The 57,671-nt window shown below is 50.4% G+C and carries 47 protein-coding genes and 1 pseudogene (1 of these 48 running past the window's edge); 22 read left to right on the forward strand and 26 right to left on the reverse strand.

Features of this window, described 5'->3' with window-relative positions; all coding sequences use genetic code 11:
* The 10 genes from IQ268_RS32385 to IQ268_RS20160 form a co-directional block, all read right to left on the reverse strand.
* On the reverse strand, window positions 1-646 hold a 646-nt coding region (locus tag IQ268_RS32385), incomplete at its 3' end, for a DUF4157 domain-containing protein (protein WP_228035559.1).
* Between the two features lie 350 nt (window positions 647-996).
* The gene (locus IQ268_RS20120) at window positions 997-1,254 is read right to left on the reverse strand and encodes a hypothetical protein (protein ID WP_193883072.1); all 258 of its coding nucleotides are present in this window, start codon (window positions 1,252-1,254) and stop codon (window positions 997-999) included.
* Entirely contained in the window at window positions 1,251-1,742 is a 492-nt protein-coding gene (locus tag IQ268_RS20125; RefSeq protein WP_193883074.1) for a hypothetical protein, read from the reverse strand. The genes IQ268_RS20120 and IQ268_RS20125 overlap by 4 nt, the downstream gene beginning before the upstream one ends.
* 41 nt (window positions 1,743-1,783) lie before the next feature.
* Window positions 1,784-3,814, reverse strand: a complete 2,031-nt coding sequence (locus IQ268_RS20130) for an ATP-binding protein (protein WP_193883075.1) — start codon at window positions 3,812-3,814, stop codon at window positions 1,784-1,786.
* Window positions 3,811-5,049, reverse strand: coding sequence for a DUF4255 domain-containing protein (locus IQ268_RS20135; RefSeq protein ID WP_193883076.1), 1,239 nt, complete (start codon window positions 5,047-5,049; stop codon window positions 3,811-3,813). The genes IQ268_RS20130 and IQ268_RS20135 overlap by 4 nt, the downstream gene beginning before the upstream one ends.
* Window positions 5,046-6,113: a hypothetical protein gene (locus tag IQ268_RS20140; protein WP_193883077.1), complete on the reverse strand. Its 1,068-nt coding sequence runs from the start codon at window positions 6,111-6,113 to the stop codon at window positions 5,046-5,048. Before IQ268_RS20140 ends, IQ268_RS20135 begins: the two co-directional genes overlap by 4 nt.
* Window positions 6,110-6,850, reverse strand: coding sequence for a phage baseplate protein (locus IQ268_RS20145; protein ID WP_228035560.1), 741 nt, complete (start codon window positions 6,848-6,850; stop codon window positions 6,110-6,112). Before IQ268_RS20145 ends, IQ268_RS20140 begins: the two co-directional genes overlap by 4 nt.
* A 12-nt stretch (window positions 6,851-6,862) precedes the next feature.
* A complete protein-coding gene (locus IQ268_RS20150; RefSeq protein WP_193883078.1) occupies window positions 6,863-7,384 on the reverse strand; it encodes a phage tail protein in 522 nt (173 codons plus the stop codon).
* Window positions 7,385-7,394: 10 nt separating this feature from the next.
* On the reverse strand, window positions 7,395-8,954 hold the full coding sequence (locus IQ268_RS20155; protein ID WP_193883079.1) for a phage tail sheath C-terminal domain-containing protein: 1,560 nt from the start codon (window positions 8,952-8,954) through the stop codon (window positions 7,395-7,397).
* Window positions 8,955-9,457: 503 nt separating this feature from the next.
* The gene (locus IQ268_RS20160; protein WP_193883080.1) at window positions 9,458-10,222 is read right to left on the reverse strand and encodes a helix-turn-helix domain-containing protein; all 765 of its coding nucleotides are present in this window, start codon (window positions 10,220-10,222) and stop codon (window positions 9,458-9,460) included.
* A gap of 103 nt (window positions 10,223-10,325) precedes the next feature.
* On the opposite strand from IQ268_RS20160, the gene IQ268_RS20165 reads away from it, so the two are divergent.
* From IQ268_RS20165 to IQ268_RS20205, 9 genes are all read left to right on the forward strand, one after another.
* Complete coding sequence (locus tag IQ268_RS20165; RefSeq protein WP_193883081.1) at window positions 10,326-11,501, forward strand: acyl-CoA dehydrogenase family protein; 1,176 nt, start codon at window positions 10,326-10,328, stop codon at window positions 11,499-11,501.
* 263 nt (window positions 11,502-11,764) lie between these two features.
* Window positions 11,765-13,351: an apoptosis inducing factor family protein gene (locus IQ268_RS20170; RefSeq protein ID WP_193883083.1), complete on the forward strand. Its 1,587-nt coding sequence runs from the start codon at window positions 11,765-11,767 to the stop codon at window positions 13,349-13,351.
* A gap of 100 nt (window positions 13,352-13,451) precedes the next feature.
* The gene (locus IQ268_RS20175) at window positions 13,452-13,925 is read left to right on the forward strand and encodes a hypothetical protein (protein WP_193883085.1); all 474 of its coding nucleotides are present in this window, start codon (window positions 13,452-13,454) and stop codon (window positions 13,923-13,925) included.
* A gap of 335 nt (window positions 13,926-14,260) precedes the next feature.
* On the forward strand, window positions 14,261-14,788 hold the full coding sequence (locus IQ268_RS20180; protein WP_193883087.1) for a toll/interleukin-1 receptor domain-containing protein: 528 nt from the start codon (window positions 14,261-14,263) through the stop codon (window positions 14,786-14,788).
* Between the two features lie 72 nt (window positions 14,789-14,860).
* Window positions 14,861-17,212, forward strand: coding sequence for a tetratricopeptide repeat protein (locus IQ268_RS20185; protein ID WP_228035561.1), 2,352 nt, complete (start codon window positions 14,861-14,863; stop codon window positions 17,210-17,212).
* Window positions 17,213-17,646: 434 nt separating this feature from the next.
* Window positions 17,647-17,922, forward strand: coding sequence for a hypothetical protein (locus tag IQ268_RS20190; protein WP_193883089.1), 276 nt, complete (start codon window positions 17,647-17,649; stop codon window positions 17,920-17,922).
* A gap of 446 nt (window positions 17,923-18,368) precedes the next feature.
* A complete protein-coding gene (locus tag IQ268_RS20195) occupies window positions 18,369-18,545 on the forward strand; it encodes a hypothetical protein (protein WP_193883091.1) in 177 nt (58 codons plus the stop codon).
* A gap of 177 nt (window positions 18,546-18,722) precedes the next feature.
* On the forward strand, window positions 18,723-20,015 hold the full coding sequence (locus tag IQ268_RS20200) for an AmpG family muropeptide MFS transporter (RefSeq protein WP_193883094.1): 1,293 nt from the start codon (window positions 18,723-18,725) through the stop codon (window positions 20,013-20,015).
* A gap of 141 nt (window positions 20,016-20,156) precedes the next feature.
* Window positions 20,157-21,455, forward strand: coding sequence for a glycosyltransferase family 2 protein (locus tag IQ268_RS20205; protein ID WP_193883095.1), 1,299 nt, complete (start codon window positions 20,157-20,159; stop codon window positions 21,453-21,455).
* Between the two features lie 80 nt (window positions 21,456-21,535).
* Here the strand turns inward: IQ268_RS20205 and IQ268_RS20210 are convergent, their stop codons facing one another.
* Window positions 21,536-22,543: a carboxylesterase gene (locus tag IQ268_RS20210; protein WP_193883097.1), complete on the reverse strand. Its 1,008-nt coding sequence runs from the start codon at window positions 22,541-22,543 to the stop codon at window positions 21,536-21,538.
* 218 nt (window positions 22,544-22,761) lie between these two features.
* On the opposite strand from IQ268_RS20210, the gene IQ268_RS20215 reads away from it, so the two are divergent.
* Together IQ268_RS20215 and IQ268_RS20220 are read left to right on the forward strand one after the other, a co-directional pair.
* Window positions 22,762-23,286 carry a DinB family protein gene (locus tag IQ268_RS20215; RefSeq protein ID WP_228035562.1) on the forward strand — a complete coding sequence of 175 codons (525 nt, stop codon included), beginning with the start codon at window positions 22,762-22,764 and terminating at the stop codon, window positions 23,284-23,286.
* Window positions 23,287-23,319: 33 nt separating this feature from the next.
* Entirely contained in the window at window positions 23,320-23,538 is a 219-nt protein-coding gene (locus IQ268_RS20220; RefSeq protein WP_193883098.1) for a hypothetical protein, read from the forward strand.
* 140 nt (window positions 23,539-23,678) lie between these two features.
* Here the strand turns inward: IQ268_RS20220 and IQ268_RS20225 are convergent, their stop codons facing one another.
* The 3 genes and pseudogenes from IQ268_RS20225 to IQ268_RS33270 form a co-directional block, all read right to left on the reverse strand.
* Window positions 23,679-24,911, reverse strand: a complete 1,233-nt coding sequence (locus IQ268_RS20225) for a sorbosone dehydrogenase family protein (RefSeq protein ID WP_193883099.1) — start codon at window positions 24,909-24,911, stop codon at window positions 23,679-23,681.
* A gap of 520 nt (window positions 24,912-25,431) precedes the next feature.
* Window positions 25,432-25,651, reverse strand: a pseudogene (locus IQ268_RS33520) (arsenical resistance protein ArsH); the annotation flags it as partial.
* Between the two features lie 332 nt (window positions 25,652-25,983).
* Window positions 25,984-26,133: a PsaJ protein gene (locus IQ268_RS33270; protein ID WP_193883100.1), complete on the reverse strand. Its 150-nt coding sequence runs from the start codon at window positions 26,131-26,133 to the stop codon at window positions 25,984-25,986.
* A 1,074-nt stretch (window positions 26,134-27,207) separates the two neighbouring features.
* Between IQ268_RS33270 and IQ268_RS20240 the strand changes: the two genes are divergently transcribed.
* Both IQ268_RS20240 and IQ268_RS20245 read left to right on the forward strand, forming a co-directional pair.
* Complete coding sequence (locus tag IQ268_RS20240; RefSeq protein WP_193883101.1) at window positions 27,208-29,235, forward strand: di-heme oxidoredictase family protein; 2,028 nt, start codon at window positions 27,208-27,210, stop codon at window positions 29,233-29,235.
* Window positions 29,236-29,741: 506 nt separating this feature from the next.
* Complete coding sequence (locus IQ268_RS20245) at window positions 29,742-31,421, forward strand: phosphatidic acid phosphatase (protein ID WP_193883102.1); 1,680 nt, start codon at window positions 29,742-29,744, stop codon at window positions 31,419-31,421.
* A gap of 260 nt (window positions 31,422-31,681) precedes the next feature.
* On the opposite strand, the gene IQ268_RS20250 is transcribed toward IQ268_RS20245, so the two are convergent.
* The gene (locus tag IQ268_RS20250; protein WP_193883103.1) at window positions 31,682-32,446 is read right to left on the reverse strand and encodes a calcium-binding protein; all 765 of its coding nucleotides are present in this window, start codon (window positions 32,444-32,446) and stop codon (window positions 31,682-31,684) included.
* A gap of 581 nt (window positions 32,447-33,027) precedes the next feature.
* Here IQ268_RS20250 and IQ268_RS20255 point away from each other — a divergent pair.
* Together IQ268_RS20255 and IQ268_RS20260 are read left to right on the forward strand one after the other, a co-directional pair.
* Complete coding sequence (locus tag IQ268_RS20255; protein WP_193883104.1) at window positions 33,028-33,777, forward strand: hypothetical protein; 750 nt, start codon at window positions 33,028-33,030, stop codon at window positions 33,775-33,777.
* A 48-nt stretch (window positions 33,778-33,825) separates the two neighbouring features.
* The gene (locus IQ268_RS20260; protein WP_193883106.1) at window positions 33,826-34,524 is read left to right on the forward strand and encodes an FHA domain-containing protein; all 699 of its coding nucleotides are present in this window, start codon (window positions 33,826-33,828) and stop codon (window positions 34,522-34,524) included.
* Window positions 34,525-34,606: 82 nt separating this feature from the next.
* On the opposite strand, the gene IQ268_RS20265 is transcribed toward IQ268_RS20260, so the two are convergent.
* The 7 genes from IQ268_RS20265 to IQ268_RS20295 form a co-directional block, all read right to left on the reverse strand.
* Window positions 34,607-36,496, reverse strand: a complete 1,890-nt coding sequence (locus tag IQ268_RS20265) for a serine/threonine-protein kinase (RefSeq protein ID WP_193883108.1) — start codon at window positions 36,494-36,496, stop codon at window positions 34,607-34,609.
* Between the two features lie 612 nt (window positions 36,497-37,108).
* Window positions 37,109-38,479 carry an HlyD family secretion protein gene (locus IQ268_RS20270; RefSeq protein WP_193883110.1) on the reverse strand — a complete coding sequence of 457 codons (1,371 nt, stop codon included), beginning with the start codon at window positions 38,477-38,479 and terminating at the stop codon, window positions 37,109-37,111.
* A 24-nt stretch (window positions 38,480-38,503) separates the two neighbouring features.
* The gene (locus tag IQ268_RS20275) at window positions 38,504-40,648 is read right to left on the reverse strand and encodes a peptidase domain-containing ABC transporter (RefSeq protein WP_193883112.1); all 2,145 of its coding nucleotides are present in this window, start codon (window positions 40,646-40,648) and stop codon (window positions 38,504-38,506) included.
* A gap of 51 nt (window positions 40,649-40,699) precedes the next feature.
* Complete coding sequence (locus IQ268_RS20280; protein WP_193883114.1) at window positions 40,700-43,072, reverse strand: T3SS effector HopA1 family protein; 2,373 nt, start codon at window positions 43,070-43,072, stop codon at window positions 40,700-40,702.
* A gap of 191 nt (window positions 43,073-43,263) precedes the next feature.
* Window positions 43,264-43,491: a hypothetical protein gene (locus IQ268_RS20285; protein ID WP_193883116.1), complete on the reverse strand. Its 228-nt coding sequence runs from the start codon at window positions 43,489-43,491 to the stop codon at window positions 43,264-43,266.
* Window positions 43,492-43,998: 507 nt separating this feature from the next.
* Window positions 43,999-45,168, reverse strand: coding sequence for a pyridoxal phosphate-dependent aminotransferase (locus IQ268_RS20290; RefSeq protein ID WP_193883118.1), 1,170 nt, complete (start codon window positions 45,166-45,168; stop codon window positions 43,999-44,001).
* Window positions 45,169-45,352: 184 nt separating this feature from the next.
* Window positions 45,353-46,639 carry a Glu/Leu/Phe/Val dehydrogenase gene (locus IQ268_RS20295; RefSeq protein ID WP_193883120.1) on the reverse strand — a complete coding sequence of 429 codons (1,287 nt, stop codon included), beginning with the start codon at window positions 46,637-46,639 and terminating at the stop codon, window positions 45,353-45,355.
* 265 nt (window positions 46,640-46,904) lie between these two features.
* On the opposite strand from IQ268_RS20295, the gene IQ268_RS20300 reads away from it, so the two are divergent.
* From IQ268_RS20300 to IQ268_RS20320, 5 genes are all read left to right on the forward strand, one after another.
* Window positions 46,905-47,432, forward strand: coding sequence for a phage tail protein (locus tag IQ268_RS20300; RefSeq protein WP_193883122.1), 528 nt, complete (start codon window positions 46,905-46,907; stop codon window positions 47,430-47,432).
* A gap of 230 nt (window positions 47,433-47,662) precedes the next feature.
* Complete coding sequence (locus IQ268_RS20305; protein WP_193883124.1) at window positions 47,663-48,166, forward strand: N-acetyltransferase; 504 nt, start codon at window positions 47,663-47,665, stop codon at window positions 48,164-48,166.
* A 106-nt stretch (window positions 48,167-48,272) separates the two neighbouring features.
* On the forward strand, window positions 48,273-48,791 hold the full coding sequence (locus IQ268_RS20310) for a phage tail protein (RefSeq protein ID WP_193883125.1): 519 nt from the start codon (window positions 48,273-48,275) through the stop codon (window positions 48,789-48,791).
* Window positions 48,792-48,893: 102 nt separating this feature from the next.
* Window positions 48,894-49,391, forward strand: coding sequence for a phage tail protein (locus IQ268_RS20315; protein ID WP_193883126.1), 498 nt, complete (start codon window positions 48,894-48,896; stop codon window positions 49,389-49,391).
* 108 nt (window positions 49,392-49,499) lie between these two features.
* The gene (locus tag IQ268_RS20320) at window positions 49,500-50,333 is read left to right on the forward strand and encodes a hypothetical protein (protein ID WP_193883127.1); all 834 of its coding nucleotides are present in this window, start codon (window positions 49,500-49,502) and stop codon (window positions 50,331-50,333) included.
* A 92-nt stretch (window positions 50,334-50,425) separates the two neighbouring features.
* Here the strand turns inward: IQ268_RS20320 and IQ268_RS20325 are convergent, their stop codons facing one another.
* From IQ268_RS20325 to IQ268_RS20335, 3 genes are all read right to left on the reverse strand, one after another.
* The gene (locus tag IQ268_RS20325) at window positions 50,426-52,096 is read right to left on the reverse strand and encodes a GMC oxidoreductase (protein WP_193883128.1); all 1,671 of its coding nucleotides are present in this window, start codon (window positions 52,094-52,096) and stop codon (window positions 50,426-50,428) included.
* A 241-nt stretch (window positions 52,097-52,337) separates the two neighbouring features.
* A complete protein-coding gene (locus IQ268_RS20330) occupies window positions 52,338-53,915 on the reverse strand; it encodes a DUF262 domain-containing protein (protein WP_193883129.1) in 1,578 nt (525 codons plus the stop codon).
* Window positions 53,916-55,154: 1,239 nt separating this feature from the next.
* Entirely contained in the window at window positions 55,155-55,859 is a 705-nt protein-coding gene (locus IQ268_RS20335; RefSeq protein WP_193883130.1) for a pirin family protein, read from the reverse strand.
* A gap of 127 nt (window positions 55,860-55,986) precedes the next feature.
* Here IQ268_RS20335 and IQ268_RS20340 point away from each other — a divergent pair, with 127 nt between their 5' ends.
* Together IQ268_RS20340 and IQ268_RS20345 are read left to right on the forward strand one after the other, a co-directional pair.
* Entirely contained in the window at window positions 55,987-56,892 is a 906-nt protein-coding gene (locus tag IQ268_RS20340) for a LysR family transcriptional regulator (RefSeq protein WP_193883132.1), read from the forward strand.
* Window positions 56,893-57,039: 147 nt separating this feature from the next.
* A complete protein-coding gene (locus IQ268_RS20345; protein WP_193883134.1) occupies window positions 57,040-57,279 on the forward strand; it encodes a DUF3134 family protein in 240 nt (79 codons plus the stop codon).
* Between the two features lie 202 nt (window positions 57,280-57,481).
* On the opposite strand, the gene IQ268_RS20350 is transcribed toward IQ268_RS20345, so the two are convergent.
* On the reverse strand, window positions 57,482-57,671 hold the 3' portion of the coding sequence (locus IQ268_RS20350) for a hypothetical protein (RefSeq protein WP_193883136.1). The gene runs 5 nt beyond the window's last position; 190 of the gene's 195 nt are visible here — the last part of the coding sequence; its start codon lies off the right edge, out of view — the gene reads right to left on this strand; its stop codon occupies window positions 57,482-57,484.

Below are 57,671 nucleotides of genomic sequence, written 5' to 3' on the forward strand. Positions count from 1 at the left end.
GAGTAGTAGGTGACACTAGCAACGGAGCAGCCCCTGCCATCCCCACTGTAATTCTTGTTCGATCTCCTCCACTGTCTCTAGCTAAAGCGTAGAGTGACTCTACTTCAGCGTTCGTAAGGATACGAGCACAAGCGGATTGCCCCTGAAGTCGGCAGGCGCGTACCGCATTCGCTCGCACCGTATCTCCTCGTGCCCGATACTGTTGCTCAATGATTTCTGACCATTTTTCAGATGGAATTCCAGCAAGATGGGAAGCATTTCCTCCGCCAAATCCTGGACTAGGGTGAACTCGAGAGTCATTCGGGTCACGTTGAATGGTTTTTTGTTCTGGGGCGTGGCTTTGCTGTACCACATGAACTAATTCATGGGAAAGCAACCGCTGTCCTGCCGATGTTTGCGGAGCGTACTGCCCAGCAGCGAATACAATATGAGAACCTAGCGTGTACGCACGAGCTTGTAATGCATGTGCCGATTCAGACGCAGAAGAGTTGGTATGAATTCGTACATTGCTGAAGTCGTATCCAAATCGGGATTCAAAGAAGGCACTCTCTTGATCGGATAGAGGATGCCCACCGCTTAGCGCCCTATCTATTTGGTGTTCAAGTCCAGTTGAAACCTGAGACTCAATGACGGAACTAGAATCCAATGCGTTTGCTTCGGTGTACGTTGGATTTAGCTCTCGGCGCAGTTTTCTCTCCTCTTCTTCACATTCAGAACACTTTCTTTGTATGTGTAATGGGCTTGTCAACCTACCTGCAGCAAAAGTGTCTCTAGACGAACTGACAATTTGATCGGCAATTTGATCAGCTTCTTGTTCATATCGATCTCCTGGCGTACCGATGACGAGTTTGGGTTGAATTTTTGTTAAATGTTTAGAATCAAGTGTGGACTGAGTTTGATGTTGTCTGCAAGAAGTACACTGCCGCTGCAAAACGCCTACAGTTGAGAGCGGGGCGGATGTAGAAGCGGGTTGCTGAGTTTGAGCGATCGCTCGAGTCATGATCCAAGTCCCCGATATACGGCTTGAGCAATTTGCTGTCCCATCTCAGTAGGATGGTGATCAGCCGTGAGTTGAATGTTGCCTGCTGGCACCGTTGGCACGGCTCCGCCCGCTAACCAGTTCGGCGCAATGCCATTGGTTGTAATTAATCGCCCTAATTCTGCCTCGATCGCCGCTTGCAATAAGGGACGCTGAGCATGGGGTATGGACACGCCATCCAGGATTAGCCGATCGATGTGGAGGGTGACATTCATATCGTCGTTTCTCGCGGTTCAATGCCAATTCGTTGCAACACTTGAAGCAGATCACCGATCGCATAGGCCCAATTGTGGCATTTGAAACTGCGGAGATCGACAATGGGCGTTTGGCATTGATAGCACTGGAGATCGGCGATCGCCCGTGGGGCTTCTACGTTCACGTATTTCTGATTACCTAAAATCACTTTGACCAACATTTCTTTGCGGTGAACCTGAGAGAGTGCCGAGCCGACAATGTCTAACCAGTTGGTTTCACGGCCACAGTTAGGACAACAGCGGGTATCACCACTTACCCACAACGGTGCCCCAATCGCTCTGGGTTCCATACCCAGGAGCCGCTCAATTTCTCGCACATCTTCATCCCTGGTCACCCACTTTTCCTTACCTGGCAACGAGTGGGGTGAATCGTAGACTTGTTTAAACACCTCTTCGCTCACTACAAACGTTGAGGGGTGTGAATGTTTAGGGTCATCTTTTGCCGTCATTGTTGTTCTCCTTGAGGATTAAAATATCGGATATAAAGTGCTCATATCGTTGTTTTGGCAGGTTCCTGCCAGAAAAATTCGGTTTCATTAATGGGTCGTTCAATTTTGCACAGTTCAGTTCGAGTGGCTTGGAGGACAAGCGGCATAGTGACTGGGGTTCCGGCTTGAGCTGCCAAAAAAGCGGCGTTGAGCGCAATGTTATGAATGCTGCCACCCGTCAGGTTGAAGCGAGCCAGGCGATCGACATCTAAATGGGCGATCGGAGTTTCGGGAGGAAATACGGTTTGCCAAACGGCTTTGCGCTCTACAAACCCCGGAAACGGAAAGTTAACGATGAAGCGTAGGCGACGCAGAAACGCTGTATCGAGAGCGCTTTTCATGTTGGTGGCAAGAATGGCGAGTCCGCGATAGGCTTCAATGCGCTGAAGCAGATAGTTGATTTCAATGTTGGCATAGCGATCGTGGCTGTCTTTTACCTCGCTGCGTTTGCCGAATAGCGCATCCGCTTCATCAAAGAAGAGGATGGTGCCGCCATCTTCAGCCGCATCAAACAAGCGGCGCAGATTCTTCTCTGTTTCACCGATGTACTTGCTCACCACGGCAGACAAATCAATGCGATACAAATCCAGATGCAGATCGTTCGCAATTACCTCGGCGGCCATTGTTTTGCCCGTTCCACTCTCCCCGGCAAAGAGGGCGCTAATCCCCATGCCCCGATTCATCCGCTGGGAAAAGCCCCACTCTTGATACACGCGACTGCGCTGCCTCACCTGGTCGGTAATTTGATGCAGTAAGTTCAGCGCATCAGCAGGTAAAACGATCGCACTCCAGGTTGCTTTCGGATCGAGCCGTTGCGCCAGGCTACTCAGTTGGGGACGGGTTGTGGTTAAACATGCGTCCCACAATTGCTGCTGTAAGCTGTTGTCGTGAAACGCTTCGTTGAGGCTGTTCTGAGCAATCTGTTGAATGTCACTGAGACTGAGATTAAACTGATCGGCCAGCACTGCCGGGCTAGCTTGTGCGGCAGACCCTAGCGCTTGCTGCCATGCCGCTTGCTGTTCGTTAATCGTTGGTTTGGTGATATCCAGCGATAGCGTCATAGACCCTAACCGCGACGATCGCTCGTGCATATCGACGAAGAAAAGGCCATTACTGCGAGACAGAAACCGCTGGAGCAGAGCCGTTTGATTGGCATCCATCTCGTAGGCATCCAGATAGAGCGCGATCGGCAACAAAATGCTCTCTCGTTGCCATAAACGAGCCAGCGTTTCCAGTTCAACGATTGGTGGGGGCAATAATTCCACCGGGAGACGATAGAGCATTAACCCCAGAGACGCTGCAATGTGTGTGGCAATGAGTTGTTTGCTGAGGCGATCGCTGCCCAAAAGCTGAATCACAGGGGGGTATTGCCCGGTAGAGCATTGCTGTAGCCGCTTCAGTGTTGTGTCTACAAAGGCGAGTTGAGAAGGGGGTAAATCCAATAGCGTGACTGGGTCTAGCGGTGTGAGTAAGGGAGTGAGCCGATCGTCAAGGTAATTTAACCCTTTGATGTAATTAACAATGCGTTCATCTGCTTGCAATGGACTGGTGATTAGCGGTTGAGTGGTAGATTGCATGATTTCAACTAACCGCCAATAGCGTAACGGTCGTTCTGGTGAGAGTACCTCCCATGCCGCTTCATCGAACAAGGTCAGTGCCAGTGCAAAGGTGGGATAGGGACGGTTGGCCGCGTCCTGGGCACGCGCACAAAGGGTGGGAATGCGGGTATCCAATTCCATCGCTGCACACAATAGCAGCACATTCTGCTCAAATGGGGATAGCCGCAGGTGCCGACTCAACCGCAGCAAGGCAGGCGGTGAATCGACTGTTTCAGCTACTGCAATCGTATTTATGGCTTGCTGAAGTTCCGCATTCTCGCCACTGGTATTCAATGAGCGGGTTACCTCTTGTGCCGTTTGATCAGATGGGGAAGTCAAGATAGTGATTCGTTCAGCCAGACGCGATCGCAACACCTGTAGCGCAGCGGCCAGATAGTCTTCATTGCGTTGGTGCCAATCGGTTAAATCCATCATGTAATCCGCACCTGTTGAGTATCATCAAAGACGGGCGGTGATGCCATGCGGTTGATGAGAATGCTCTCTGCACCGTCAATACGTAGACGCATCCAGTAATCTCCCGGCTCGATCGCCATCGCCCGAAAGGTGAGCGTATCGGTTGCAACCAGATGAGTATCAGCCAGGATTTGGCGATCGCCCAATATCAGCACGGCGCGTTGTTCGGGTTTCACTTGGGGGATGCACGTGAGCGTAACATTGGCATTGCCACTGCCATCACGCGCTATTTCAATTGGACGAGGATTGGTAATCTTGGGCGAGAGAGCAAAGGGGAGTTCGTTGGTTGTGCGCGTATCCTCGCCCGTGGTCACAACGACTGTCACGGTATATAGTCCGGCTGTCCATTTGGTACCCGCATCCGGGTCATCAGGTGCATCTAGCAGTGTCACTCTCGTTTCGGTTGCGGTGCTGTCTGCATCGGGTGATAGAACAACCGATTCCGTTTGCCGCACGTGAGTAAACTGGACGCTAATGCTATCTCCCTCAAGGTGATAGCCACTCAGTATGAGGCGATCGCCCAATTCACCACTGCGCTGCTTTTCTTTATCAAGAATCGTGATGGCAGTCAACGTTGGAATCGGTGGAATCAGGTTCGCCTGTCCAGTAATGCCAGCATCTTCTTTGCCGCGAGTTAACACGGGCAATGCTGCTTTGACCGACCGTTGACTTTCAATTAGAACAACCGCCAGTTGATAGGCCGCAGAAATGCGATATTGGGTTTGAAACGTCGTCCATAGTTTAGAAATTTCTTCGAGTGAGAGTGCCTGGGGTGTAATTCGCACCCGCTCGATTTGTTGACTAACATCACTTTCAGGCAATGCTGCTTTTAGTTCAGCCGGGTTTAACAAGGGGTGATCATGTAAAATACTCATGGCTCCGCCCAACAAGCGATGCCCTAAGACATCGTCATTGTCTCGCCCGTAGGCCGTAATCATGTAATAGAGATTCAACGGTAGGGGCGGTTGACCGATTTCACCCGGTTTGATGGAATTGGGAATGGGCTGATTGCGCCAGGCCGCATTGATTCCCGTGTGATAGAGAAATAGATTCAGTTGATTGCCATTGTTGCCATTGCGGGCTTTGTCGGGCGGTTGGGTCGTGACCGTGCTACCCGGAACAATGGCATCCAGTCCTTGAGTCAATAAGTTACGCAAGGTGGCAGTAACAGCCGCGATCGCCAATGCATCACTCATCGGCCACCTCCCGATCGTTGACGTAAGTATTCATCCAAACTCATAACAGGCAGCTTGGGACGCGATGGAGCCACAGGCGAGCCCGCAGGGGGTGTCGCTCGTACTTCAATTCGCCCAATGGTGACGTGAATAGTAGGTGGTGATGATGGTAGAGATGATGATGGTGATGGTAGATCTGATGAAACAGAATGCGGTTGGAGCGCAACAGGTGGGTGAGGTAAGGACAAGGTTGGCTCTGGTATAGCCTGAGATACGGGTGCCAGTGTTGCGTTGACGGCAGGGGCAAGAGGAACGGTTGCAGCCGAGGCCGTTGGAAATGCTGATTGCGAAGGGGCGATCGCGCCATTGTTCTCAATAACGGATTGATGTGGAGAAACCAGCTTCAGCGTGGGACGTACGGAAACAGCCGATGGAGATGAGGTGGGTTGCGCCAGCGCAGCAGTCTGGGGTGAGACATGAGGCGATCGCTCATTAATTGTGTCAGGAGGAACGGGGTGTTCCACTGAAGGAGCGGTTAGAGTGGTTGGAGCCGTTGGAGCCGTTAGAACCGTCGCTGGCAATGGAGCGGGGGTAAATGCGGCTTCAGGTAGCACAACATCCTGATTCGGTGATCCCAGGTGGATAGGTGCCGGGGGAGGCTGTATCGGCTCAGGTGCTCCAATGGGCTGCGAGGTCGGTGTTGGTGGTGAGGGGGATGCAGCCGAGGGGAGTGGTAGTGGTGCAGCAGGGATAGTTAACGGTTGCGCTGCTACAGGTGGAGAAGATGAGAATGGGTCGTCCTGTGCCATTGCGGTTCCATCTGACAGTGGCACTGGCTGCGATTCTGCCAGGGGGGCAGGAGACTGGCTCAATGGCGATCGATCAGAGGATGATTGATTCGACAAATGGGTGATCGCATCCGTTGCGAGAGAGGCAGCGTCTCCGTCCTCGGTGCCTGGGAGGGTAGGCGCGATCGCAGGTAGCAGTGCGGGTGCCACTGGCTCAAACAATGCGATCGGACGGGGTTTGATCACATCCACTCCGTTAAAACTGCGAGCAATTAAATGGTTAAGGTAGTTGCTCATTGGCCAATCATGTTTAAGTAGAGTTGTCGTCGCCAGGGTGTCATTGCCAAAATGTCTGCCTCGCGCCACCCGTAAGCCGATGCCAAAACGTGAACCTCTCGCAGTTGCCGATAGGCCCAGGTATTGATTTCGCTCCAGAAAAACGACACAATATCAAACACGCTTTGCCAGTGATGCTGGCAAACCGGGCAGGACAGTGCCAGTTGAATGTCGGCTTGAGAATCGGTCTCTGCCATGTGCGTTACAACAGTGTCAACTATAGCGGCAGGAATCTGTTCAATCGGAACGACCTCGCCCTGATGGTGAGCCGTCAGCAGGCAACGGTGCAGCAATTGATCGGATGCGGTGGTCAAATCAGTGGGGTGCGTCAAGCTGGCTACATCTAAACTGTTGGGCAAGCGATAACACACGTCATAGTCGCCAACCGTGAGCGAAAAGGTTTCAACGTCTAGCGTGATTTCAGACAATAATCGAATATCGGAAACGTTAAGCGAGAGTTCGAGGCGATCGCCACAACACGGACAATGCACCAAACACGCTAACTGTGAACCAAATGTCCATTCGCGCAACGTTAACAAGCAAGCATCACGCTGTCCAATACTGAGTTGAGCCAGTTTATCCAGGGGAAGATGCGGAACAGCCGCCATGAGCAGCAACAAGGCTCGCTGAATGGAGGACTGATTCACCCCTCGTTCCCAGACGTGCAATAGTTCAGAGGTGGACAGCGTGTGCATCATGGCAGTGAGCGATTAGAAGGTCGGCTCGTCCGGCTCAGGGGTTTGATCGTCTCGTTCCCAACCTTCGTTTTCTAGTTTGATATGTTGAATAGCGATCGCGTTGGCATTGGCATCCAGATCGGGCAGCGCTTGAAATTCGGATACCCAGCAGCGATAGACGTGATAGCGCAGGGCAATTTGTCCAGCTTCATTCATCACTTCGATCGTGATATCACGCCGAAAGTCTGCTAAAGATACTTCCTGCCCCTTCGATCCATAATTCCAGACTTTGTTCGCCCACAGTTCAAACTCCCTGTCGTGGGTGACACCTCGCTCCAACGTGATCGGTTCATACTCGGTGCGACCTGGAGACTTGCGGCTGCTGCTCGGATCTCCACCTTCTCGATGTTTGACAACTTCGGTGGTTCGCTTTAAGGCACTGACTTTACTGACACCAGCAACGGCATCCGTTTGTCCAGCCCACTTCACCAAAAACTTGAAATTTTGATAAGGATCATAGCGATGCACATTGTTGGGAAATTGAGGTTGAGCCATGATATTCTCCTTAAGTCGCAATTTGTCCCGCTATTTGCTGGAACTTGATAATCACAAATTCCGCTGGTTTCAGGGGCGCGAAGCCAACAATGATATTGACAATGCCTAAATTGATGTCAGTTTGAGTCGTCGTTTCCTTATCACATTTAACAAAATAAGCGTCTCGTGGCGATTGTCCTTGAAACGCGCCTTGACGGAACAAATTTTGCATGAACGCACCGATATTCAGCCGCACCTGTGCCCACAGCGGCTCATCATTGGGTTCAAAGACAACCCATTGTGTCCCTCTGTACAGGCTTTCTTGCAAGAACAGCGTTAGACGACGCACAGGAATATATTTGTATTCATCTGCTAATTGATCCGCACCGCGCAACGTGCGTGCCCCCCAAACAACCCGTCCGCTGACCGGAAAGCTGCGTAAACAGTTGATGCCAAGGGGGTTCAACATGCCGTTTTCAGGATCGCTGAGATTGACCTCCAACCCCTGAATCCCATTGATAGCGGCGTCCAGCCCTGCGGGTGCTTTCCAAACACCGCGTTGGGCATCGGTGCGTGCCATGATACCGGCAATAATGCCGCACGGCACAAACGTTTCAACCTGTCTATCCCGTAGCGGATCGACCTGGAGCACGCGTGGAAAATAAATAGCAGCATTGCGTGCGTCTGTTCCCGATAAACCCAGCCCACTCAAACCATTTCGTGCGGTCGTTGCCGCCATTGCTTTGTTGGCACTCCATTCACTGGGAGAATCAACAATTAACATGGCTCGTTGCTTCACGCAAAAGGGTAAGGCCGCTTGATAAACCTCGGTTGGCATATCTCCACCCCGTTGCAGCGGTGGCAGACAGAGTAAGTTAAACAAGTCTGCTTTTTTGAGCGCAAAGATACCTGTTTTGGCATCTTCCATGCCCTCCCCAGTGAATTGAGCAGGGGTAATTGGATCGCCATCACTGCCATTGCTGGCTGTAACCGGAGTCTCTCCCGTTTCACCAGGTCGAGCTTCAGGAATCATCCAGGTGTCGTCTTCATTTTTGCGAACACGCACCAGCAAAGAGCTTTGCTCTAATACGCGAGGCAAGTAGCGAGGATCAGTGGGATCAATGGAAACGTTGAGGAATTTCTCGATCGCCCCATCCTGTTCCACAATGGTGAGATTAAATAAATTTGGATCGGGAGGCGGATCGGTGGAATCAGCATCTCTGGTTTGGTGATCAACAACCGCACTGAGTTTATTACCCCAGGTGCCGCCACTGGCAGCTTCTAACCCCAGTCCCCCTTCAAAATCAAACACAGCAGACGCAGCATTGTTATGCACGCGGACAATCAGAGCCTGGCTGCCACCGTTCAAGTAAAAGTCGCGGACAGCATAGCTCATGGTGCTATCTACCCATAGCCCGCCAAATAGGCGTTCAAACTCAGCGTAGCTGTTAATGGTAACGGGTTCATTGGCTAAACCGCGACGAGCACGACCGACAAAGGCTGTAATGGATGTTGCAACTCCCGTGATGGTGCGTACACCGCTGGGAATTTCCTCGATGTATACACCGGGATAGTTAGGTAGGGTCGGCATTGTACGTTCTCACTAGAAAACAGTAAAATCTTGCACAACAGTCCAGCCTCTTTACCTTGTCATATCACTCGTTCACCAGGTGCTAAACTGCACAACATACCCTTCAGGGACTCAGTCAGGTAAAGAGCCTGCAATGGAAAATAGCTTCTAACTTTAATGTAATCAAAACAAGTTTTTCAAAGGTCTGCCTCATTCTGCAATAAAAGATTACCTTTCCATCACCCAATCTCGGTAGACTTCAATTCCTGTATATGAGCCGTAAAGGGTGTGTACTGGATGTTGAATGTGAGGAAACGTGGGTCATGTTGCAGAACGTACTTTAAAGCCCGAAGCCAGCATGGAGATACCCTTCTCTGGGAACAACTACATTCTGGGAACAACTACATAAACATCTGACCAGATCGTTCCTTTGGGTTGTAACGCATGGTTGTTCCTGCCCCAGGTTCATCTAGCCTGCTTTCATTCAGCGGATCTTTCATTCAGCGGATACAGATGAGCTTGAACTAAACACTAGCTTCATTACATTCTGCGGTAACGGGCTTGTTCGCCTGCATGAGCTGCGCTATGGAGCGATCGAGTCCCATACCGTAACGCCATTCGCCATTCAGGTATAGCCAGGTTGAGACTTGACGCACCAACTCGCGATCGCCTTCAAAACGGACTGCACCCTGCTGGAGGGCAACATTCAAATGGGTGTATCCCATCCAGACATGAGTGAACACACTAAGATCAGCCGATATGAAAACATTCACTTCAAAGCCTGGATTTTTTTGACACACATCAACCTCTCCATGCTCGATCACCAGCCACCAACTACGCTGAGATTTATGCCCTTTGGTTAGCCCTTGAAAGTCAAACTGAAGCACTATCTTCTGTGCAGGTACCGCTTCAAGATTGACTCGTCGCCTCATGCCCCACATCAACAACGCATCGTCCAGGTCTTCCGGAGCAACTTGCTCGCTTCCCCATTGTTGTGCCCAAACACCCATCGCCTCAATCAGAGGACGCAGGGCTTCTCCTGCGGGTGTGAGGAGATACTCATACCCCTGTCCTGTTTCTTTGTGGCGACTGACGACAACGCCCAACTTCTCAAGTTCTTTGAGTCGTTGAGCCAGAAGGGCACGAGACATTAAGGGTACGCCCCGGCTGATGTCATTGAAGTGGCGATTGCCATACAGCATTTCTCTGAGCACGAGCAGGCTCCAGCGATCGCCAATCACTTCAGCAGCCTTTGCCACTGGACAAAATTGCCCATATCCCTTTCTCATAGCGTAGCCACGGGAGTACCAGTCAGGTTCAGATATTGAACTTGTAACACCGTATGAGGCCACTCAAACTGGAAGCATCATAAGATTTAACGGAGACGATTCAATGTTAGAACAACAAACTGCACCGACTATTCAACCTGCAAATCAACCTGCAAATCAACCTGCAAAAATCGATTGGCTCTCCCTGGCAGAATCTCTAGGAAACCAGTTTGCTACAAGCGAAATTGAAGCCGATGAGAGTGACCTGTTTGTTGCAGATAACATTGCCAGGTTGAAAGCATCTGGTCTGGTGGCGGCAGGTGTCCCGCTCGAACTGGGCGGTGGTGGAGCCAGCTACAGCGATCTTTGTGCCGTTTTGCAAATTTTAGGAGGCTATTCCAGCTCAACTGCGCTGGCGTTTTCGATGCACACGCATCAGGTGATGATTCCAACCTGGCGGTGGCACAATCAAAATGCTCCTGTTGATGGACTGCTCAGACGAGTGGCAGCGGAGCAACTGATCATGCTCAGCAGCGGCGGTTCAGATTGGTTGCAGAGCGCTGGTACGGCGCTCAAAGTGGAGGGTGGTTTTCGGATCAATGCTCGCAAACGGTTTGCTAGCGGTGCGCCGATCGCCAATCTGTTGATGACCAGTGCTGTTTATGAAGACCCAGAACTTGGGTCTACAGTCCTGCATTTTGCGGTTCCCATGACTGCCGAGGGGGTTGCGATCGAATCCACCTGGCAAGCAATGGGGATGCGGGGAACGGGTTCTCATGATGTGGTACTTTGTGATGTTTTTGTGCCGGATGCAGCTATTGCGTTGCGCCGAGAACAGGGGAAGTGGCATTTCATTTTTCACCTGATCTCGATGGTGGCGATTCCGTTAATTTATTCTGCCTATGTCGGGGTTGCAGAAGCAGCCCGCAATCGAGCCGTTCAATTGGCAATGAAGCATCACAGCGATGAGCATCTTTGCTACATGGTGGGAGGGTTAGACAATGAATTGCTGGCGGCAAAGTTGGCACTTCAACACATGATTTCGACGGCTGAAGTGAGTCAACCTGGATTTGAGACTACAAATCAAATTATGACAGGACGAACCCTGGTTGCTAAAGCGATCCTCAATGTCGCTGATCTGGCGATGGAAGTGGCGGGAGGAAGTGCGATCTATCGCAAATCGGGTCTGGAGAAGTTGTTCCGCGATGTGCAGGGAGCGCGTTACCATCCGCTACGGGAGGAAGCTCAGCGCAAGCTGTCGGGTCAACTGGCGCTTCAGTGGGATATGTCTTTGTTGTAGGGGGCTTTTTGTCCGAACGTGAGAGGGCAACGGTGTGAACGTTGGTCTATGTGATTCATGTCTCTGTTGGAATGTTGGACAAACACTCCGACCCGATCGCCTCGTCTGAGCTGTTTCTCTCAAAATTGGTTTAATGTATTTCTGAAGTCGGAAGTCGCCATGCTCCCAATTCAGTCACAATGCTGTAGATGCTGCTTACATTCCCTTGATTCTGCATCTCAACTCCTTTGCTGGAGAATCTTGTCCTTTTCTCATGGCTTTCGATGAAACAGTTTGAGGCGATCGCAGCAACTATTCATGATTTGCAAGACGGAGACATGAAACAGGTCTCCGTTGGTGACACTGATGTACTGCTGGCTAAGGTAGACGGAACCTTTTATGCCGTTGGGGCGTACTGTAGCCATTACCAGGCTCCATTAGCCGAAGGAGTGCTGAAGGGCGATCGCATTGTTTGTCCCTGGCACAATGCCTGTTTCAATGTGACTACGGGCGACCAGCAAGAGCCACCCGGATTAGATTCGCTGTGCCGCTATGCGGTCAGGGTTGAAGGCGAACAGGTGATTGTTGGCGTGCCAGAGCAGGCAGCGACCCATCGAAACCCGCCAATGGCTCAGTATGATCCAGCCGCAGATGGCCGCACGTTTATCATTTTGGGAGCCGGGGCGGCGGGTGCCCATGCTGCCGAAACGTTGAGGGTGGCGGGTTATCAGGGGCGAATTGTGATGGTGACTCAAGATGATCGCCTACCCTACGATCGCACCTGGTTGAGCAAAGATTTTTTCACTGGCAAGGTTTCCACTGAGCAGATGCCGTTGCGATCGCCCGAATTTTATCAGGCGCATCAAATTGAAACGCTGCTGAACAAACAGGCGGTGAAGGTAGACGCGATCGCCAAGCAGATTACCTTTGCCGATGGCGATACCCTGACCTACGATGCGCTATTGGTGGCGACGGGTGGCAAACCGCGTCAACTGGATGTTCCTGGCAAGGCGTTGCAGAATGTGTTTACGCTCCGCAGCTTTGCCGATACTGAGCGCATTCTGGCCGCTGCACAGCAGGCATCACGCGCGGTTGTCATCGGGTCGAGTTTCATTGGCATGGAAGCGGCAGCGGGTTTAACTCAACACGATGTTGCGGTAACGGTGGTTTCGCCGTCTCCGGTGCCATTTAAGAAGATTTTGGGTGACGAGATTGGGCAGGTCTTTCAACAGGTGCATGAAGAGAATGGTGTTTCTTTTCGACCCGGCAGAAAGGTGACGCGCATTGAAGGTCACGACACAGTAGAAGCGGTGGTGTTGGATAATGGCGATCGCTTAGAAGCGGATCTGGTTGTGGTTGGAATTGGAGTACAGCCAGCCACTGAGTTTTTAGCGGGAGTTGATTTACATGACGATCGCGGTGTGGTGGTGAATGAGTATCTGAATGCGGCTGATGGTCTGTATGCCGCAGGGGATATTGCCCGCTATCCAGATTGGCGCACGGGTGAAACGACGCGAGTGGAACACTGGCGGATTGCAGCGCAACAGGGGCGAGTGGCCGCCTACAACATGGTGGGGCAACCCACTCCGTTTAGGGGTTTACCCATTTTTTGGACGATGCAGTTTCAGTTTCCGTTACGGTATGTCGGTCATGCGGAGCAGTGGGACGACATTATTTTCAATGGGGATTTGCAAACGCGAGAGTTCATTGCCTTTTACATTAAAGACAATCAAGTATTAGCAGCGGCCAGCAGCCAGCGTGATACGGAGACGGCAGCTATTTCTGAACTGATGCGGTTGAACCAGATGCCTTCAGTGGAGGCGTTGCGCGATCGCTCGTTGGATTTAGTAAAACAGTTGGCGCAGGGGTAAATGATGGCGGCTGATTGGGTTGCAGGGGGGGGGCGGTTGAGCCGTGCTGCCTGAGTTTGGGAAAACTGAAGCTCGTAACCTTAACCAGGGATCTCTGCTCATGGCAATCAACAAAATTAGCGCTACGTTGACGCAAACCGATCGAGATGCGGCACTGGCGGCGATCGCCACGTTAAAAGAAAAGCTACCGTTTTTGGTGGATTTAACGACGGAGGAGCGCAAAGCGTTACCCAAGATGGGTGATAAGAGCCGGGCGTTTGTGAGTAAGGCGTTGGAGGTGGCAACGCAGAATCCAGACGTTTTACCGAGGTCGTTTGATTTGGAGGAAATGCGGAAGGATGTCTACCTGTTTGAGGCGATGTATTCACTGGTGGTGGCGGTAACGCAGTTACAGGAATTGCTGGATGATACGTATGTGGCGGTGGGCAGTGAAGCTTATTCTGCGGCGTTGCAGGTGTATACCTATGCTAAAGCCAGTGGACAGGGGGCTGGTTTAGAGGCAGTGGTGGAGGAAATGGGACAACGGTTTGCCCGTAAACCCAGGAAGGCCAAGCCGCAACCGTCAGCGATGTAGGGTGTATCAGGATGGTTTTTGTTTGCAATTAGAACTTTCTTGTTTGAAGCAGGAGCGTTTTTGTTTATAGCCAGATTTTTTCGGTTTGAAGTGAGAACCAGTGCGGTTGAAACGGCACTGGTTCTGTTTTAGATAAGAAGAATTTAGCTTGGAACAGGACTGTTCCTGCTTAAAATGAGACTAATTGCAGTTGAAACAGAACAGATGCTGTTTGAAGTGGGAGCGATCGCGCTTTAAAGTCAAATGTTGGAGTTTTTTAGACAAATACAAAAGATTAGCGGAAAAAGCTGCTTTTTCAGAGTAGAAAAGAAGTGGCACTCGCGCTCACTCTTTCTATGTCAAGCGTCCCACCTGTCTTTATTTGCTACGCTCATCAGGATAACGAAAGCTCTGATCCAGATCGGCGTTGGCTGAATCGATTGCTGGTGTATTTAGAGCCTCTAAACCAGCAGGGGAAGTTACAAATTTGGTCGGATCAGCAGTTAGAAATTGGCGATACCTGGGACACGGAAATTAAAACCAGGCTGCATGAAGTGAAAGCAGCCGTTTTGTTGGTGAGCCAAGCTCTGCTGGGGTCAAAGTACATCAGAAATACTGAGCTACCTGTATTGCTGAAACGGGCAAAAGATGATGGGGTCGTGATTTTGCCAATCATCGTGCGATCGTGCCAACTCAATGACATCACCTTCAAGTATCCTGACCCGCAACATGGGCCGGAGGAACTGTCGCTGAGTACATTTCAGACAGCAAACTCTCCTAATAAACCGCTGAACAGCCTGGAAGAACATGAGCAAGACCGTGTTCTCCTCAAGGTTGCGGAACGATTGCAGAGAATTGTTGATGGTAAAGCGCCCGATATATGAGAAGAGTCGTCGGAATGGGCACCGACAGAGATAAGCACCCCTCAACAGCCGCATTTTCCGGGGAGTGCGGCATTGCAGAGCGATCGCCCCAGACCTGTGTTTCCGCCTGATATTCCGTCGAATTTGCCGATCGCAAGCGCCATTTTTGTGGGTCGAGACGAGGAGCTAGAGCGGCTGCACGCCCAACTGCAATCGAACGCGCCGCTCGCCATTTCAGCCGTTTCTGGGATGGGGGGAATTGGTAAAACCGAACTCGCTACCCAATATGCCCTGCAACGGCGAGACATGGGCACCTATCCGGGCGGCATTTGCTGGCTGAGGGCACGGGAAGACCTGAGTACCCAAATTGTGCTGTTTGCCGAATCACAGTTGGGGCTAACCATTCCGGAGGATAAGACACCAGCGGAAAAGGTGGCGCTGTGTTGGCGCAACTGGCACCCGAAAGAGACGCTGATGGTGTTTGATGATGTGCAACAATATGCGGATATTGCCCCCGTGCTGCCGCCTCAGCGATCGCAGTTCCGTGTGTTGCTGACGACGCGGTTAACGCTGCAATCGCCCGTGCAAACTTTTAAGATTACGGTGTTGTCGGAGGAGAAGGCGATCGAGTTGCTGCGGGCGTTTGCCACCCAGGGCAGAACGGGCAACGATCCCCGGTTTTCTGAGGCAGTTGGTGCGCTGGAGAAGCAGCTTTGTCAGTGGTTGGGCTATTTGCCGTTGGGTTTGGAGCTAGTGGGGCGCTATCTGGCGCGAAAACCGGATACCTCCCTGGAAACTCTGTGGCAACGCTTGCAGGATAAACGGCTGCAAGCGAAAGCACTGAAAGATGCCGCGTCAGAAATGACCGCACCGTTGGGTGTAACTGCTGCCTTTGAGTTGAGCTGGGAGGTTTTGGACGAACCAGCGCGACAGTTAGCCGCGTTGCTGAGTCTGTTTGCCCTGGCGGAAATTCCCTGGACGTTAGTGGAAGCGTGCTTGCCAGAGAAGGATACCGAAGACGTGGAAGATTGGCGGGATGAGTCGCTGCTCAACCTGCATTTGTTGGAACGAACTGGACAAGGCACCTACCAACTGCACCAACTGCTGCGAGAGTTTTTTGCGGCAAAGCGGGAGCAACGGGCAGACACGGTAGAGATGCAGCGATCGTTTCGCTCAGCCGTGCTGTGGGCAGCCAAGAGAAGCAGTGAAACGCCTGAGCGATCGCTCCTTGCCGAAACGACGGTGTTAATTCCCCATCTTCAAGCTGTCGTCCAGCTTAGTGAAATGTCAGAGCAAGCTACTGATGTCGCTGTTGACCTCGCCTGGTTAGCAGAACTCTACCGTTCGCAGGGACGCTATGGGGAGGCAGAACCGCTGTATCTACGCGCACTGGACATCGGGGAGGCGCAGTTGGGAGCCAACCATCCCGCTGTCGCCACCAGGCTCAACAATCTGGCAGGACTCTACAAATTGCAGGGACGCTATGGGGAGGCCGAACCACTCTATCTGCGGGCACTGGACATCTCTGAGGCGCAGTTGGGAGCCAACCATCCCGATGTCGCAACCAGTCTCAACAATCTGGCAAACCTCTACCGTTCGCAGGGACGCTATGGGGAGGCAGAACCGCTGTATCTACGCGCACTGGACATCGGGGAGGCGCAGTTGGGAGCCAACCATCCCGATGTCGCAACCAGGCTCAACAATCTGGCAAACCTCTACCGTTCGCAGGGACGCTATGGGGAGGCAGAACCGCTGTATCTACGCGCACTGGACATCGGGGAGGCGCAGTTGGGAGCCAACCATCCCGATGTCGCAACCAGTCTCAACAATCTGGCAGGACTCTACCATTTGCAGGGACGCTATGGGGAGGCAGAACCGCTGTATCTACGCGCACTGGACATCGGGGAGGCGCAGTTGGGAGCCAACCATCCCGATGTCGCAACCAGTCTCAACGATCTGGCATTACTCTACCGTTCGCAGGGACGCTATGGGGAGGCAGAACCGCTGTATCTACGCGCACTGGACATCGGGGAGGCGCAGTTGGGAGCCAACCATCCCGATGTCGCAACCTGGCTCAACAATCTGGCAGGACTCTACGAGTCGCAGGGACGTTATGGGGAGGCAGAACCGCTGTATCTACGCGCACTGGACATCTCTGAGGCGCAGTTGGGAGCCAACCATCCCGCTGTCGCAACCAGGCTCAACAATCTGGCAGGACTCTACCGTTCGCAGGGACGCTATGGGGAGGCGGAACTGCTCTATCTGCGCGCACTACCCATTCTGGTCAATTTTTTAGGAGCCAACCATCCCAACACGCAACAGGGCTGGCAAAATTTCCTGATTTTCCTATCGCAGGTCATTCAGGCCGGACAAACCGCGCAACTCTCCGACCATGCGCTGACACAAGACCTGCTGCGGCAGATACAAGAGGGGAATGGGGGTTAGGGAGTAGAGAGTAGGGGCGCTAACACAAACCATTGAATTCCTCTCAGATGCCCGCTTCGTACAATAAAACAAGATGATTAATGGAAGCCCTCGGTCAACCTGCCAATGCGGAGCCGAAAACGCCGATCGCCCCTCCTCCACAAATCCGCAGCAAAGGATATTGACTCTGTTTTGAAGATGCGATAGGTTGAGGTCTTACACGCTAGTCTACGGAGTAGCGTGTTGTATCTTCACCCGAAAATTTAGTCAAACGCGACCCGAAGCTGCTACCAACAACTTCGAGCCGCTGACCCAGCCAAACTGATCGAGGCAGTTAGGTGGGCTAAGGGAGCATTGTAGCAACTCTTAAGCCACCCCGATTTGCTGTGAGCATGGCACGGGGTGGCTAAATTTTTGGGTTTTCCTCAACCCCTCAGTTTCAGGAGCGAAAACCCATGACATCCGTTCTCTTATCTCATCCTGGAGAAGCCAATTCTCCAGCCGCTTGCCATCCCCCAACCCAGCCCCAGGCCAATCGCGACACTCTCAAACATGTGTTGATTGGTTCACCGCGAGCCATTCGCCAAACCATCCATCTGCTGCATAACCTGCGCTATGCCGAAGCCGGATTGTGGAGTCCGCTGATTGCCATCCCCACCCAGCAACTCATCCTCACCCCCCACCCAGGAGAAATGATGAGCCTGCTGACGCGATCGATCCGGTTCGAGTAATGTGACGAGGGGCGATCGTCCTTATAGCCCAACCCCCGTAGGGGCGTAGCATTCGGGCAATACTCTTGGGTCTATTGTCACCCGAACCGCCCCCTAAATCCCCCAATTCTGGCTTCGACGTGAGCGCTCAGCCGAACGGGGACTTTGAAACAGAACTGGCTCGGAAGTCCCCCAACCTTGGGGGATTTAGGGGGCAAATGCAGTACATTTACTACTTTTCAAACATCCTCTTACAAAAGCCGATCGCGTGATCATACTTTTGGGTCTATTGCAAAACGGATCTGCCGAATGCCACGCCCTCACAAAAGCCGATCGCGTGATCATACAGTCCACATATTTGTAGCCCACCCCCCGTAAGGGCGTGGCATTCGGGCAACACGTCTGGGTCTATCTCAAAACGGATCTGCCGAATGCCACGCCCTTAGAGGATGTTTGAAAAGTTCTGAATGTCACCCGAACCGCCCCCTAAATCCCCCAATTCTGGCTTCGACGTGAGCGCTCAGCCGAACGGGGACTTTGAAACAGAACTGGCTCGGAAGTCCCCCAATCTTGGGGGATTTAGGGGGCAAATGCAGTACATTTACTACTTTTCAAACATCCTCTTACAAAAGCCGATCGCGTGATCATACTTTCGGGTCTATTGCAAAACGGATCTGCCGAATGCCACGCCCTCACAGGAGCCTGGAAGACTGAAGTTAAAACCATCCTCCCATTCAGACCAGATTCCAACGCAAAGATAGAACGCGATCGCCAGGTCACGGCAAAACCGCTACAGTCATAGAAAGTCGGCATCCGCTTTTATGAATCGAGAAACCATTTCCCTTGAGAGCGGCATTGAAGAGCAAAGTACACCGCTTCAGTCGCCCTGGCTCTTTGTCCCCACTCTTTACTTTGCGGCAGGCGTCCCTTACATCATTGTCAACACCGTTTCGGTAGTTTTGTACAAAAAACTAGGCATCGACAACGCCCAAATTGCCCTGTGGACGAGCCTGTTATACCTGCCCTGGGTAATCAAAATGCTGTGGGGGCCACTAATTGATATCTACTCCACCAAACGACGCTGGATTCTTTACACCCAATGCGCCATGACCCTATGTTTAGGCGCACTGGCATTGTCCTTACAGCTAGCCAACTTCTTTGTCGTCTCATTACTGGTTTTGGCGATCGCCGCATTCATCTCGGCCACCCAAGACATAGCCACCGATGGATTTTACATGCTGGCATTAGATCAAGACGCGCAAGCTTTCTTTGTCGGCATTCGCTCTACTTTCTACCGTATTGCCATGATCTTTGGCATAGGGCTGCTGGTATTCCTGGCCGGACAGCTTGAAGAATCGCTTCACGATCGCTCGTTAGGCTGGACGATCGCCTTTGGTTTAGCCGCTTTAGTCTTCGCCATTCTGGTCATCGTTCATTGGCTATTTCTGCCCCTGCCCCAGAGTGATGCAAACCGATCAACCTCATTCTCAGTGCCAACATTTTATGGTGAAGTGATTACCACCTATTTCAAACAAGAGAAAATTTGGGCAATTTTAGCCTTCATTTTCCTGTACCGCATCGGAGAAGCCATGCTGGTGAAACTCGCTCCTCCGTTTCTGTTGGATGCACCCCAATCAGGCGGATTGGGACTCTCAACATCACAGGTAGGACTCGTTTATGGCACCCTCGGCTCCCTTGCCCTCACCGTTGGTGGCATCTTGGGCGGATGGCTCGTTTACCGTTATGGCGTAAAGCGCAGCCTCATACCAATGGCGATCGCCTTAAACTTACCGCATCTGTTTTATGTCTATCTTGCCTACACTCAACCCTCAATTCACTGGGTTTATCCATTAGTGGCGATCGAGCAATTTGGCTACGGACTGGGAACCGCCGCCTACAGCGTCTATTTTATGTACATCGCCAATGAACGCTACAAAACATCCCACTTTGCCATCTCAACCGGAATCATGGCATTAGGCATGATGTTGCCCGGATTGGTCAGCGGCTATATTCAGCAAGCATTAGGCTATCAATTATTTTTTGTAGTGGTGTTTCTATTAACGATTCCAGGAATGTTAACGCTGTTTTTTATTCCGTTGGGCGACGAAAATTAAACAGTTTGAAATTTCTACCAGGAGAACGATACCGCACCAGACGTAACATTTCATAATGACTAATGTGTTAAAAGATTAGGAAGCTTTAATGAAGCGGCTTACAGCGATCGCTCAACCTTTAAACATGGAGCCGTGGGTACAATGATCAGTGATTGCTCAAGGGCAGCCGATGACCTACCCGCCCCCTCATTACACACCCATTCAACCCAGCCTCTAGTTCACACCCCACCCCTGCCTCAATGCGAGGTTTGCGTCATTGTTCCCGTGCGGAATGAAGCCGACATGGTGGAAAGTACCCTGACCGCATTGACGCACCAAATTGATTTAGAAGGTCGTCCCCTCCATCCGGCTCGGTACGAAGTGATTGTGCTGGCAAACAACTGTAGTGATGATTCAGCCGCGATCGCTCGTCGCTTTGCCCTTCAACACCCCAACTTGGTGCTACATGTAGTTGAACGAACCCTGCCCGACTCCAACGCTTACATTGGCTGGGTGCGGAAGCAATTGATGGATGAGGCATACCGCCGTCTCATGCTCCTCGGCCATCAGCGAGGAGTCATTGCTTCCACCGATGGGGACACACGAGTTGCATCTAATTGGATTGCAGCCACACTACATGAAATTGACGGCGGAGCCGACGCGGTTGGAGGACGAATCATTACAGACCGTCGCGATCGCGCCGCGCTGACTCCCTACGCAAGAGCCTGCCACTTGCGTGAAGTGGGCTACCGTTTTTTAGTCGCTGAACTGGAAGCCTATCTCGATCCCGATCCGTTTGATAGCTTACCCCGGCACTTTCAGCACTACGGTGCCAGTCTGGCAGTGACCGCAGAAATGTATCAACAGGCAGGCGGACTGCCGCCCGTCAAAACCTCGGAAGATGTAGCCCTTTACCAGGCTTTGGTGCGAGTTAACGCCCGCTTTCGCCATAGTTTACTCGTGCGGGTAACCACCTCCGCTCGACAAACTGGACGTGCCCACGGCGGTTTGGCAAATCAGCTAGACACATGGACGACAATGGGGCAGCAACAGCAGCCGTTTTTAGTGGAACCAGCAGCGGCGATTGCCGTTCGGTTGTACGCCCATCATGAGTTAAAGCGACTCTGGCAACGGTCACTAAACGGCTATCCGCTCAATTCTAAAGACATGGGATTAACCGCTCATGGGTTAGGAGTCGATCGCAACTGGCTCATTCGCGCCATGTCTCAGTCGGCTTCGCTGGGTGTACTGTTTGAGCAAATTGAACAACAACGAGAAGAAGTCTGGCAACAGCGATGGCCGTTCGTTAGAGTTGAGCAAGCCATTCACGACCTGCGTTGCCTGCTAGAACCGCTACGGCTCCAATCGGATAATGCTTCTATTCGCACCAAAGCTTTACCGCGACTGGCGATCGCCTCACCAGAAATGACACCACCATTGCCGTCATTAAAATCTGCTTAAAACGCTGATAGAAGGTTTAAGGGCTATTTGCCGAATGCTACGCCCCTACAGGCTCCTGATGGGTGTATACCCGTTCGTCGTCAGCTTGCAGGAGGAGCAATGATCAGAGATGGGTCGAGGACAGACATCATGACGCTCAGTTCTGGAACAACGCGATCGCCCAAGTTCAGATCGGCTACAGCTTTCTCAAACGGTTTGCCGTTCAACATCTGTTGCCCGATCGCCCGTAGTTCAGCCCAGGTCAGATCGCTTTCAATAAATGCTTTAGCCAGGGTAATTAACAAATCCTGGTACTGATTTCCTTCCGATTTGGTCATCATAGTGTGCGGGATATTTAAAGACTCGTCAAACGAGTGATACCAGGATTGCGGCTGATGGTGCAGTGCCGACTCAAATAATTCTCGATGCTCGTTAGCATTGGTGGCATGATCGTCTTCGCTAGACAACACAAACAACGGCGCGATCGGCGCTTGCTTGATGCGATCGACCACCGTACGCCCCAACTCTAAAAAGATCCGCAGTGCCGGAATTCGGAAGCCATCATAGCCAAAGTTTCCCGGCAACTCTTTATTCATCCACTCAAAGTAGTACGGCAATATTTGCACAAACCAGTTCATTACCCGATTGCCGCCGCTGATGTAGGGCGCAAACAGCAAAGTGCGATCGATCTGTTGCGGCTTTTCTAGGGCTAACCAGGCGGCTAGCGTCGCTCCGCTCGATAACCCTCCCACCACCACGCGCTCACCCAACGCCTGTGCCTGGTGCAACCAATCCAACGCAAACTGTTGATAGACTTCAATTTCTTCTGGCAACGGGGGCGGGTTGTTGCGTCCCCAGTCTCCAGCCTGTCCATGACCGGGCTGTAATGGGGTAATAACGTTGTATCCTGCATCAAATAGCGCCTGACCCAGTGGCTCGAACTGGTAGGGTGCTGCCGTAAACCCATGAAAAAACAGGCAAACTTTAGAGGTAGGTTGAGGATGAAGCAGGAAGCGAGAACGGCAGGCTTCGTTCTTAAGCGGCAGCGCTGCTTCTCGGAGGTTGATGTCTTGAACGATCGCTGCAATCATATCGGAATAGTCTGGCATGGGTGAACCCAATCAATCCTCATTGATTGTAACTGCGAAGATCTCTGCTATTCGTTTTACAGCAAAGTTCGACACGATTCAATTACAGCAGTTCTCAATCGAGTCAGCCACCGTCTCGCCAGGATGGGTGTAGGGTTTGAGGCGTGGTGAATGCAAATGAAAATGGCTGTAAGGGAAAGAATGGGATGAGGGGCTGACGTTGATTAGGGAGGCGATCGATGGAATTGAAACAGATGTACACCCATTTGGCGACGTACAACCGCTGGGCAAACAACCGACTTTATCAGGCATGTGCATTGCTGGACACCGCTGCCTACTACCAAAATCGGTCGGCCTTCTTTGGCTCAATTCATGGAACGCTGAATCACATTCTGCTGGCCGATCGCATCTGGATGGCGCGGTTCACCGGAAAGGTGTATCCCTTTAATGCGCTCAGTGACGAGCTGTATGATGCTTTGCCGTCGTTGCAACATGCCCGACAAGCAGAAGACGATCGCATTCTGGCATTTGTGCAAACCCTGGCAGTGGAGGCGATCGTAACGGATATCTCGTATGCTAACTCACAGGACATTCCCTACCAACAACCACTGTGGCAGGGGTTAACCCACTTCTTTAACCACCAAACCCACCACCGGGGGCAGGTGCATCAAATGCTGGGAGAAGCTAATCTTACTCCACCTGGGTTAGATATGGTAATGATGTTTCGTGAGACAACATCACTACCTGCATCGCCATCTACATAACGTTATCTATTCAATGTCAGGGAACAAAAGTTTATGAGCGACCGTTCATTTCATGACCAGCTTTCACTGGAAGAGCAAGCCGTTGAACTGGGAAAAAAAGCAATGGCAGCGGGTCTGATTCCCAGCTTTACAGTGCATTACTACCCGGATACATGGCAATTCAGTATTCCTGTTGGAAGCGCCTCGGAACCGTTAACACCAGAAGAAGCTTACATGCAGTTGCAACGTATTCTGGACATCGCCACTCAATAAGATAGAAAGATAGAGCTGATAACGATCGCCCTCTTGTCTCGTTGCAGGCTCCGAGGCGCATGGATTAAACACCATCATCATGGGGTCAGCACGGTTCACACCAAAGCGATCGTGGTTAACCCTGGCCTTTTGTGGGTTCGTTACTGGGTAATGCGGAGAATTTTGTCTTGATCGGATGGGCAACTTCCCCGACCATCGCAGTTGCTTGTGGTGACATATAATTCACCGTCAGGCCCCATAATGGCTTCTCTGAGCCGCCCATGCTCACCCTGCAAATAGACTTCGTGGCTCTGTACCTGTCCAGGAATCTGCGGATCGAAGACTACCCGTTGCAGGTGTTCCGATCGCAACGTTGTAATTAGCAAACTACCGTTCCATTCTGGAATGGTATTCCCCGTATAAATAGCGGCACCACTTGGCGGCAATGCCTGCTGCCAGACAATTGACGGCGTAACCAATCCTTCCTGCGACTCGCAACGGTAAATAGTAGGCCAGCCCAAATTATCGCCCGCCTGAGCCATGCTAACTTTGTCGTGTCCACTCCGGCCTAGCTCACCACTGGGTCCATGATCGGTGACCCACAGGGTTGAGGAGTTCGCCCAATCAAACCCCTGAGTGTTGCGAATGCCAGTGATGTACACCGGGTTGTCGGCAAATGGATTATCGGGCGGTACCTGTCCATCTGGGGTGAGCCGCAAGATTTTACCCGCCAAACTTTCGGTATCCTGAGAGGCATCTGGATCTCTAGCATCCCCTGTACCGATGTAGAGCATACCATCGGGGCCAAAGCGAATCCGTCCCCCATTGTGATAAAGCGCAACCGGGATATTGTCGATGATAATGCGATCGCGAGAAGCAACACCGTCCTCAGCCAGTTGCCACCGTTCAACTCGATTAACGGGTGAACCATCCTGATCGGTAGTGTAATACACATAAAACAGCCGATTGCTGGCAAAGTCTGGATGGGTAGCAATACCCAACAGTCCACCTTCACCGCTGTCGCTAACAGTGAGGGTCGCAACTGGCTGTTGCCGCAGTTCCCCATCCTGGATTAGCCGGACTCGTCCCGGTCGTTCTGTCACCAGCATTGCACCATCGGGCAGAAAAGCAATGCCCCAGGGCACCTCCAGTCCATCCGCCACTTCTTCAACGCGCACGTTGACCGCCCCCTGGGAACCATACCCTTGCTCAACCAGATTACAGGTTGCATTTTGAGCGATCGCCTGCGGAGATGAAGGACTGGCATCGCTGGTTGTCGCCTGGGGCGGGAGACGTTCCTCGGAGGTTGTCTGTTCTGGAGGGGTTCCGGTGCAGGCCGCCAGCCCTATGACGCTAATGATTAGCCCGGTGGTAAAGGTGCGTGTCGATCTCATAGTTTCCTTTGATGCTGTAATGGACTACCACACTGGGGACGAGTGTGGTGTTGGTCTTTTTTTAGGATAGGATTTGCTGCTGGGATCGGTGCAGCACTCTCTTCCTCCACCATTAGACGCAAATGTGAGGAAAATGTGACGATCGCCCCATATCTACCGCCAGACAGGAAAATAGCGCCAGGACTTTCGTTGTTTTCGACCTCTGGATAGAGTACCGTGTCGTAAATTTTCCCAACTACATGGTATTGCTCGAAGCTGAGGACATAGAAACGGGCTTGAATTAGAATTTAGAAAATTTTGTAGCCGGCGCTAAATCAAGCCTTCCAGCGCAACTCAGACTTAACCGGAGCTTATTGCCGTTTTAACTCGGTTGCTCTCTTCTGGCTGGTAGTGTGTTCATGTCTGCCCCAAAAACAGTCCTTAATTAGCATAGTCGGCTATTAGTGTCTGATTTTAACTGATTTCAACTGATCAAACATAGCGTGTCAATGGGGTGGTGTAGCGATCGCCCCTTTTCTTATTACCTCGACTCAGTAGAACGATTGACACTATCAATGGCTTGTTTGATCGTAGTTTCTCGGCGCTCACTGTAGCGATCGGTTCAAATAATCTACCCGATCGCGCAGCAGCCGTGTGAATTTGTAGAGTTCTTCCATCACATCAATGACGCGATCGAGATAGGGAGAGTCTTTCATCATTCCATCTTCATTGCATTCCTCATAGGCTTTGGGTACAGATGATGAGAGGGCGATTGCCCCAACCCATTATCATGTGTTGTCTCCACATGAGAGCGCAGTTAATTACCTCGGTTTCAAACCCCGTCGCTCATAATATTGCTATTGCAAGGCTGAGGCGGCGCAGAGTTTCGTTTACCTACCTTGGTGAGTATTCTCAGCGATCGAACTCCGACATCAATGACCATCAATCTCATTCTCTCATTCTTAGTCTTATTACAGTGACGGTGCATTCGCAAAGAACCGATCTAGAAGGACAAATGACTTTCTAGATCGGTTTATGGGCACAGCAATTCGCGGGGGTTTGTTTGTAGCAAAATCTACCCCATTAATGGCTGTTAGGGAATTGGGGAAAAGAGAAAATCAGGAATAGCAGAATTGATCAAAGCCCAAATGGTGAAGGCAATTGATATTGACACAACGGCAATTACAGGTATCAAAGAAAGATACTGAAGAAAATAGCCTGGTTGATTATTTGGATTCTTCACAAATGACTCTCCAAAAGGAATTGCTTAACCGAATGACACGAATAAAGCACAGAAACGAATTAGTCTCTGAACCATCGGTAAGTTTCACTCTCATTCCCTAACAGCGTAGGAGGTAAAACTCACAAAATTGAGGGCTTTAAGCTAGACACATAGCGATATAGAGTAGTGATTCTCAAATCATTGAATATCTAGCCAGAGACAGAATGAGAAGAGAATGATTTAGAAAAGATAAGAGAAAAATGGATAGGTTTGAACTATCTGTATTGCTCAAAATGGGCGATCGCATTCACTACTCTTTTGCAGATTCATAGATCACTCAATTCACCCAATATTGAACCAGTCGTCACTTTCTTATCACATTTGTCTTCGACTTTAAAGGCAGCCAGGCCAACAGGTGAGACATGCTATAAACCAACGTGTTCAGTGTTACAAGCTGGCTTTACATAAAGCCAGCCTATAGAGATTGAGATATCAGCAGGAAGTAAGAGGAGGGGAAAACATAAATGTCTTAGCGTAATTTAGGTTAACGAGAACCCCTGAGAAGTGCTAAGCCTAACTCCAACTGTTCCCTAAACTCTCTAATTCTGAGGACAGAAATTTAGGAATCCAGGGGGCAAAGGCAGACGATTACATCCTTCTCAGGTTCAGGGGATGCCTTAAAAGCCCTGGGGCGTGTTTTAAATCCCCGAAGTCCCAACCTATAGATTTTTGAACGATTCAAAGGCCCCCAATTTTGGGGGATTTAGGGGCAAAAAGCACAATGTAACCGAGCAATCAGGAGTTTTAAAACACGCCCCAACTTGTAGCCCGCCCCCCATAGGGGCATAGCATACCCTGCGGGAAGAAGCTACGGGCAATATGTCTGGGTCTATTTCAAGGGTGATTTGCCGAATGCTACGCCCTTACAGGAGATATTTAATCCTCTTCAAACAACCTCCCATGAGTAAGTGTAAAAAATAGGGTTGTTGAAGGGTGAGGCCACTCGGTAAAACCTGCAACCGATCAGCACTGTAACGGTTTCATGATCAAGGTTTTACTGAGGTTTAACAGTATTCAACGATTAGTGAGGAACTCATGCGACTACGTACAGTAATTGTCTTGATAGCCCTGGTTGCCTTCGTCAGCATCCTGGGTTATCAGATAGAGCTGACTCTGCCAGGAACCCCACCTGATATTAACAGCACCTATACCCCATTCACCAAGGCTCCACCCAGCGCTGTTGGCTCCTATGATGTTATGGGATATGTCATTAGTCGGGATGATGCAAAGCAACTCCTGCAAACCGAAGAAGGGCGTAACCAATTGTCGGCAGATAACGGTGCCGTTGAAATCACTGAAGACCTGATCAACCTGGGTCGCAAAGCATTTTATCGAGAAACGTTTGGGAATGATATTCTCTTCACCGATGTGGTTGGTATTCTCGATGGCCCCCTGGGGATAGGCAAACTCTCGAAAGCCATTTTAGGGCTGAAAGGTAAGGGCACCACTAACTTGCAGGTGACGCTAGATGAAGATGTGGCGATCGGTGGACGCACGTTTACAGCAGGAACAGTAATCAACACGGGGCTGGATGTGCCCAAAGGCTCTCTGTTTCCATTGGGATTAGTGACTCATGTGAGTGATGCGAAACTTCGAGCTGGCATTACTTGTGCCCTGTGCCATACCACCGTTAACGAAAACACAGGCCGCATTATTGAAGGGGCAACCAATACTGACGTTAATCTGGGTGTTCTTTTAGCGCTGGCTTCTAACTCAGCCGCTCTGTTCCGCCAGACCGATGTTAGTCCAAATGATATTCCACCTGGGTCACACACCTACATCACCAGTGAGGGAGACACAGCCTATCTTCCGGATGCCAAAACCTTAGAAGATGAAGTGGATGCATCCTTACTCTCCTGGCCGCCTGGTAACTTTGTGTCTAACGGCGACCTGAAGAATAATTCGTCTAAGGTGCCATCTTCCTATACCCATGAGGCATGGCCCTATGCCTGGAGCGGTGTCGCCTCGATTGGCTGGTTCCACGGGCTAACCACCTTGAACAACGCCGTATTTGGTCTCAATGCCGACCCCACTACCACCGCAGACGAGAGCGAAACCGTGCTGGGGATCGATAAAGAGATCTATCTTGGTTCCATGTTCCAGAATGCAGCAGATGCTAAGTTCCGGCTACCAGAAGGTGTGCAACCATCCAAATTTGTTGATGACGTTGACCCAACACCTGGTGCCCCTGGCATTAACTGGACGATCAAAATGCCAGAATATCCCAAAGGCTCGCTGTTTATGCAAAACGGGCTGATGGCAGCCACACCGGGCTTACCAGTTGCCGCACAGCTTAACGGCATGTCGGCATGGCAAAATACTCTGGCACCACCTCCCTATCCTGCTGCGGATAGGAACACGTTAGAACGAGGGGCGAAAATCTTCACGCAGGCAAACTGCGCCGAATGCCATAGCGGACGCTATTTCACCAACCACAAAGTCATTCCTCAGCGGGAGGTGGGAACTCAACCCGTCCGGGCACCTGCTTCTAAATCGTTTGCCAAATTGTTTGTTCCCCCTAAAACCTATCCACCCAATGTTCCAGTCCCTGTGCCGCCCAATGCACCTGTGTTGTCAGTACCAACCGATATCGCTCCCCATGACGATATTGAATTGGCCTACGCTCTTAGCGATCCGGACGGAGGTTACAAGGTCAATAAGTTAATTGGTATGTACTTACATGCGCCCTATCTCCATGATGCTGGCGTGGCGGCAGGTGCCACAGCGCTCAAGCAAGAGACAGACGGACATTTCAGCATTGCCGATCCCGAGCAAATTGGAATGGTTGGCACTTTGATGAAGGGCATCAAGCCCGACCCAACAGCGAGTTTGCGGATGCTGCTCGATCGCAACCTGCGTAAACCAATGGTGGCTGCTAATCAAGCCAGTCCAGAGTTACAGCGAGCTAACGTTAGTGGCATCGGCCATGAGTATTGGGTCGATGAAGCGGCAGGATTTACGCCTCAAGATCAGACTGACCTGATTGAATTTTTGCTCTCAATTGACGATGACCCGGAAGTCCTTCCTGCGTCCAATCGGGATGTTCATTCATCCGCTTTCTAAGCGATCGCCATGTCGTTGACTTTCGCCAAAGGGGCAGTCCGAACAGGACTGCCCCTTTACGTTGATCCCGTACTTTGTTGTAGCAGGTGATATCCCTGATATGGCGATCGCTTCTCAGAATTCATCCAGGTAAACGAGCTGGATGCAACAAATGAAATTCTTTGCGAAACAGAACAGTACCCACGTGGGTCATATATCTCCCATAGCTATGTGAATATACTGGGTGGAACCAAAGCGGATCAGCTCGCTGAGTTAACCTTCTGACAATAGATACAACGTTTCGTACACCTCATTAGCGGTGCTCTACGGCATAGAACTTTGTGTCTAAAAAGTTCTGGATTATCCCTATCTGTCCTATGGATTTCAGGAAGACATTCAGATTGTTATGGCTGCAATTCTCCCCTGAAAAGCCGCCTCTACTGGCATTCCCTTCGGCTTATCCAGAGCCTAAAACGAGCCAGCCTTTTTATGACGATCCACAAGCCCACTCATTAAGGAACATTTCTATGTATGACTGTCAGCACGACCTGCACCATCAGGACTTTGAAGGCCGTCGCACCAGTGCTAGCAACGTGCGTGACCAAGCGCGAGATGCTGCCTTTGATGCCTTTGACATCTGCCCTCCAGCGGTTAATGGGGATGAACAGCGGTTTGAGCAGATTGGCTTTCCAGGATTTGCATCATACACCAAGGCTCTGGCTCACGATGCCAGTGGCATGGTAGACAAACACTCCTTAAAATCACTACTCAATGCGATTCAGGTAGGCACCCAGGAGGCATTTGAGCAGGTTCAGTTAGGCGGCCAGCGCAAGCAGACTAACCCGCTCAATGCTTACTCTTTCCAGGCCATTGGCGACGATTCCAATGGTGCCCGCATAGCTGCCGCTCCCGAATTTGGCAGCCGCAACACGGCGATCGATATGGTAGAGCGCTACTGGATGGCTCTCTGCCGCGATGTTCCCTTCGATCAATATGCCAATAGCGGTCTAATTAAAGCAGCCTGCGAGGACTTGAACAAACTGGGGTTTGAGCAGGAGTTTGGCTTTGTCTGCACCGAGCAGACCCTCTTTCGGGGGCCTTATGAGGGGTGTGCTGTCGGTCCTCATGTATCCCAATTCTTGCTGCAAGACTTCAAGTTCGGCAACCAGCTCATTCGCCAGCTACAGCGCTATCCCCGACCCGGTCTGGATTACATGACTGACCTGGACACCTGGAACCAGATCAACAACGGTCAAAGTTATCCAAATGGGACAGACCTCATCGATGGCAACCGTTACATCACTACCCTGCGGGATGGGGGACAGTGGGTTCACATTGATCTGCCGCACCAGGCCGGGTTATGGGCGACGCTCATTCTATTTGGGCTAGATGCTAAGCGCTCGAAAGCGAACCCCTACCACAATGACAGCATTACGACCTCCGTTGCCTTTGGCAGTCTCGGCGCTCCGGATGTCACCATTCAAAGTGGACTGGCTGGGGTGTATGCCCTCAAGCACGCCTGGTTCCAGAAGTGGTGTGTCCATCGTCGCTTGCGGCCTGAGGTATACGCGCAGCGACTGGAGCTGTTCCGATGCGGGTTGATGGGTGAGTCTTATGATAACCCCCTCAACAACGATAAGTTCAATGACTTGTTTGGAGCAGGAGCTGATGTTTGGCGCAAAACTCAGGTGCTAGATCGCATCTTCGAACACAACCGTCAGCAAAACATGGCTCAAAATCGGGGCGATCGCAACGGTTCCTGGCTATTACCAATGGGCTTCCCCGAAGGGTCTCCGACTCACCCGGCTTACCCCGGCGGTCACTCAGCGTTCGTTGCAGCGGCGGCCACTGTAGCCAAAGCCTACTTTGCCGATGGCAAGTTTCCTAATCCAAAGGTGCCCGTTGATGGTGGCCAAATGCTGGGTGATTACAAGGGCGAAACTCTGACTATCCACGGTGAGCTGAACAAGCTAATTGCTAACGTCACTCTATTCCGGGACGGGGCAGGTATGCACTGGCGCACCGATGGTACCACCTCTGGCCCCAACGCTGGCGTGGGTCGTCCTGGTGTAGGTATCCCAACGGGCGGCAACCTGCTGGGTGAGAAGCTGGCTATCAGTATGCTGCGGGACACGCGATGCACTTATCGGGAATCGGTGGGTACATTTGAGTTCAAGAGCATTGGTGGCAACTTGATTCAGTTCTAAACTCCACGCAACAAACGGCTTGAATGCTTAACTTGCTAGTCTTGTCGTGTAGGCGATGAGACTAGCTTTTTGCCGTTTTGAATTCGGATGTGGAATAGAACCAATGATGGAATGGCACTGACCTAAACTAACCTCAAGTACCCAGATCCCCGGACTCTTCAAAGAATCCGGGGATCTTAATGCTCAGGGAAGGGTAGACAAGCCGACACTCACCTACACCGACCAAGGACTGTTTTATGACACAATTAGCGCGGTTTTGTCTAGACTGCCGCTGTTGCGGGGATGACCACAAAATCTCTTGCAGCAACTAAACTGGTGCGATCGCGTAACACGGCAATCAGGTCGTTTCCTCGATAAATGGCTGCATCCAAACTACCACCCCCCACCAGGTTTTGCGTGGTGTCTATCCGATAATCAGCCAGATTGCCAACCACCTGAATTTTGTCTCCCTGGGTGGCACTAAAATCTGTAATCACGGCATATCCATCTGCAAACCCCTGCGTGTCTCCGGTGTAGTATACGCCGCCGTCTGCCGTACCCAAAACAAAGATGTCGGCTCCTCTACCACCAGTGAGCTGATCTTGCTCGTAGGCAATGCCGCCATAGCCATCGAGCAGGTCATCGCCATCGTCGCCATTTAACTCATCATTACCTGTACCACCGAAGAGGCGATCGTTGCCCGTGCCGCCAAAAAGCTTATCATCGCCGCCTTCGCCAAAGACCTGGTCGTCTCCCGCATCACCATGCAGGTAATCGCCTAAACCGGGGGAATCATCACCCCCGCGCACAATATCATTGCCGTTGCCACCAGAGAGATAATCCAACCCATTGCCGCTGAAAAGCTGATCATCTCCATTGCCACCATACACGGCTTGAAAAATAGAACCGCCATCACCCGCATTCAAAATATCATTGCCGTCACCGCCGTTGATGAAATCAATGGTGTCGTTACTACCAACCAAGATATCGTCAAGGCTGCCTCCTTGTAGCGCAGCACTACGCGCCATTCCAGATGTTGTGGACATTTTCAGGAACTCCTCTCTCTTGTGTTTTGAGGTGGATGTTTTAAGTTGCGTTGCCAGAGCAAATTCATTGAGCTGAAATTAAAACGCTCAAGTCGGGAGCCAACAAACAGTGGCCGAATCTAACGGTCGAGACGGCTCAATCCTGCTTTAATCGCTAGTCATTAAAACTAAATGCCGATCCTTGAGGCGATCGCCGCTTGCCTGATAGATATAGACCCTGTTGAAGCACTTCCAGGAGTATGATTCACGACCCAGCAATGGCTGTCCTGATGATTCTGGGTACCCACGCGGGTACTTTTAAGGTTCTGTTAGCAGAAACAGCCCGATCCGGTGAAAACACTGGTTTGTCGTAGAGTTGATTCGGTTTCTTTTTTGAGAATTTTGAGGCGTGGCTCAATCCGATCAAGGGACGATCGCTTCAAACAGAATCGGTTGCGATGCGACGCTTAATCTCAGCCATTTGGCTCACGTAGCTAGGTGAATTTCAGTCGGCACACATACCTCAAGACACCATCATCAGCATCCGGATTTAAGCTGAATCCAACGTAAAAAGTATCAAAACAGAGTGATGATTGATTCGCATGGGTTCAGCAATTTTTTGGGGCGTTTTTGTGTGCGGTGCGATCGCCATTTTGGTGATGATGGAATTGAACGGGTGGCAATCATTCCGCCGTCCTCCATCCTCCAGGCGATCGCAACACCTTGGTTCATCAACGCAGCCCGGTCAAGGCTGGCGATCGTTGCTCGATGCGGCAGGTGACTGGATGCCAACAAAACTGTTGCAGCAGGTGCCTCTCGCTAAAAAGAGGAAGCACGTACGGCGATCGCAACGAAACGACATAGCTGGAGATGCTACTCGGCTGCAACCCACTCCCGGCATTAACCCACGAGAAAACCTGACGCAGATTCAGGCGGCGAAACCAGCTAACCGATCATCCCAAAAACGAACTTCTCGGCGATCGCCTCCCGCTTACACAGAGGAGCCGACCCGGTTTCAACCCCTCTGGGAGGATGGTTCATCTCAAAAGCCGTCGAAATCCTCAAAGCCGCCGTCTCAAAAGCGATCGCAACCCGCTCCGTCTTACACAGAAGAACCGACCCGGTTTCAGCCACTCTGGGAATCACCTTTACCTGCACCACCCGGCAAGGAAACGCTAAACGAGCGCCAACGCCCCGTTCAGGATGCTAATTCAACAGACGCACCCACCCAAATTCAACCGATCACACCCGATCTGCCAGCGACGGGCTTAGAACCAGACCAGACTCAAATCATTTCTAAAACCCGTGTAGTAAACGACGACCAGGCTGGGGATGAGCGCACGAGGTATTAGAGCAATCGTTTAGTACTGGCTGGCATCATACAAAAATCAGGGGGAGCCATGACATTGATCGCACTCAAGCTGATCGATCGCCACACGGGTGAATCCCAAAAAGTGGAATTAAAGTTGGATGCCATTATCCAAGGGCAGGGCTTGATTGGACGACATCCCAATTGTGATATCGTCCTGAGCAGCCCTGAAGTGAGCCGTGTGCATGGCAGGATTGTGTATCAGGCTGGTCAATATTACTATACCGATCTCGGCAGTACGGGCGGCTCACTGGTGAACAACAAATCGGTGCAAACGAACCAGCATCTGCCGATCGGTTTGGGAGATATCATTCGAATCGGCAAATATAGTCTCCTGGTGCAAACCGTAGAACTGGATGAGCTTCCTCCTCCCTTAGCTCCAACGCAGCTTTCGGTTCCAGACACCCAGGCCACCTCAATCAACCCCATTCAGCCGTCTTCGCTTCAGGTTAACGCGGCTGATCATCCGTCTCCAGTGCAGCAGTTAGTGCCCAAAGCAGCCAATTTTATTTTCTCAGTTGAAATGTTGAGGACGAAAGGGCTATTGAAACAAGGCTCAGCCGAACTCATCTTTCAAGGTAAAGAATTGGTAGAAGGGTTATCGCTCTCAAAACGCTTACAGCAGAAAGCGATCGCACTATGCCAGGCCGAGCTTAATTTAGGAAAACTCTGCATTGTGGTTGAACACGATAATCACTTCACGCTTTGGCAAGAAAAAGACGGTTGGTAATCCCCAGCCGTCCGACCTCAAGCCTGTATACCACTAAACTCCACTAAACCCCACTAAACCATTGAGCCAAGGCGAGTCCAGCTTACGGCATGGGTCGATAGCTGTTGAGAATCGCCTCGGCATCACCGATGTAATCCCCATAGGCACGGTTGATCCCAAACAGGCTGAGCATGAAGACGTTGTTGCCATGCTGCTCAACATAGCTGGTTGCAACGAGCGAGTTACCGCTGTTGTCTTTGCCCACCCAGGTGATCCCAATTCGGCCATCATCCTTCCGGGACGTATGTTGCCAGGTAATCTCCTGAAATCGGCTCTCATAGTCGCCTTTCAACTGCTGTTCTAGTTGCAGCGATGTTAGCTGCTCCGATGCCGATCGCACATCCACTAAGCCGCCAAATCCGCCATCGCTGGAAGTAAACGCCAGACTGTTGCCAGTCTGCTGGTAGACATAGCCCGCCGGTAAAGACAACTCAAACGGCCGGATCGGTTCTGGAGCGCTAGCTGGAGACGGATTGGCGCTGCCAGTATCCGGCGACGGCGACGGGTTCGCTGCGGTCGTTGGTTCTGGTGTGGGGGCGGTTCCGTTTGATGCCGAGCGGGGTGACTCTGGTGCCGAGCTGGAAGCGATCGATGGAATGGAACGATCGGTGATGATGTCGATCGGTGCTGAACCAGTGTTACGCGGCGGCAACACCGGACTGGGAATAGGATTGGTGATCGGTGGGGTTGATATTGGCTCAAGTCTGGCCGGTGAGTTAGTCGGTTCTGATACTCTTTCTTTGACCTTCTCTGCAACTTCGGCAACGGTCTTTGACGACAGGATGGGCGAGTTGGGAAAATCTTCCAGCACGCCAGACGCATAAATACCGCCGAGGGAAACAACCAGCGTGGTGATCGTTAAACCTGCCAACAAAATCCTGGTAGAAGCTTCGTTGCGGCGGTTTGCTTGATAGATTGTCCGCTGCTGCATTTGATTCAGCGTTTGAGACGGTTGCGTGGCTCTCGGATGGGACGGTTGCCGTTCTCCCCCAACTTGTCCAGAACCCAGTTGATGAGCAATCGCCGGACGCGGTTGGAAGTTCGCTTGCCGATACCCATTCTGGTGCGGTGGATAGGTCAACTTTGCGGTTCGCTGTAGGGCAATAGCGGGATGATTTAAGCCTTCCAAGGCGGAGCGCGCTTCTGCGGCAGATGTATAGCGCTCTTTGAAGTAGCACTTGACCATTTTGCTAAGTACGGCTGCCAGGTCAGGGCTAACCCGAACATGCTGCTGCCACAGAACTTCGCCCGTTTCTAAATCATCCTCCAGCCGATTGGGGTTGATGCCTGTCAACGCCTGAATGCCAATCATACCCAGTGCGTAAATGTCACTACTGGGGCGAGGCTTTCCATGTCCCTGTTCGCTTGGCATATAGCCCGGTGTGCCAACCGCAATGGTTTGCAACGCGGGCTCTTGCAATGCGGCGGCGTGCGATCGCACCTGTTTGACGGCACCAAAATCGACCAGAAACAGTTTGCGATCGGCACTGCGACGAATGATGTTATCGGGCTTCACATCGCGGTGAATCACCCCCTGGCTATGGACAAACTCCAGAATGCCCAGCACTTCATGCAAAAACTGAACCACCTGAAACTCTGACCAGCGGCTTCCAGTGGGCAGTTCGGCGGTTAGTGGGTACCCGTGAATATATTCTTGAACCAGATAAAATTCCTGATCTTCCTCGAAAAAGGCCAACAGTCGAGGAATTTGATCGTAATGACCTAACTGTTCCAGCGATTCGGCTTCACTTTGGAACAGACGACGGGCTGTTTCCAGAAAAATGGGATCGCTAGAGGCGGGCTTCAACTGCTTGACAACGCAGGTAGGATTGCCCGGTCGCCGTGTGTCCTCCGCAATGAAGGTCTTGCCGAAGCCGCCCGCTCGTAGGGCACGAATCACATGATAGCGCCCATCTAGTAATTGACCTTCCACAGTTAGATCTTCCAGAGTGGTTCTCAACCTGCTAACAATACTGGCAACTTTATCGGATTGCCTCTCTTACTAACTTTGCTCAAGCTAACCAGTAGTTTCAGTATAAATCTCAGCTTTTTGTAAAAGACTACTAGGAAATCGGTCTGTTTACAAAGCGAATTAAACGCGGCTGATGAGCCTGGACAACGGTCGTTTCGTGCAGATGCTTTTGATGATGAGTCAAACCCTAACATTGACTCTAAAGAAATTCTAGCGCGTTTGAGCCGTAAGCCTTTCAAAATAACTCGCGCAACGAAAATTATAGGTCGGCTATCATTTTTATTTGGGTTCAGCAAGGTGGCTTGCGATGAAATTATCGGGGATGATGAGTGTCTAGTGATACATTTTACTGGTTCAATGAGGAACCTGGCCGTATCACGTTGGTTCCCCGGTTAGGCGTGCTGTCGTGATCTCGACATCATTGGTTTGAACTGTATTTTGAACCTGTATAACGACATTTTCTTGGGGCGATCGCCTCTGTCATTGATGCATAGTGTTGATGCATAGTGTTGCAGTGGTACCCTGTACCCGATCGCCAGCCATCCGCTCCCACCAAACACTCCTCCACGAGGGTTATACGCTGGTCGTCAATCGTGCTGTTCGAAGCAGAAATTGCAGGAAGGTTTCGCTTCTGGCAATAATGCTGGCTTCCGCATCCATTCCTGACTGAAGTTGACACTGGCGGGTTCCCGCCAGAGCCGTGCGGTTACCTCCACTGCTGAGAAACAGCGACTCTGGCTGAATGGTAACCTCAAACTGGTTGGGGCTGCTTGCCGTCATGGTTGGCGTGTTCAGGCCGTTTGTAGACGCATCGGACGGGGCGATCGCATCTGGAGAAACCGCCATCACCACCCCTTTAAGCGTTCCATAGTCGGGATAGGGGCAGGCTGTTACCCGCAGTTGAACCCGTTGCCCCGGTTTGACAGTATCGATGTCTTGCGAGGCAATTGTAGCTTTGATCACCAGCGATGAGTTCGTTGTGGCAGTGCGGTCAGGTGCAATTTCGGCAATGGTCGAGCCAGCGTTAATCACCTGGTCAACATTCCGCAGATTCAACCGCAGAATGATGCCGCTATGGGGAGCGCGAACGGTCGTTTTTTGCAGCGCATTTGCGATGGGTTGCAGGTCGGTTTGCTCTTGAATCATCTGGGTTTGAATCTCCAGACGCTGTTGCATCAGCGTTTCTCGTTCCCGGTTGAGCGTGGCAATTGTGGCATTACCTCTCGACTGTTCCTGCGCCATTTGCTCCTGCGCGATCGCTACCGATGCGGTGGTTGGATTCAACCCCGCTCTGGCTCGTGCCAACTGAGCCTCTGCGGTTTTCACTGCCGCCTGTTTTTCTTCTACCTGCAATTGGGAAACGGCACCAGAATCAACCAGTTGTTGATAGCGCTGCATCTCGCTTCTGGCAAATTCCACGGCGGCTTCTGCTTCCGTCAGGGTGGCTTGCGTGTTGACCTGCTGCTCACGGTAGTCTCGCTGGGTGCGGTTCAGTTCGGATTGAGCAACAGCTATGGCGCGATCGATCGCCCGTGACTCTGCGGCAATTTGTGTATCGAGCCATAGCACCTGTGCTTCCATCTGCGTCAGTTGCAGTTGACGTTGCTGAATACTGGCCTGAAGCCGAGCCTGCTGGATTTCAAGCGGAGTGCGATCGAGTTGGGCAATCACGTCGCCTTGCTGTACGGCCTGGTTTTCCTGTACGTCAATCTGGCTAACGGTGCCGTCGATCTCGGCCTGCACCAGCCGCAACTCACCACTGGGACGAACCAGGGCGGCGGCGCGGACGGTGACGTTGTACTTTAGCAACGATGCCAGTATCACTGCTACACCGACGGCTCCAATCAAAATGAACCCGCCTAGCGATGTCCAACGGCTAATGGGAGGAAGAAACTCATCCTGTTTGAGCGATCGCAAAGAGAGAGGCGCGTCTGGTTTCACCATAATGGTTGCGGGGTTCAACCTTCCTCAGGCTTCTAAGAACTCTAAATGCTGTCCTGGTTTGGTTTGCAAATCGCTTGCGGTGCCTTGCAGGATCAGCTTGCCGTCTTCCAGGAACACGATCCAGTCGGCCTGACTAACCACCTTAGGACGGTGGCTGATTAGCAGGGTCGTTTTGCCTTGACGGTGCCACAGCAGCTTTTTCAGTACCTCTGCTTCACTCACAGGGTCCAGTCCAGCCGTAGATTCATCCAGGATCAAAATGGGTGGATGGTTGACGATGGCACGGGCGATCGCCAATCGCTGCCGCTGGCCACCCGAAAGATTAGAGCCAAACTCACTCAAAATGGTCTGGTATTTTTCGGGTAAACGGCTAATAAATGCATCGGCTCCAGTTAATTGGCAGGCTGCCACGATTTGCTCGAAGGTGAGATGAGGATTTCCGGCACGAAAGTTTTCCAAAATGGAGCGACTCCAAAAGTGCGCGTCCTGTGGCACCAAAACAACCTGCTGCCGCACGCAATCTAGCGCCAGGTCGGGTAAGTTGTAACAGCCTAAACGAACGTTGCCCGACTGCACCGGGTACAGTCCGGCGATCACCTTGGCTATCGTGCTTTTACCGCAGCCAGATTGCCCAACCAGGGCAATGACTTGTCCGCCTGGAATCGTTAATGAAAAGTCTTTAAGTAGTTCCACTCGCCCCGGATAGTGAAAGGTCACTTCGGTACAGCTAATATCCGCATTGTCTGGAAGCGTAACCCAGGGCTTTTGGATGTCCCCATCTGTTTCAGGAGTGGCGGTGATGACTTCCTGTAGTCTGGCGTTCGCGGTTTGCACTCGAATGAAGTCGTCTACCACATCCACCAGCTCAGCCATGAGTGATCCCACATTTCGGTTCAAACTGATAAACGCTAGCAGTTGACCAATGCTCAGTTCTCGATTGATCACCAAAAAGCTGCCCAACCCCAGCAGCACCGCACCACCAATGTCGGAAACTAATCCGCTGAAGGCTGAATTAAAGATACCAATTTGAGTTGTGTTCAGCATCAGGTGGGCAAGGCGGCCAAATCGTCCTTGCAGTTCATCCCAAAATTGCGGTGCGGCGGCTGTCGTTTTTAGGGTCAGCGCTCCTTTAAAGGTTTCCACTAACACACCCTGATTTTCGGTTTCTAGCACCATTGCGCGGCGTGTCTTCTGTTGCAGAATGGGCTGAAACGCGATCGTTGAAACGGTCATAATGGCCGCTATCACAATAGCAACCAGGGTCAACCGCCAACTATAAAACAGCATCAAGCTAAAGGAGACGATCGCAATCACCAATGAACTAGGTAAGCTGATGACGACCTCTGAAACAAGACGGTTAATTTCTTCAATGTCCCGCAAACGGCTCACCACTTCTCCACTGCGGCGCGTTTCATAGTAAGTCAGCGGCAGGCGCAAAATTTGTTGACCAAATTCCAAGATCAGTCCCAATTCCAGGCGTTGAGCAAAGTGGGCAATCAGGTTATCGGCAACCAACCCCAATCCACTTCTAATGATGTACATGACAATGACCGCCAGCACAACGCCCGTTAGCAGCCGGGTGTCTCCCTGGATCAAGACATCATCCGTCAGAATTTGAATGAAGAAAGGAGATGCTAACGAGAGCAACCCAATTAATGTGACGCACAGCAATGCCTCTAGCAGAATAGTGCGGTAGGGCAGGATTCGCTGCACAAACTGGGTCACACTCCCGCTTTTATCGTCGGGCTGAGCGTGAAAACGCGCCGGATCAGGCTCTAGCAGCAGAATCACCCAATCGTTCCAGCCCTCCAGCAGTTCCTCCTGCGACAGATACCGCACGCCGATCGCCGGATCGGCAATGATATAGTGCTGGCCTCGCTTGCCATACAGCACCACCCAATGCTTACCTCGCCAATGAATGATGGCGGGCAGCGGCAGGTCGTTGATTCGGTTCAAGATCTCCGGTGAGGCGGCTGCCGATCGCGCCAGAAATCCCAGGGCCTCAGTCCCCCGTCGTAATCCCAATAACGTTGTACCCAGTTGCCCGGTTCCCACCGCTTCACGGGTATGGCTGAGCGTCAGCGTACGGCCATAATATTTGGCAATTGAAGCCAGACACGCGGCACCACAATCTTCTTCACTATGTTGTTCAACCAGTGGATACTTCATTTACAGCCTGGTTCCTTATCCCCTACCCCCACACCCCATCCCAATAATCCTCTATATTTCTAAAGAAGTGTAATGATCCTCAGAACCAGGGTTGAGATAGGGGTGCTGCCAATCGATGTCGTGTAAGGCAAAGCAGTGTTGAATAGCCTTCATTCGAACATCTGGAGCGGTTTCTCCCTGTTCCCAGACGGTGAGCAGGGCATCGGCAACAATTTGACAACGGTGGATGCCAAAATCTTTAGGATCGGTATTGGGCTCCTCGGCTAACCCCAGTCCCGGAGCCAGCGGCTTGGTGAAGCAAGGAACGGCTGGCTGAACATGCGGCTGTGCCTGGCGGTAGCTCTGCTCGACGATTGGCTGTATCGTTTTGTAGTGGCTTTGCTCCACATACAGAATTGCCGCATCGTATCGCTGGTAATCATCGGGATCAAAGAGGACTTTGAACACAAAGGGAAGTGAAATGGCATTAAGATGCTGTGTTAAACAGCGCATCAGCACGATCGCCCCCCCGGCACTGACGTTGAAGCATAGCTCGATCGTGGGTGCATCGTCTGGAACCATCCCAGCATTGCCCACCGCACTGTAGAAACCGGACTCAATGCGGTTGTGGGGTAGTCGAATGGCAACACTATCCCCGGTTTTGGCACCGTGATCGGACGGATGAAGATGGCGATCGCGCGTGACATGCAGGGTCAACCCGTTCTTCTGTACCGCCAAACCGTCCTTGGTGGCTTCAAGCAAAACAACCCAGCCTGAATCGAAATACCCTGAACCGCGATTAGCGTGCTGTAATTGCTCATAAAAGTCCAGGTTTATCCCATGCAGGGTATTGTTTTTGAGCAAGGGTGACGGAACGGTACTAAAGTCCGCTCCAGAGACTTGCTCACCGCTAAAGTAAATATCGTAAAGATAATCTCGTAGTTGCCGCTTCAGGTAATTGCGCTGAAAGTCTTTGGGAAAGGTGGCAAATTGCTCAACGATGTCTTCGGGAAGTGCTAGCGGCCTATAGCCGGGATGGCTGATGCTGTACCCGGGCTGAATCTGAATGTGAGTGACCATGTCATGCAAGGCAGAGGCAGTCGTTTGAGGGGTGACGGCTACAGCCTGTCTGGCGATCGCCTGCCCGTGGTCGAGAGTTGAGGAGAATGATGCCTCTGAAGTGTGGCTATTGGGTATCGCGTCTGGTGTAACCACAGTATTGAATTCAGAACGGGGCAGAGTCCGCATCAGCTCAGAGGCGGTTATGCCAAATACGGTTGCAATCGATCGCTCTGGAGTGCACAACAGCGTTTTGGCAACCTGAAGCATACAAATTCCCGTATTTCCAAACGGTTCTTGATACTGAAGCTTCGCCTGGATACTCTCAATTAAGGTCAGTCCAGCAAACTGCATTACCCGCGTTATAAAGTTGGGAAACGCATCTAGAATTTCTGGGAACTCGGCCAGGTAGCCACGAATCAAAGCCACAATCGACGGTTGTAAAGTCTCCAGCGGCGTTGCCGCCAGACGCAACGCCACCTCAATTGCAACCTCCGAACTCACGACTAAACTCTTTAGCCAAAGCTTGAGGTAGTTTGCAACCAGGGAACCCAGGTCACATGCCGGGTCGCCCCATGCCCCCTTTTCCCAGTCAATTAACCGAATTGCGGCTTCTGTGGGGGGGCGATCGCCCAACGCCAAATTTTCGCAGGTTACCAACCTGGATTGCCAGTCGGTGTGGAGCAGAATGTTGTTGAACTTGAGGTCGTTATGGGTCAGGCAACAGGGTTCAAATGCCTCGTTTAAAGCAGCGATCGCCTGCCGCAGCGGTTCATGACGTTGATAGAGTTCATAAAATTTCAGCCCGTCTGCTGCCACCGTGCCAAAAATATCGGGTGTAATGGGGTCTAAGCCATGCCCAAAATCGGGAACATGCTCAATGGTTTCGCCGTCTAACAATTCACCCAACTTTACTTTGTAGTCGTCCCGATCAATGGTGGCGCTGTGGAGGGTTGCCAGGGTTGTCCCCAGGGCAGTGGCGATCGCAGTAGGGAAGCGGCGGCTGTGGCTGTAAACGTCGTCCAGGTCGGAATAGTGACTGAGGTAGTTAAAAACGATGATGGAATGCTGCGAGTTAAAGTGAACCGCTTCAGAGATCAGCAAGCGAAGGGGCGCGAATGATACCTCCTGCTGAATAAACTGGTGGATTTGCCATTCATTGAGCAGATCACCGTTAGTCTCTCCCGCCCGATTGTGAGGCTCTTGTTTAACTAAAAGACGACGCTGGTTGGAACCAGCATGATCGCTGTGGGGTAAATGAATTAATAAATTAAAGTTTTTACAGGCTTTAGACTCAATTTGAACAGCGTGCCGCTCGTTAAGCGTACAAATCTTTTGCTGAGCCAGATAGTTTAAAACGTTTTGATTATTTAATAGAAACACCATGCTCAGTTCCTTCGGATTTTATAACTCGATCGCATAATTGATTAAACTATCGGAGTAGAAACAGGATTTTATAATCAGCTTAAACCGATAAAATCCTGTTTCTACTGGTTCTGATTGCTGGTTGAATTGATTCAATTGAATCAATTCAGGTTGAAGGGGCTGGCCACCAGTAACAATGAACTACGCTGTTGTTAAGTCCGGCTAATATTCCGTTTGCGATTTCGATTGCGAATCGGACGACGACGGCGACGGCGAATAGGCTTACGGCGAGGGCGACGGCGACCACTATTCGAATTTGAGCGGGCACCGCCCGCAATCATCGACTCATCTTCTTCAGATAAATCATTTAGGAAACTATCAAAATCAGAAAATAAAGCTGAACCCGCAGGAGCCAGTTCAGAGATTACATCATGAGACATTTTTCGATCTCCGACTTTTCAAAACAAACCCAGGGCAAGTTGATCACTATTCATTCATGAGTCCTTACCCCTTCGTTCCCAATCTAAGGGTTGTTTATCAGTGGTTCAACCTGTATGAAATTTTTCTCATCGTCTTCTTAGACTCAGTTCATCGAAGCGATCGCTACTGATTAAACAGGATTATGTCTACGTTTAGACTATTATTTTCACCTCAGTCTCTTGATGGATTCGATCGCAATTTAGCGACGATAAGCGACCAATATGAGTTCTGCTTGGAAGCGGTTAAACGGATGCTTTAAAGGAACTGAACCGCTCGAACGACCCTCTACAGATTCTACATAGCCCTTAATTCACAATGCGTCACACAATTCATCAACAATGATGATTCATAATTGCTTGAGTCGTACCTTACCCAATCGTTCAGCGTCTCGTTTCGAGGGGTAATCCGCACCTTTACAGGCTACAACGGCAGTATCGCCTCTACAACGCCCCTATAACGCTTATGCATCAGACTGGTAATGCCGAAATCGCTGCTTTGATTCGGGCTAGTGCTTCTTGAATATTCTCAATTGAGTTGGCATAGGAGAGCCGTAAATAGCCGTCTCCAAATTCACCAAAGGCCGTACCAGCCAGCAGGGCTACTCCAGCCTCTTCCAATAAATAATCTGCTAAAGCTTGGCAGTTCATTGGCAATTGTTTCACGTTGGGAAAGACGTAAAACGCGCCAGCCGGATTAAGGCATTGAATGCCGTCAATGGCGTTTAACCCAGCAACGATCGCATCTCGTCGCTGTTGAAAGGCATCGACCATGTGTGTTACAAAGTCTTGTGAGCCGCTGAGTGCTTCAACACCAGCCATTTGGGTGAACGAAGATGTACAGGAATTGGAATTGATCATCAATTGCTCTAACGCTGCTGCGATCGCCATTGGTGCTACGCCATAACCGAGCCGCCATCCGGTCATGGCATAGGTTTTAGAAAAACCGTCCAGCAAAATCGTTCGTTCTTTCATTCCCGGCAAGCGAATAATACTTTGGTGCGTTTCCCCATAAAGCATCCGAGAATAAATCTCGTCGGAGAGAATATAAAAATTGTGCGTTTCAGCTAAACGGGCGATCGCTTCCAAATCGGTTGCCGTTAACAGTCCGCCGGTGGGGTTTTGCGGAGAGTTAAGAATTAACAGCTTTGTGCGTGCAGAAACAGCCTGTTCTAAATCTTCAAGCCGAAATCGAAAATCAACCTCTTCTCGTAACGGCAGCGGTACGGGATTTCCCTCAGCAAAGTTGATCACCGACTCATAGACTGGGAACCCAGGATTAGGGTAAATAACGTCATCCCCCGGATTAACCAGCGCCAGAATCGTGAAGAAGATAATGGGTTTGGCTCCCGGTGTAACCACCACCTCGCTAGGATCGACAGCAACACCACGCGTTGTTGTAATGTGGTTGGCGATCGCCTCCCGCAGTTCCAACAATCCAGCCGCCGGACTATACCCGGTATAGCCCTCCTTCATCGCTCGAAATGCAGCTTCACAGATGTGGGACGGCGTTTGAAAATCTGGTTGTCCAATCTCTAGATGGATAATGTGTCGCCCTTGAGCTTCCAACCGTTTTGCTTTCGCCAGCACTTCAAAGGCAGATTCTGTCCCTAAGCGTTCCATCCGTGCTGCAACATCCATAACCTTACCTGCCTTTCTGATGGATTAAGGTCGTGTCGTCCTTTGCGAGTCATTCTGGCGACCAGCACCATGATCGCTCAACGATTTGTCCTGCATTTAACGTCTATCCTTCAACCCAACGTCTTCCGAAGGGGTAGGGTGGGGTTACGAACCCCACCGCTGCCGAGTATTTAACCCATGAGCCTCAAGGATACAAGCCGCGATCGCTCAACGCCTGGGCAACTCGACCGACACCCAACGTGTACGCCGCTAAGCGCAGGGAAACCTGCCGTGCAGTTGACTGCTTCATCACTTGCTGGAATGCCTGTACCATTAAGCCTTCCATTTCCTGGTTGACTCTCTCCTCATTCCAGAACACATAGGATAACCCCTGCACCCACTCTAAATAACTCACTACTACACCACCAGCATTGGCAAGAATATCTGGCAATACCATCACGCCGCGCGATTCTAACGCCCGATCGGCCTCTAGCGTCACTGGCCCGTTGGCTGCTTCCGCTATAATGCTGGCTTGCACCTGATCGACATTATCGGCGGTAATCTGGTTTTCGAGCGCGGCTGGAATTAACACATCGCACGGCAATGCCAATAGATCTGTATTAGTAATGGGAATCGCGTCCGGAAAGCCAATCAAGTTTCTGTTGTTTTGGGCTGCGTATGCTTTGACAGCCGGAATATCCAAACCGTCTTCTGCAAAAATACCGCCTGATCCTCTAGAAACCGCAATGATTTTAGCGCCTGCTTCATGCAGCAACAGAGCCGCAGCACTGCCCACATTGCCAAACCCTTGAATTGCAATCCGAGAACCGGCGATCGCCCTTCCCTGTTGCGCCAGCGCTTCCCGCACGACAATCATCACGCCTCTGCCTGTTGCCATTTCCCGTCCTAACGAGCCGCCAATGGAGAGTGGCTTTCCAGTCACAACACCGGGAACCGCATGGCCGACATTGACCGAATAGGTGTCCATCATCCAGGCCATTTCGCGGGCAGACGTGCCTACATCTGGAGCCGGAATGTCGGTAGACGGGCCAATATCTTTGAGTAATTCGCTGGTGTATCGACGGGTAATGCGTTCCAGTTCCCTCTCACTGTATTGGGCGGGAGCGATCGCAATTCCGCCCTTGGCTCCCCCATAAGGAATACCCAACAAGGCACATTTCCAGGTCATAAGCATTGCCAGGGCTGAAACTTCTCGCAGCGTCACCGTGGGATGATAGCGCGTTCCCCCTTTGTAAGGGCCTAGCACATCGCAGTGCTGTACTCGGTGCCCTGCTAAAACCTGGACATCACCGTTATCTAGCTTGACAGGAATGGTAACAGTGATGGCTTTGCGTGGATGGCTGAGAATCGCCAACAGTCCTTGATCGAGCTTTAGTTCTTTAGCAGCCGATTCTAAATAGCTGCAAGCCTGGTCAAACGGACAAATGTGGGCTGGAGATGGAGATTCTAATGGTGCTAATGATAAAACCATAATCTTAAATGCTGACCGCATTGTAAGAAACAACGGCTATGCGTAGCCTATCTGTTTTCATTATAAAGTTTCGGCTTTTTGTAAAATTCGTTACAGTTTGTTGAACGGTTCTACCAATTTACGAAAGTTAACGATCGTCCGAATAATTACCGTTGCCTACGAGATATTGCTGGGTACACTGAGGACGAAAATCCTTGTTTCTCTGCAAATGCCAGGGCATTGGTTTAAAACAAGGTGAATTTTGGACATTGGAGATTCTTAAGACATGGGCACGCCCTATATTGGTGAAGTTCGCATGTTTGCTGGTAATTTTGCCCCAGCAGGTTGGGCATTTTGTGATGGTCAACTGCTGCCAATTTCCGAAAATGATGCTCTGTTTACATTAATTGGCACCACCTATGGTGGTGATGGTCAAACCACATTTGCTTTGCCGGATCTGCGTAGTCGGGTTCCCGTTCATCAGGGCAATAGCTCGGTTCTTGGCGAAACGGTTGGGGTGGAAACGGTGACATTGACGGTTCAACAATTGCCGCAGCACACGCATCCTTTAGCCTGTAACTCTAACCCAACCACGGGTGTGATCACGGCAACCGATAGAAATCCCGCCAACAACGTATTGGCAAAGTCAAGTACACGGCTTTACGTCACTCCGTCTGGAACGACAACGACTGTAGCAATGGCTCAACAGGCGAGCGACTCTGTTGGGGGAAGCCAACCTCACGAAAACCTTCAGCCCTATTTAGCAATCAATTTTATTATCTCGTTGTTTGGCATTTACCCTTCTCAGACATAAGAGGATGTCTTAAAAGTGCTAAGCTCCAACTCGAACCGCCCCCTAATCCCCCAATTTTGGGGGACTTCCGAATCAATTCTGTTTCAAAGTCCCCCAAAGTTGGGGGATTTAGGGGGCTAATTTAGAATGTTGAGCCATTCTCAGACACCCTCTAACAGTTCCAGACATAACAGTTCCAGACCTCTGGCTACCAATGGATTCGATCGGTTCGCAACGAGCGTAGTAATTCAATGATTAATCTTGATACTGTGAGTGTTAGCCCGGTTTGTTTCAAGGATGAACCTTTCTTGTTTGAGCTGTATGCCAGCACTCGGGCTGAGGAACTGGATGCGTGGGGCTGGGATGATACACAGCGGCATCTGTTTTTGCAGATGCAATTCAAAGCGCAACGATGGTCTTATCAAACCAGGTTTCCCAATGTAGACCAGCAGTTCGTTCGTTTGGGCGATCGCGCCATTGGTGCGCTGATGGTCGATCGGACTCCAACCGAAATGTGTTTAGTCTCGATCGCGCTGTTGCCCGATTACCGCAATCACGGTATTGGCACCCGCTTAATTCAGGAACTCTTCGCTGAAGCAGCTCAAACTCAGCGGTTGCTCAAGCTGCAAGTTGCATGTCATAACCGGGCATTTCACTGGTATGAGCGGCTGGGGTTTGTAACTACAGGTGAGACAGGGGGGTACTTCCAAATGGAATGGCCGCTGCCCAATATTGCTCCTGTTTGTGCCAGGTAGAGCGTCTCACTTTCTGCGTTTTTATTAGATTCAATCCAAGTTTTTACATGGTCTAACCTCTATGCCAGACCATATTCATTGAAACACTTGAGTAAAGGAAAGGACAATGAGTGATCCGTTTGTTGCCGAGATTCGCATGTTTGCTGGCAATTTTGCGCCTACTGGCTGGGCATTTTGCAATGGCCAAATCCTTCCCATCAGCCAGAACACAGCCTTGTTTTCCCTGCTGGGTACTACGTATGGTGGAGATGGCAAATCCACGTTTGCGCTGCCCAACCTACAACAGCGGATTCCGCTTCAACCGGGACAGGGGGCTGGCTTAAGCCTTTACGATTTGGGGCAAACTGGCGGTTCAGCCACGGTAACCTTAACAACCAACGAAATTCCAGTCCATAGCCATACGTTGCAGGCCACCAGCGCTCCTTCTAATAAGACCGATCCGGCAGGAAACATTTTAGCCAGTGCCCGCAGCGAAAGCTATCAACCACCCGCCACGCCGCCAGTAACAATGAACCCAGGGGCTATGGCGATCGCTGGTGCCAGTCAACCTCATAACAATTTACAGCCCTATCTGGTAGTCAACTTCATCATTGCTCTACAAGGCGTTTACCCACCCCGCTCGTAGCTAAACGATGATGAACGGCTCTACATGCTGCGTTTTTCCATACCCCTTTCAGCCGCATCTCTCTGTGCGATCGCATAACGTATATCCAAAGGCCAGGTAACCATGAGTGAACCATTTCTGGGTGAGATCAAGATCATTACATTTAATTACCCACCTAAGGGTTGGGCGTTTTGCAACGGTCAGCTATTGCCCATTAACCAGAATCAAGCGCTGTTTAGCTTATTGGGAACAACCTATGGGGGGAATGGCACGACAACCTTTGCCTTGCCGGATTTGAGAGGAAGAACACCCATGCATATAGGTGCAGGGTTTATCCAGGGACAAGCCGGAGGTGAAACTAGCCATACGCTCACGGTTAACGAGATGCCCAGCCACGTCCATTCGCTTTACGCCAATCCCAATACGGCTACAAGCTTAGACCCAACGCAAAACGTTCTGGCACTCACCACTGAGGTATCTTATGCTCCTACGCCTAACAGTGCAATGGCAGGTGCTTCGGTCAGTTCGGTGGGAGGGAGCCAGCCCCACGAAAATCGTCAGCCTTCGTTAGTCCTGAATTTTGTCATTGCGCTGCAAGGTATTTATCCTAGCCAAAACTAAAGCTGTTCGATCATTGCTCCATCCATCTCATCAATTTGGCTGAAGCCTGTTACGGGGCTACTAAAGGTTTTTACTTGTAAACGTTGTATTCAAAGTAGAGTCTATATTGTGTCAAGGCCAACCATTGCCCGACGAAAGTTTTTGGTGTTGGGTTCCGCTTTCTCTATGGGGCTACTGTCTCCGAGTGTGCTTAAGGCAACGCGATCGATTTCCCTTCCCTCGGCATCTGCCGCATTGATCACCGCACCAGATGCAACGGGTAGCATTGGCTTTTGGCGAGAGAGTGGACAGTTGCCAGGTTTGCATCCAGTGTCCTGGCAGCCGTCTGCCCATCACGCTTCAACCGGGGCATCGTTGGGTTCTAATCTGGTTGCAGCAGACACTTTAAGTCAGACAGACGCAGCGTTCATTAACCAGGGTGCTAAAGTTCATATTCAAGGAATGCAGTTTGATGGCGAAAATGGAGTAAAGTCTCTAGCCGTTTACGCGCACTATCCATCGGCTCAGGGATATGAGGAGCAAAAAGTATGCGTTTGGTGTTTCAATGCTTCCCCAGTTCTCAATTCGTCGCGATCGGTTAATTTTGTGGTTCCTGTGTCCAAGCAAGATGGCCTGAAGCTGTCGCTAGTGTGGCAGTATGCTGAAGATGCTTCCAATTCAATGAATAGCGAAGACGTTGTTGTTCACTTTAGCGTTGATCAACAATCCAATGATTTAAAACTCCAACGAGGAGTTTACCTTTTTGCTGGCAGACAGGCTGCAACCAGACAACTACCCGATTGGCAAGAGCATCAGTTACAGGTGACGGATGCTGCAATGCTCAACCAGAGATATCATTTGATGCGGTTCGATCGCACCCATCAACAATGGATAGCGACTGACGTACCTTACCTGTTGGTGACAGTTGATCATGGTCATCCTGTTCCTGTTAGCACTACTTGAGAGGATGCTTTGAAGGTGCTGCCTCTGAATCCGGTGCAGCCTGGTTCGGCCTGTCTTTGCAATCACGAGCTGAATGGCAGAGATACGTTACATCAACTCAGATGTTGCGACAGCCGTAGAGACAGAGCGACCAGGGTACGCACTGGATTAGCCACAGAACTGAGTGGCATCACAGACATATCGCAAACATATAACCGCTGTGTGCCCACAACACGGAGATCTTCATCCACCACTGAGTTTGCTGCAAATGGAGAATCGAGTTGTGGCCGATATGGCATTCGCAAGCTGCCAGCCGCATGGTGTACCGTACCCCAGCCGAACCCCTTACCTCCCTGTCCATACTCACCATCCGGTTGTGCAATCTGGCTATTGATCTTAAACTGCCCGAAAACCTGACCCGTCACCTGGTTAAGCACATCCCAGATATCCTGGGGTGTCTTTTGCCATCCAGCGAAAGCCGGGAGCCGCGAACCCGCCAGGTAGTCTACCCAACTTTGGTTCCGGAACACGACCTCCGGCACATAGCCAAACGGCGGAGCAGGCTTCACCTCGTTGTTCTCGTCAAGGCAGTTCCCAAAGCTAAACTTGATGTCAATCCGCGCGGCTCCATTACTCGGCCTTGGCTCAGCTTCTCCAGGGTCGTTTTCCCGCAGGTGCCAGTACTCGTGGTTGATGTTCATCTCGATGTTGAACGGATAGCGGATCTGGTTGTTTGCGTCCCGCAGGCCACGGGAGTAGAAAACAATCTTGGCATGGTCGTCTGCCTTCAGGTCAACGTTGCCAATACTGGTTGCGAATGTGGTGATTTCGGTTGTCGTTGGATGGTCTGTTAACCCTCGGCCAACCAGATCCTGTACTGTCTGTGGCAGTGACGGGTACATGCTGGAGCGGCGAAGCAGCTTCGGGCTTTCGATTGACCCGGCAGCAAGGATAACCGTTCCAGCCTTAAATATCCTGGATTCTCCGGTTTGAGTATTGCGAGCAACGATCTCGAGGTGGCTACTATGGTTCTGCACATCCTCAACAAAGTGATTGACGAGCAAGTGCAGACCCGGCCCATCTCCATCGCTCACTCCTGGTGTTAGGCCAAGCTGGTTTATCATCAGCTCGGCTGTATTGAACACACCCGTCGGCTCGGTGAAGAACTGATCCCTTGGTGTACCATCTGCCTCCAGGTAGGGTTGGTGTAGGGCACGGGGTGTTTCCTGGATGTGGAAGTCATTGGCGATCGGCGACTGCTTCAACTGGTCAACAACAGCCCTGGCTGTTGCCCCCATTGAGCGCGACTCATTCATGGTTTCCCCTGCCTTTTTCAGCAATCCTCCTGCCAGATCCTGCCGAACAGCCAGGGGGAAGTAATCGAGTTCCCAGTCTTGCATGGTTGGGATGAGACCAGACCAGAAAATCGATCGACCACCAAAGTTTAGCTGCGGCTTTTCACCAATGTAGTTCTGCGCGGTGTTGTTTCCAGCTTGCCAGAACGTATCACACCCAAAGTGTTGCGCGAGTTTGAAATTGGGAAAGCGGGAAAAGTTGTAAACGTGCGTGGGGTAAATAAACGACCCGGCCTCCAGAACCAGGATTCGTTTCTTTGATCCGTAACGTTCGGCTAAGTCATCCGCAAGCACTCCACCACCGATACCGGAGCCAACAATGATTATGTCGAAATCATTCCGAGATCCTATGTATTGTAGAAACAAGCGTTCTCTGGCCTTGGTCTCCTCTGAAACAAAATTGACATAGGTGGAAGAGTTAAAGGTCATAAACTTCTCACTTGTAGGAGGCTAAATTTCACATGCTCAAACTTTGGATGGACACACTATTGGGATGACTGAATCTGTCAATGTTTATCCCGAAGAATCCATTGGATCTACTTGTAGGACACTCAATTATACGAAACGCCCTTATGCGGTAACGGTTCGCTTGAGTGGCTAAAAGTACCCTCAAACTCAGCACCAGTTGCTTTCGGCAGTCCGCTCCAAACGAATTGTTATACTGCATTTTCTATTGAACTAATCGATTAGCTTCTGCTGCCAAAAGTTCTGATCTCTTATCTACAAAAACTCTAAAATCATCATCAAACAACGAAGTCGGGCAAATAGCATGTTCAAGAATTTCATTAATAGATGAATTTGGCATTGCCGACTTATAGAGGCTAGGAGGGCTGTTACTAATCATATTATTGTCACTTGTGGATAAAAAACAAAAATTAGCAAGGCAGCTATCGTCGTAGCTATCTTGATTAGTGCTTCTCAAGAAAGCTCTAGGATACATATGATGGAATTGGTTTCGATTATACTCTTTCAAAACCTCGCGTAAGCTTATAGGTGATCCGGTCACAAAACTACAGGGATTCTTCTGAGCTAGTAGCAGAATAAAAGTTTTTGTTATGACAGTGTTACTTCTGAATTTGTTGTCTTTAAAGAATGATGGTTGTAATTCAAAAGCATCCGAAATGGTGGCGAGATTTGAAGCTTGTCCAAGCTTTAACTTCGATATTTCCTCAATATCAGACTGCATACTCTTGATAGGCTGGCTGTTGTATCTCCTAGAAAAACAAGTTCGCCAAAACCATTTAAGAATAAGTCTTCGTTGGAAATCTGAATATCGAAATTGCGAATTCCCAGTTGATGAAAAGAAGACTGACAACGGAACTAGGAAATTAGAATATGGCAGGTTGTCCAAAGAAAAGATTCTTAAATTATCTCTTAAGAAATCTATTGCTCCCTTCAGTCCGTTAACCATCTCTTGAAACCGATCTCTGACAACAGCCCCATTTAAATTAATTAAGGTATCAGTTTTCACATTGCCTGTTAAAACAGCAGAGCAACATCTTAATAGTAAATCTTGATCTTGACCGACATCTTTAAAGCCAAATGGTTCAAGTTCTAAGGACAAATCCTCAAACTTACGTTGCAAATCAAATTCTTCACTCCAAGTCCATGCCGACAGAAGCTGCAAAGTATCTAATTCAATTCCTTGCCGATTAATTCTCTCAAAAACAATGGCTACTATAGTTTTGTCGTCAGTTGACAGCATTTGAATTGGAATTCTGGTTTGCCTAAAAACGTCTTGAACTTTATCTAATAATTCCAGTATCTCATCTTCTAAACTTGTGGTAGCTCGTCTATATGCAACAGTATTAAAAAAATTTCTTAGTAAAAAATATCTATTTGGATCCGCTTCTGACTCATCAAGTGCTGCAAACTGAGATTCTTGAGCATTTGTATTAGCTCTGTAATCAAAATATACGTTTGTCCAGACTTCTTGGCTAAAAGCGTCTACTTGTGATTGAAATACCCCAAATATAGATGTAATTCTCTGCTGTCCATCTAACACATAATCAATTGGATAATCTGGATCTACATCTGGCAATCTAAATGGACCAAGATCACGCTCAAATCGGAGTCTTGAGCGCGTTCTCCAGAAAAGCAATGAGCCAATAGGATAACTCTTGTACAGGCTATCCATTAAAACAGCTACCTTATCAGCATCCCAGACAAAACCTCGTTGAAAAGTCGGTATGCGTATTTGCCCTGACAGAACTTTCTCAATGACTTGACTTATAAATATATCGCTCATAGCTGCTTAATGTTTGGCTTGCCTATTAATGACAACTTCCAAGTTCACTATACTTCGCCAACACTAGGATTGCAGCATAACTATTGTTGGGCCAAAAATTTCCACATAACATACCGAAACAGGTGAGTAAGCTGACGATTGCCGTATGTCATTCCAAATCAGGTGAATAGGTGGAATCGTTCTGCAATAGCCGCTAATTTGGCTGAATAGGCGGAACTTTTTACCTATCTGCTTCTGTACACAGATGGTTTTAAGGAGCATTTGCATCTCTGTTTGAAGGGTTGGAGTGTGTGCTCATTTTCTTCTTTGGGTTTGTGCTGTTGTCATCACCCAGGGAACGTTGTATGGGAGTTGAAATCCTTTGCTGTGCTGCGTTATTAACCTTTTATGGACTGTAAGGAGATACTGCGCGATCGCCTCTCTCTCAACAATCCACTCATCTACCAATGATGTAACGGATGACTTACACGGTTACTTCCTTGGCCACAGATAGTGTCTGGACATTGGGTTGATTGGAATCAGAGTGTTTGAGCGCCATATAATGATTTCGTCAAAGACTGTAGTGTCACGAAGCGGCCAGAATCAGGGACTCATTGCCAATTGAGGAAATTTTCCCGTTCTGATACACCTTCCAAAACTTCATCAGGTAGATTGAAAGTAACGTGAATCCCCACTTTGATAAGTTTGCTCCGGTTGGCAGAAGCACTGGTTCAAACTGGAACGGCATCGGTTCCAGGCACCGTGGCACATCTTCCATACAGCTACTGCTAGATAGTTGGATTGCACCTATTATTGGACTTAAATGTGTCATTTAACACCCCAAAACGGGTGAATCGATTCATGGTTTTGTAACAAACTGCGATCGCAGCTTGCGTCAATCGGTGGTGCTGAATCGCGATATGAATTTGCCCCTCAACTCTCCACTCTAGGCAACGTTTAAACCCCCAAAGTCCCCCAAAACTAGGGAACTCAGGGGGCGATCAGAGCCAGAACCTCTCAACGATTCATATGCCCATTCAGCAATGCCTGTAAATCCTGGTGCTGCCTGATGGGGCTATAAAATCAGGGGAGAAGCGATGCACTATCAGCATGTAGCTCAACTAAATACCAGTACAACGGGAAGCAAAAGGGTAAACAAAAACACATTTGCAGGTTCGAGCCGTTCTTCAAATGAAACACCCTATCTCGAAGCAACCTCTATATCGGTAGATATGGCCTGCTCAAGATAGGGTGTATAACCTACGCCGCCATGTCGAACAGCAACACCTCAGCATTGTTAGACGCACCGCGCAGGGTAATCAACGTTTCTTGAGAAATAGCGGCTCCATCCCCTGCTGTGAGCGGTTTGTCGTTCAGTTGCACCGCACCGCGCGCTACTTGTAACCAGGCAACTCGTGCATCTGCCAGGGAATGAGTCACTTCCTCTCCGGGTTGCAACGTTGTGGCATAGAGAGCTAGATCCTGGTGAATAGTGATTGATCCATCGCGTCCATCACGCGAACCAACCAGCCGCAGCTTACCGTGCTTCTCTTCCTCAGAAAAAGTCTTCTGCTCGTAACCGGGTTCAATTCCTTTGGTGTCTGGCAGAATCCAAATTTGCAGGAAATGGACTGGCTCAGTTTTGGAAGCGTTAAACTCACTGTGCTGAATTCCTGTTCCAGCAGACATTCGCTGCACATCACCAGGACGAATCACAGATCCCGTACCAATGCTGTCTTTATGTTCTAATGCACCTTCTAGCACATAGGAAATGATTTCCATATCCCGATGCCCGTGAGTACCAAATCCTTGCCCTGGAGTGACTTTGTCTTCATTGATCACCCGTAGATCGGCAAACCCCATGTGGTTAGGATCGTAGTAGTTACCAAAGGAGAAAGTGTGACGGCTATCGAGCCAACCAAAATTGGCAACACCTCGTTCTTGAGCAGACCGAATGGTAATCATCTCAAATCCCTCCTAGTTCAGTGGGTAACTTCTTTTTGAGAACACTATTATTATGGATTAGATATCAAATAAAGACAATATGCTATTTTGAGGACATATTGTATCCAAATATTCTACAATTCTCAGAATGGACAAGTTCGACAGCATCCGAGCGTTTACTCAAGTCGTGGTTTCAGGAGGGTTTGCCGCCGCGGCGCGTGACATGGGGTTGTCGCGATCGGCTGTCAACAAGCTCGTCATCAGTTTAGAAAACGACTTGGGTGTGCAGTTATTACATCGCAGCACACGAGTCGTTACCCCAACGGAAACCGGATTGGCGTTTTATCAGCGGTGTGTTGAAATCCTGGCCAGCCTGGAAGAAGCAGAACGATCGATCACTCAGCTTCACCAAGAGCCGAAAGGCCAACTGCGGATGAACGCGCCAATGTCATTTGGCACCCTGCATCTATCTCCAGCCCTGGCTGATTTTCTGGTACAGTATCCCGATCTGCGCGTCCAGTTGACGTTGAGCGATCGCTTTATTGACCCAATTGAAGAAGGGTTTGATATCACAGTACGAATTGCAGAACCGCAGGAAACCGCCAGTTTAATCGTTCATTCTCTGGCTCCTGCTCAGCGCGTGCTGTGTGCCTCCCCAACCTATTTAGAGCATCATGGAACTCCCACCCATCCGAGCGAACTGCACCATCACTCCTGCTTACACTATGGTCAGCTTGCAGTCGAGAACCAATGGAGGCTCACTGGGTTGGATCAAGAACACATCATTTCTGTGAAGGGTTCGTTGTGTTCCAACAATGGTGAAGTTTTGAAAGATGCAGCCGTTCAGGGCTTGGGCATCACACTCCTTCCCAGGTTTATTATTGGGGACGAATTGCAACGGGGAACGTTGCAAGTGGTGTTGCCCGACTATCATCCCCCTGAACTCTTCATCTATGTGATTTATCCTGTCAACCGTCATCTCTCGACCAAAATTCGGCTACTGGTTGACTTCTTACAAAGACGGTTTGGCCGTCAGCCTGCCTGGGATTTGTAAGTTGGCCGGATGCATGTCAAACACAGTTAATGTAAGGACTCCCGGCTTAATGATTCAACATGGGCTTAGGGGCTTAACGAGTATTTCAACCTGAATCACCCTTCAGAGGGTAAGATTAAGGCATACAACTTCAAAAGGTGAGCAAAGATGGTTAAGCTCTACAACAATCCTGCTCTCCGCCAAGAACCCTTGAGCCAGAAAGCAATGGTCATTGCACCCAGAGAAAAAGAATCTCTCCTTAATTGGATAGAAAATACGGGTCGGTTCAAAGCGTATGAGCCGACTGAATCTCACGATGACAAAGTGACCGAAGAGCTAGAAGAGATTATGGGATCGTCTGTGTATGAGGTAGACAAAGAGGATGAATCGGAAGATTGGGAGCTATGAAGCACTGCTGTTAAGGCATGTGTTGCCCCTATCTCTACCCCAGTGGGGCGAGCATTGCTCGCCCCACTTTATTTATGAGGCTTTGTGAGATATGCGAAAGCCAGGAAAGCTGGAATTGACTAAAACATTGCTGTCCAGTATTCATCTCGACTTCTGCTCAGTGAAGCCGCTTTCTTCAGTGGGCAGGGGCTACAAAAGCCTGTTAACGGCCTCTCACTTTGGCGATCGCATCTATTTGAGCCTCAATATCCTCGCCTTGTTTAAACTTCTCCCAGGCTTCTGCAATGAGCGCATTGAGGGACTGCAAATCTTCGGGGGGTAAGTAATCAAAGTCCCCCACATCAAACGATTGTGCGATCGATGCCAGATACTCTTCTTGTTGGGGTCGAGTA

It is taken from the genome of Oculatella sp. LEGE 06141 (assembly GCF_015207605.1).
Classification (GTDB): Bacteria; Cyanobacteriota; Cyanobacteriia; order Elainellales; family Elainellaceae; genus Oculatella.

Bases quoted from the DNA above. Each gene is read 5' to 3' on its own strand.
- IQ268_RS20120 (WP_193883072.1), bottom strand. From the start codon at position 1,254: ATGAATGTCACCCTCCACATCGATCGGCTAATCCTGGATGGCGTGTCC.
- IQ268_RS20125 (WP_193883074.1), bottom strand. From the start codon at position 1,742: ATGACGGCAAAAGATGACCCTAAACATTCACACCCCTCAACGTTTGTA.
- IQ268_RS20130 (WP_193883075.1), bottom strand. From the start codon at position 3,814: ATGATGGATTTAACCGATTGGCACCAACGCAATGAAGACTATCTGGCC.
- IQ268_RS20135 (WP_193883076.1), bottom strand. From the start codon at position 5,049: ATGAGTGATGCATTGGCGATCGCGGCTGTTACTGCCACCTTGCGTAAC.
- IQ268_RS20140 (WP_193883077.1), bottom strand. From the start codon at position 6,113: ATGAGCAACTACCTTAACCATTTAATTGCTCGCAGTTTTAACGGAGTG.
- IQ268_RS20145 (WP_228035560.1), bottom strand. From the start codon at position 6,850: ATGATGCACACGCTGTCCACCTCTGAACTATTGCACGTCTGGGAACGA.
- IQ268_RS20150 (WP_193883078.1), bottom strand. From the start codon at position 7,384: ATGGCTCAACCTCAATTTCCCAACAATGTGCATCGCTATGATCCTTAT.
- IQ268_RS20155 (WP_193883079.1), bottom strand. From the start codon at position 8,954: ATGCCGACCCTACCTAACTATCCCGGTGTATACATCGAGGAAATTCCC.
- IQ268_RS20160 (WP_193883080.1), bottom strand. From the start codon at position 10,222: ATGAGAAAGGGATATGGGCAATTTTGTCCAGTGGCAAAGGCTGCTGAA.
- IQ268_RS20165 (WP_193883081.1), top strand. From the start codon at position 10,326: ATGTTAGAACAACAAACTGCACCGACTATTCAACCTGCAAATCAACCT.
- IQ268_RS20170 (WP_193883083.1), top strand. From the start codon at position 11,765: ATGAAACAGTTTGAGGCGATCGCAGCAACTATTCATGATTTGCAAGAC.
- IQ268_RS20175 (WP_193883085.1), top strand. From the start codon at position 13,452: ATGGCAATCAACAAAATTAGCGCTACGTTGACGCAAACCGATCGAGAT.
- IQ268_RS20180 (WP_193883087.1), top strand. From the start codon at position 14,261: ATGTCAAGCGTCCCACCTGTCTTTATTTGCTACGCTCATCAGGATAAC.
- IQ268_RS20190 (WP_193883089.1), top strand. From the start codon at position 17,647: ATGACATCCGTTCTCTTATCTCATCCTGGAGAAGCCAATTCTCCAGCC.
- IQ268_RS20195 (WP_193883091.1), top strand. From the start codon at position 18,369: ATGTCACCCGAACCGCCCCCTAAATCCCCCAATTCTGGCTTCGACGTG.
- IQ268_RS20200 (WP_193883094.1), top strand. From the start codon at position 18,723: ATGAATCGAGAAACCATTTCCCTTGAGAGCGGCATTGAAGAGCAAAGT.
- IQ268_RS20205 (WP_193883095.1), top strand. From the start codon at position 20,157: ATGATCAGTGATTGCTCAAGGGCAGCCGATGACCTACCCGCCCCCTCA.
- IQ268_RS20210 (WP_193883097.1), bottom strand. From the start codon at position 22,543: ATGCCAGACTATTCCGATATGATTGCAGCGATCGTTCAAGACATCAAC.
- IQ268_RS20215 (WP_228035562.1), top strand. From the start codon at position 22,762: ATGGAATTGAAACAGATGTACACCCATTTGGCGACGTACAACCGCTGG.
- IQ268_RS20220 (WP_193883098.1), top strand. From the start codon at position 23,320: ATGAGCGACCGTTCATTTCATGACCAGCTTTCACTGGAAGAGCAAGCC.
- IQ268_RS20225 (WP_193883099.1), bottom strand. From the start codon at position 24,911: ATGAGATCGACACGCACCTTTACCACCGGGCTAATCATTAGCGTCATA.
- IQ268_RS20240 (WP_193883101.1), top strand. From the start codon at position 27,208: ATGCGACTACGTACAGTAATTGTCTTGATAGCCCTGGTTGCCTTCGTC.
- IQ268_RS20245 (WP_193883102.1), top strand. From the start codon at position 29,742: ATGTATGACTGTCAGCACGACCTGCACCATCAGGACTTTGAAGGCCGT.
- IQ268_RS20250 (WP_193883103.1), bottom strand. From the start codon at position 32,446: ATGTCCACAACATCTGGAATGGCGCGTAGTGCTGCGCTACAAGGAGGC.
- IQ268_RS20255 (WP_193883104.1), top strand. From the start codon at position 33,028: ATGGGTTCAGCAATTTTTTGGGGCGTTTTTGTGTGCGGTGCGATCGCC.
- IQ268_RS20260 (WP_193883106.1), top strand. From the start codon at position 33,826: ATGACATTGATCGCACTCAAGCTGATCGATCGCCACACGGGTGAATCC.
- IQ268_RS20270 (WP_193883110.1), bottom strand. From the start codon at position 38,479: ATGGTGAAACCAGACGCGCCTCTCTCTTTGCGATCGCTCAAACAGGAT.
- IQ268_RS20275 (WP_193883112.1), bottom strand. From the start codon at position 40,648: ATGAAGTATCCACTGGTTGAACAACATAGTGAAGAAGATTGTGGTGCC.
- IQ268_RS20280 (WP_193883114.1), bottom strand. From the start codon at position 43,072: ATGGTGTTTCTATTAAATAATCAAAACGTTTTAAACTATCTGGCTCAG.
- IQ268_RS20285 (WP_193883116.1), bottom strand. From the start codon at position 43,491: ATGTCTCATGATGTAATCTCTGAACTGGCTCCTGCGGGTTCAGCTTTA.
- IQ268_RS20290 (WP_193883118.1), bottom strand. From the start codon at position 45,168: ATGGATGTTGCAGCACGGATGGAACGCTTAGGGACAGAATCTGCCTTT.
- IQ268_RS20295 (WP_193883120.1), bottom strand. From the start codon at position 46,639: ATGGTTTTATCATTAGCACCATTAGAATCTCCATCTCCAGCCCACATT.
- IQ268_RS20300 (WP_193883122.1), top strand. From the start codon at position 46,905: ATGGGCACGCCCTATATTGGTGAAGTTCGCATGTTTGCTGGTAATTTT.
- IQ268_RS20305 (WP_193883124.1), top strand. From the start codon at position 47,663: ATGATTAATCTTGATACTGTGAGTGTTAGCCCGGTTTGTTTCAAGGAT.
- IQ268_RS20310 (WP_193883125.1), top strand. From the start codon at position 48,273: ATGAGTGATCCGTTTGTTGCCGAGATTCGCATGTTTGCTGGCAATTTT.
- IQ268_RS20315 (WP_193883126.1), top strand. From the start codon at position 48,894: ATGAGTGAACCATTTCTGGGTGAGATCAAGATCATTACATTTAATTAC.
- IQ268_RS20325 (WP_193883128.1), bottom strand. From the start codon at position 52,096: ATGACCTTTAACTCTTCCACCTATGTCAATTTTGTTTCAGAGGAGACC.
- IQ268_RS20330 (WP_193883129.1), bottom strand. From the start codon at position 53,915: ATGAGCGATATATTTATAAGTCAAGTCATTGAGAAAGTTCTGTCAGGG.
- IQ268_RS20335 (WP_193883130.1), bottom strand. From the start codon at position 55,859: ATGATTACCATTCGGTCTGCTCAAGAACGAGGTGTTGCCAATTTTGGT.
- IQ268_RS20340 (WP_193883132.1), top strand. From the start codon at position 55,987: ATGGACAAGTTCGACAGCATCCGAGCGTTTACTCAAGTCGTGGTTTCA.
- IQ268_RS20345 (WP_193883134.1), top strand. From the start codon at position 57,040: ATGGTTAAGCTCTACAACAATCCTGCTCTCCGCCAAGAACCCTTGAGC.